At 67.5% G+C, this 56,337-nt stretch carries 48 protein-coding genes and 2 pseudogenes; 20 read left to right on the top strand and 30 right to left on the bottom strand.

Features of this window, described 5'->3' with window-relative positions:
* The first annotated feature begins 329 nt into the window (after positions 1–329).
* On the top strand, positions 330–1,253 hold the full coding sequence (locus tag MKK88_RS27715) for a hypothetical protein (protein WP_244005586.1): 924 nt from the start codon (positions 330–332) through the stop codon (positions 1,251–1,253).
* Positions 1,254–1,286: 33 nt separating this feature from the next.
* Here MKK88_RS27715 and MKK88_RS27720 read toward each other — a convergent pair whose 3' ends face one another.
* Positions 1,287–1,499: a hypothetical protein gene (locus MKK88_RS27720; RefSeq protein ID WP_244005588.1), complete on the bottom strand. Its 213-nt coding sequence runs from the start codon at positions 1,497–1,499 to the stop codon at positions 1,287–1,289.
* 152 nt (positions 1,500–1,651) lie between these two features.
* Here MKK88_RS27720 and MKK88_RS27725 point away from each other — a divergent pair, with 152 nt between their 5' ends.
* On the top strand, positions 1,652–3,214 hold the full coding sequence (locus tag MKK88_RS27725) for an ISL3 family transposase (RefSeq protein WP_244005590.1): 1,563 nt from the start codon (positions 1,652–1,654) through the stop codon (positions 3,212–3,214).
* On the opposite strand, the gene MKK88_RS27730 is transcribed toward MKK88_RS27725, so the two are convergent.
* Positions 3,201–4,298, bottom strand: a complete 1,098-nt coding sequence (locus MKK88_RS27730; RefSeq protein ID WP_244005592.1) for an ADP-ribosylglycohydrolase family protein — start codon at positions 4,296–4,298, stop codon at positions 3,201–3,203. The two genes, MKK88_RS27725 and MKK88_RS27730, sit on opposite strands and share 14 nt — an antisense overlap.
* Before the next feature lie 99 nt (positions 4,299–4,397).
* On the opposite strand from MKK88_RS27730, the gene MKK88_RS27735 reads away from it, so the two are divergent.
* Complete coding sequence (locus tag MKK88_RS27735; protein WP_244005595.1) at positions 4,398–4,994, top strand: hypothetical protein; 597 nt, start codon at positions 4,398–4,400, stop codon at positions 4,992–4,994.
* A 142-nt stretch (positions 4,995–5,136) separates the two neighbouring features.
* Here MKK88_RS27735 and MKK88_RS27740 read toward each other — a convergent pair whose 3' ends face one another.
* The 11 genes and pseudogenes from MKK88_RS27740 to MKK88_RS27790 form a co-directional block, all read right to left on the bottom strand.
* Positions 5,137–6,291, bottom strand: coding sequence for an XRE family transcriptional regulator (locus MKK88_RS27740; RefSeq protein ID WP_244005597.1), 1,155 nt, complete (start codon positions 6,289–6,291; stop codon positions 5,137–5,139).
* Positions 6,255–6,800 carry a hypothetical protein gene (locus MKK88_RS27745; RefSeq protein WP_244005599.1) on the bottom strand — a complete coding sequence of 182 codons (546 nt, stop codon included), beginning with the start codon at positions 6,798–6,800 and terminating at the stop codon, positions 6,255–6,257. Before MKK88_RS27745 ends, MKK88_RS27740 begins: the two co-directional genes overlap by 37 nt.
* 93 nt (positions 6,801–6,893) lie before the next feature.
* On the bottom strand, positions 6,894–7,148 hold the full coding sequence (locus MKK88_RS27750) for an RNA-binding protein (RefSeq protein WP_244005601.1): 255 nt from the start codon (positions 7,146–7,148) through the stop codon (positions 6,894–6,896).
* On the bottom strand, positions 7,136–7,342 hold the full coding sequence (locus MKK88_RS27755; RefSeq protein WP_244005603.1) for a hypothetical protein: 207 nt from the start codon (positions 7,340–7,342) through the stop codon (positions 7,136–7,138). The genes MKK88_RS27750 and MKK88_RS27755 overlap by 13 nt, the downstream gene beginning before the upstream one ends.
* A 136-nt stretch (positions 7,343–7,478) precedes the next feature.
* Positions 7,479–8,033, bottom strand: a complete 555-nt coding sequence (locus MKK88_RS27760; RefSeq protein WP_244005605.1) for a metallophosphoesterase — start codon at positions 8,031–8,033, stop codon at positions 7,479–7,481.
* A gap of 190 nt (positions 8,034–8,223) precedes the next feature.
* A pseudogene (locus MKK88_RS27765) lies at positions 8,224–8,516 on the bottom strand (DUF4113 domain-containing protein); the annotation flags it as partial.
* 155 nt (positions 8,517–8,671) lie between these two features.
* Positions 8,672–10,423, bottom strand: a complete 1,752-nt coding sequence (locus MKK88_RS27770) for a methyl-accepting chemotaxis protein (protein WP_244005607.1) — start codon at positions 10,421–10,423, stop codon at positions 8,672–8,674.
* A gap of 720 nt (positions 10,424–11,143) precedes the next feature.
* Positions 11,144–14,347: a PAS domain S-box protein gene (locus MKK88_RS27775; RefSeq protein WP_244005610.1), complete on the bottom strand. Its 3,204-nt coding sequence runs from the start codon at positions 14,345–14,347 to the stop codon at positions 11,144–11,146.
* 105 nt (positions 14,348–14,452) lie between these two features.
* Positions 14,453–16,144 carry a methyl-accepting chemotaxis protein gene (locus MKK88_RS27780; protein WP_244005612.1) on the bottom strand — a complete coding sequence of 564 codons (1,692 nt, stop codon included), beginning with the start codon at positions 16,142–16,144 and terminating at the stop codon, positions 14,453–14,455.
* A gap of 275 nt (positions 16,145–16,419) precedes the next feature.
* On the bottom strand, positions 16,420–17,658 hold the full coding sequence (locus MKK88_RS27785; RefSeq protein WP_244005613.1) for a GGDEF domain-containing protein: 1,239 nt from the start codon (positions 17,656–17,658) through the stop codon (positions 16,420–16,422).
* 134 nt (positions 17,659–17,792) lie between these two features.
* On the bottom strand, positions 17,793–18,881 hold the full coding sequence (locus MKK88_RS27790; protein WP_244005615.1) for an HD-GYP domain-containing protein: 1,089 nt from the start codon (positions 18,879–18,881) through the stop codon (positions 17,793–17,795).
* 552 nt (positions 18,882–19,433) lie between these two features.
* On the opposite strand from MKK88_RS27790, the gene MKK88_RS27795 reads away from it, so the two are divergent.
* Complete coding sequence (locus tag MKK88_RS27795; protein ID WP_244005617.1) at positions 19,434–19,949, top strand: hypothetical protein; 516 nt, start codon at positions 19,434–19,436, stop codon at positions 19,947–19,949.
* A gap of 274 nt (positions 19,950–20,223) precedes the next feature.
* On the opposite strand, the gene MKK88_RS27800 is transcribed toward MKK88_RS27795, so the two are convergent.
* From MKK88_RS27800 to MKK88_RS27825, 6 genes are all read right to left on the bottom strand, one after another.
* Complete coding sequence (locus MKK88_RS27800; protein ID WP_244005618.1) at positions 20,224–20,556, bottom strand: GCG_CRPN prefix-to-repeats domain-containing protein; 333 nt, start codon at positions 20,554–20,556, stop codon at positions 20,224–20,226.
* Positions 20,557–20,676: 120 nt separating this feature from the next.
* Positions 20,677–20,838: a hypothetical protein gene (locus tag MKK88_RS27805; RefSeq protein ID WP_243931458.1), complete on the bottom strand. Its 162-nt coding sequence runs from the start codon at positions 20,836–20,838 to the stop codon at positions 20,677–20,679.
* Positions 20,839–20,883: 45 nt separating this feature from the next.
* Complete coding sequence (locus tag MKK88_RS27810) at positions 20,884–21,186, bottom strand: hypothetical protein (RefSeq protein ID WP_243931459.1); 303 nt, start codon at positions 21,184–21,186, stop codon at positions 20,884–20,886.
* A gap of 72 nt (positions 21,187–21,258) precedes the next feature.
* Entirely contained in the window at positions 21,259–21,522 is a 264-nt protein-coding gene (locus MKK88_RS27815; protein WP_243931460.1) for a hypothetical protein, read from the bottom strand.
* A 39-nt stretch (positions 21,523–21,561) separates the two neighbouring features.
* The gene (locus tag MKK88_RS27820; protein WP_243931461.1) at positions 21,562–22,047 is read right to left on the bottom strand and encodes a hypothetical protein; all 486 of its coding nucleotides are present in this window, start codon (positions 22,045–22,047) and stop codon (positions 21,562–21,564) included.
* Between the two features lie 171 nt (positions 22,048–22,218).
* Complete coding sequence (locus tag MKK88_RS27825; RefSeq protein ID WP_243931462.1) at positions 22,219–22,377, bottom strand: DUF3606 domain-containing protein; 159 nt, start codon at positions 22,375–22,377, stop codon at positions 22,219–22,221.
* Positions 22,378–22,657: 280 nt separating this feature from the next.
* Here MKK88_RS27825 and MKK88_RS27830 point away from each other — a divergent pair, with 280 nt between their 5' ends.
* On the top strand, positions 22,658–23,941 hold the full coding sequence (locus MKK88_RS27830; protein ID WP_244005621.1) for a cation:proton antiporter: 1,284 nt from the start codon (positions 22,658–22,660) through the stop codon (positions 23,939–23,941).
* A 530-nt stretch (positions 23,942–24,471) separates the two neighbouring features.
* Here MKK88_RS27830 and MKK88_RS27835 read toward each other — a convergent pair.
* Positions 24,472–24,741 carry a hypothetical protein gene (locus MKK88_RS27835; protein ID WP_244005623.1) on the bottom strand — a complete coding sequence of 90 codons (270 nt, stop codon included), beginning with the start codon at positions 24,739–24,741 and terminating at the stop codon, positions 24,472–24,474.
* A gap of 257 nt (positions 24,742–24,998) precedes the next feature.
* Here MKK88_RS27835 and MKK88_RS33965 point away from each other — a divergent pair, with 257 nt between their 5' ends.
* From MKK88_RS33965 to MKK88_RS27850, 4 genes are all read left to right on the top strand, one after another.
* On the top strand, positions 24,999–25,133 hold the full coding sequence (locus MKK88_RS33965; protein WP_279602571.1) for a hypothetical protein: 135 nt from the start codon (positions 24,999–25,001) through the stop codon (positions 25,131–25,133).
* Complete coding sequence (locus MKK88_RS27840) at positions 25,117–29,334, top strand: GAF domain-containing protein (RefSeq protein ID WP_244005625.1); 4,218 nt, start codon at positions 25,117–25,119, stop codon at positions 29,332–29,334. Before MKK88_RS33965 ends, MKK88_RS27840 begins: the two co-directional genes overlap by 17 nt.
* A gap of 22 nt (positions 29,335–29,356) precedes the next feature.
* A complete protein-coding gene (locus MKK88_RS27845; protein WP_243931861.1) occupies positions 29,357–29,722 on the top strand; it encodes a response regulator in 366 nt (121 codons plus the stop codon).
* 303 nt (positions 29,723–30,025) lie between these two features.
* Positions 30,026–32,455, top strand: coding sequence for a PAS domain S-box protein (locus tag MKK88_RS27850; protein WP_243931465.1), 2,430 nt, complete (start codon positions 30,026–30,028; stop codon positions 32,453–32,455).
* Between the two features lie 102 nt (positions 32,456–32,557).
* On the opposite strand, the gene MKK88_RS27855 is transcribed toward MKK88_RS27850, so the two are convergent.
* Together MKK88_RS27855 and MKK88_RS27860 are read right to left on the bottom strand one after the other, a co-directional pair.
* Entirely contained in the window at positions 32,558–34,522 is a 1,965-nt protein-coding gene (locus MKK88_RS27855; RefSeq protein ID WP_244005627.1) for a hybrid sensor histidine kinase/response regulator, read from the bottom strand.
* A 45-nt stretch (positions 34,523–34,567) separates the two neighbouring features.
* Positions 34,568–35,395, bottom strand: coding sequence for a transglutaminase-like domain-containing protein (locus MKK88_RS27860; RefSeq protein ID WP_244005629.1), 828 nt, complete (start codon positions 35,393–35,395; stop codon positions 34,568–34,570).
* A 189-nt stretch (positions 35,396–35,584) separates the two neighbouring features.
* Between MKK88_RS27860 and MKK88_RS27865 the strand changes: the two genes are divergently transcribed.
* Complete coding sequence (locus MKK88_RS27865; RefSeq protein WP_409564423.1) at positions 35,585–37,558, top strand: AI-2E family transporter; 1,974 nt, start codon at positions 35,585–35,587, stop codon at positions 37,556–37,558.
* Between the two features lie 33 nt (positions 37,559–37,591).
* Here the strand turns inward: MKK88_RS27865 and MKK88_RS27870 are convergent, their stop codons facing one another.
* The gene (locus MKK88_RS27870) at positions 37,592–38,650 is read right to left on the bottom strand and encodes a CorA family divalent cation transporter (protein ID WP_243931468.1); all 1,059 of its coding nucleotides are present in this window, start codon (positions 38,648–38,650) and stop codon (positions 37,592–37,594) included.
* A gap of 137 nt (positions 38,651–38,787) precedes the next feature.
* Between MKK88_RS27870 and MKK88_RS27875 the strand changes: the two genes are divergently transcribed.
* Positions 38,788–40,341: a carbohydrate porin gene (locus MKK88_RS27875; RefSeq protein ID WP_244005632.1), complete on the top strand. Its 1,554-nt coding sequence runs from the start codon at positions 38,788–38,790 to the stop codon at positions 40,339–40,341.
* An 87-nt stretch (positions 40,342–40,428) separates the two neighbouring features.
* Here the strand turns inward: MKK88_RS27875 and MKK88_RS27880 are convergent, their stop codons facing one another.
* Positions 40,429–42,255 carry a cation:proton antiporter gene (locus tag MKK88_RS27880; protein ID WP_244005634.1) on the bottom strand — a complete coding sequence of 609 codons (1,827 nt, stop codon included), beginning with the start codon at positions 42,253–42,255 and terminating at the stop codon, positions 40,429–40,431.
* 115 nt (positions 42,256–42,370) lie between these two features.
* A complete protein-coding gene (locus tag MKK88_RS27885) occupies positions 42,371–44,359 on the bottom strand; it encodes a hybrid sensor histidine kinase/response regulator (protein ID WP_244005636.1) in 1,989 nt (662 codons plus the stop codon).
* Positions 44,360–44,740: 381 nt separating this feature from the next.
* Here MKK88_RS27885 and MKK88_RS27890 point away from each other — a divergent pair, with 381 nt between their 5' ends.
* From MKK88_RS27890 to MKK88_RS27900, 3 genes are all read left to right on the top strand, one after another.
* A complete protein-coding gene (locus MKK88_RS27890) occupies positions 44,741–44,977 on the top strand; it encodes a hypothetical protein (protein WP_244005638.1) in 237 nt (78 codons plus the stop codon).
* 78 nt (positions 44,978–45,055) lie between these two features.
* The gene (locus MKK88_RS27895; RefSeq protein WP_409566720.1) at positions 45,056–45,940 is read left to right on the top strand and encodes a cytochrome b/b6 domain-containing protein; all 885 of its coding nucleotides are present in this window, start codon (positions 45,056–45,058) and stop codon (positions 45,938–45,940) included.
* A complete protein-coding gene (locus MKK88_RS27900; protein WP_243931474.1) occupies positions 45,937–46,860 on the top strand; it encodes a molybdopterin-binding protein in 924 nt (307 codons plus the stop codon). Before MKK88_RS27895 ends, MKK88_RS27900 begins: the two co-directional genes overlap by 4 nt.
* A gap of 30 nt (positions 46,861–46,890) precedes the next feature.
* Here MKK88_RS27900 and MKK88_RS27905 read toward each other — a convergent pair whose 3' ends face one another.
* The 3 genes from MKK88_RS27905 to MKK88_RS27915 all read right to left on the bottom strand — a co-directional run bounded on the left by MKK88_RS27905 (position 46,891) and on the right by MKK88_RS27915 (position 49,544).
* On the bottom strand, positions 46,891–47,568 hold the full coding sequence (locus tag MKK88_RS27905; protein WP_243931475.1) for a haloacid dehalogenase type II: 678 nt from the start codon (positions 47,566–47,568) through the stop codon (positions 46,891–46,893).
* A 269-nt stretch (positions 47,569–47,837) separates the two neighbouring features.
* Positions 47,838–48,251, bottom strand: coding sequence for an ester cyclase (locus tag MKK88_RS27910; RefSeq protein WP_243931476.1), 414 nt, complete (start codon positions 48,249–48,251; stop codon positions 47,838–47,840).
* 213 nt (positions 48,252–48,464) lie between these two features.
* Complete coding sequence (locus tag MKK88_RS27915; RefSeq protein WP_244005640.1) at positions 48,465–49,544, bottom strand: molybdopterin-dependent oxidoreductase; 1,080 nt, start codon at positions 49,542–49,544, stop codon at positions 48,465–48,467.
* A 732-nt stretch (positions 49,545–50,276) separates the two neighbouring features.
* Between MKK88_RS27915 and MKK88_RS27920 the strand changes: the two are divergent.
* The 4 genes and pseudogenes from MKK88_RS27920 to MKK88_RS27935 all read left to right on the top strand — a co-directional run.
* Positions 50,277–50,495, top strand: a pseudogene (locus MKK88_RS27920) (IS630 family transposase); the annotation flags it as partial.
* A 415-nt stretch (positions 50,496–50,910) separates the two neighbouring features.
* On the top strand, positions 50,911–52,806 hold the full coding sequence (locus tag MKK88_RS27925; protein ID WP_243931478.1) for a hypothetical protein: 1,896 nt from the start codon (positions 50,911–50,913) through the stop codon (positions 52,804–52,806).
* 241 nt (positions 52,807–53,047) lie between these two features.
* The gene (locus tag MKK88_RS27930; RefSeq protein WP_243931479.1) at positions 53,048–53,353 is read left to right on the top strand and encodes a hypothetical protein; all 306 of its coding nucleotides are present in this window, start codon (positions 53,048–53,050) and stop codon (positions 53,351–53,353) included.
* A 19-nt stretch (positions 53,354–53,372) separates the two neighbouring features.
* Positions 53,373–53,594: a hypothetical protein gene (locus MKK88_RS27935; protein ID WP_244005643.1), complete on the top strand. Its 222-nt coding sequence runs from the start codon at positions 53,373–53,375 to the stop codon at positions 53,592–53,594.
* A gap of 303 nt (positions 53,595–53,897) precedes the next feature.
* Here the strand turns inward: MKK88_RS27935 and MKK88_RS27940 are convergent, their stop codons facing one another.
* Complete coding sequence (locus MKK88_RS27940; RefSeq protein ID WP_244005644.1) at positions 53,898–54,065, bottom strand: hypothetical protein; 168 nt, start codon at positions 54,063–54,065, stop codon at positions 53,898–53,900.
* A 32-nt stretch (positions 54,066–54,097) separates the two neighbouring features.
* Between MKK88_RS27940 and MKK88_RS27945 the strand changes: the two genes are divergently transcribed.
* Positions 54,098–54,928, top strand: a complete 831-nt coding sequence (locus tag MKK88_RS27945) for a hypothetical protein (protein WP_244005646.1) — start codon at positions 54,098–54,100, stop codon at positions 54,926–54,928.
* Positions 54,929–55,168: 240 nt separating this feature from the next.
* Complete coding sequence (locus tag MKK88_RS27950) at positions 55,169–55,396, top strand: hypothetical protein (protein ID WP_244005648.1); 228 nt, start codon at positions 55,169–55,171, stop codon at positions 55,394–55,396.
* Positions 55,397–55,547: 151 nt separating this feature from the next.
* On the opposite strand, the gene MKK88_RS27955 is transcribed toward MKK88_RS27950, so the two are convergent.
* Positions 55,548–56,072 carry a hypothetical protein gene (locus MKK88_RS27955; RefSeq protein WP_244005650.1) on the bottom strand — a complete coding sequence of 175 codons (525 nt, stop codon included), beginning with the start codon at positions 56,070–56,072 and terminating at the stop codon, positions 55,548–55,550.
* Between the last annotated feature and the right edge of the window lie 265 nt (positions 56,073–56,337).

Below are 56,337 nucleotides of genomic sequence, written 5' to 3' on the forward strand. Positions count from 1 at the left end.
TCGCTGTTATGGGCCTTGGCATCGCGGCACAGATCTCCGGCGTCTACGACGATGCCCCGGTCACCCCCGCGACGAAAGACAACCACCGCTGAACCGGGTTGGCGCGCGCTCCGGCGCGCGTCATTCCCAATTCGGGATTTCAAGCATTCGTGGAAATTAACCGGTCATTAACCGTCAGACGACTTCCGAGTTGCGGTTGGACCTCGGCTTTGCGAGGATGTCTACTCGAACCCGTCTTAATCATTAAAGACGATAGGACTCGCGTCGGTCCGAGTTGTCTGGATTCCTCCGCTCATCGAGGCCGCCGGCCTCTGCGCGGAGACGAACCGATGACCGACTGGGTCACAATCACCAGGGACGAACTGACCGAGGACGAGCGCGAGCATCTCGCGCGGTTCATGGCGGAGGCCGATGGCAGGGACCCGGGCGACGAGGGGTACGTCGTGATCCACGACGCGGGCGGGTGGACGTGGCGGCTCGACGGTGCGCCTGCGACGCCGGAAGAAACCGCGTCCTTCCTAGAATCCCTCATCGAGCTCAGGAGCCGGATGAACCGCCGACGCGGGTGGCTCCACATCATCCGCTTGGTGTTCGGGGACGCTGCCGGGAAGGTCGTGGCCATCATCGAGCGCGAGACCGGCGTCTCCACGGAGGAGGCCATGCCGGCGCATCTCGATCCGGAGGAGCCTGAGGGCATCGCCGTGTTCGAGGCCGAGGAGGCCGAGCACCGCGCGAAGATGGCTCAGCTCGCGGAGGAGCGCCGCGTGGAACTTGAGGCGCGCGCCGCCCGTGCCGCGCGGGTCGCTGCGGAGGAGGAGGCCCGTCGAGCCCGCCGGCGCCCTGTCCCGGTGAGGGTCGCGGACCCCGGCCGGCAACTCGCGCTGGTCTTCGCGGACGTCCCGTACGGCCCGGCCCCGCAGCGGATGAAGCGCCTTCCATTGGACTACATGGTCGAAGTGACGGAACTGATGCGGAAGTGGTTGGCCGGCCGCTCCACCCCCATCACGAGGTTCCTGGCGACGGGTCTTCGCTCCTACACCGTACAGGGGGTTCGACATCAGGACTTGTGGGCACACGTCCGGCTGGTCGAAGGCAAGCGCGCCCTCGTGATCTTCGTGAAACGGCGGGGCATCGATGGGGCGCCGGGCATCATCTACAGGGGCGGTGACCTCCACTACGACTGGGAGTCGGAAAGGTGGACGTACGCCGACGTCGATTCGACGGTCGACGACCACACCCGTGCCCCGGAGTGATCCGGGGCCCCCGGCGCAGCCCGGGGGCCCTTCTCATTCGGCGTCCGCCTCGCCCTCGTCCTCTGCGGTGCACAGGCGGATCTCCTCGGGGACCTCGGGCGTCGCCGCGACGCGCTCCAGGACCTCCTCCAGCGCGACCGGCCGGAACCCCCACCGGTCGACGCCGGCGTCGCAAGAGCGATTCGTGTCGGGCAACTTCCCGTGCGTGTGGCCGAAGCAATGGACGGTGCCCCGGAACGCGCCCACCCAAGCCCTCATGGGATAGTGACAGAACACCCAACGACGCCCGTTCAGCTTCGGCGTCGCCATGTGTGATTAGGCGTGGAATAAGGGCTCTGACTCATTCTCGCTGACGCCGGCGGCGTTGAGGTTGCGGATATCTACGATGGAGCCGCAGCATGCGCCCCCGCTTCAGGCCGTCGAGCCTCGTACCTGCCGGACTCGTCGTCGATCACCTCGATGTCGGCATTGATCGGATCGGTCTGGTCGTGAGGTCCAGATCTGCGACGGCGACATGCCCAGACTGCCGGACCTCGTCACGTCGCATCCAAAGCCGCTACCAGCGCCGTGCCGCCGACCTTCCGCTCAGTGGTCGGCGCGTCGAACTCCAAGTCACGGTGAGACGCTTCTGGTGTGACGCGGCTGCCTGTGAGCGGAAGATCTTCGCCGAGCGCTTCTCCGAGGACGTCCTGCCTACCTTCGCACGACGCACCTCGCGGCTGGAGCAGATCGTCCATCACCTTGGGCTCGCACTCGGTGGTCGGCCCGGTGCAGGCCTCGCTCAGCGCCTGATGCTGCCCGTCAGCCGCGACACGCTCCTGCGCGTGATCCGCCGTCGGGCGGCGACACACTCCGATCCACTCAGCGTCATCGGCATCGACGACTTCGCCTGGCGGCGCAACCACCGCTACGGCACCCTCGTCTGCGATCTCGAACGCCGCCGCATCGTAGCGCTCCTGCCCGACCGCGAGCAGGCCACCGCACAGACTTGGCTGAAGATGAACGGCTCGATCCGGATCGTCGCCCGCGACCGCGGGGGTGGATATGGCGAGGCCATCGCCCGTGCTCTGCCGCAGGCCATCCAGGTCGCCGACCGGTGGCACCTCATGGAGAATGCCAGCCGTGGCTTCCTCGATGCCGTGCGCAGGTCGATGCGACAGGTTCGCGAGGTCGTCGGCGCAGCCACGATCGATCCGGCGCTGCTCACTGCAGCCGAGCGCATCCAGTACGAGGGTTACCTGCGGCGGGAGGAGGCGGACGCGGCCATCCGCGCGCTCGCCGAGGCAGGCGTTCCGATCCGCCAGATCTGCCAACGTCTTGGCCACAGCCGCAAGGTGGTGCGTGCGGTCCTGCGTGGGGAGCGTACCGACGTCTTCCGGGTCCGCCAGAGTTCGCTCGACGCCTATCTGCCCTGGCTCGATGCCCAGTGGGATGCTGGCAGCCGCAACGCGACCGAGCTTTGGCGCAGGGCGAAAGGACAAGGCTTCCGGGGATCGCTGCGCGTGGTCGGGGAATGGGCGACGCGGCGTCGACGAGCCGAGCAGGCCAAGATCGAACGGCTGCAGCGTGTGCCGTCGGCACGAACCCTGGCGCGATGGCTGACGACAGGTCGCGACCGCTTGACCAAGGCGGAGACGCTGACCGTGGCTGCCGTCGAGGACGGCGTGCCGGCGCTGGTCGAGGCGCGCGAGGTGGTGGGCGCTTTCCAGACGATGGTTCGGGCGATGGCGCCGGACAGGCTCGAAGGGTGGCTCACGCGTGCTGGCACAGGCCTTGTCGCCTCGTTCGCCCGCGGAGTCGGTCAGGACCGAGCTGCGGTCCTGACAGCGATCACGTTGCCATGGTCGAACGGCCAGACAGAGGGGCAGATCACCAAACTCAAGCTGGTGAAGCGCCAGATGTATGGCCGCGGCAAGATTGACTTGTTGCAAGCTCGCCTGATCGGCTTCACCTCCGGATGATCAGCGAAAGTACGCCAGAGCCGATTCCGCACCCCTCGACGGCCTCCGGTGCGGCATGGGTGGTACGGGACTGGTCCCGGGCGACCCGGCGCATCGTGGCCGGGTCCCGCCAGTGGCGGACCGCCACCGGGGCGAGGCGCATGATCGAGCCGTTGCCGGCGGTCTGCGGATCGGCGGAGCCCGCCGGGACCTCGCCCGTCCGCTCGTGCCGGCGCAGGGCGGCCGCGGTGGCGTTACCGATGTCGAAGCAGGTGCCGGTGCAGGAATAGGTGCCCTCCCGGTACCAGGATACGAAACGCCGGGTCAGGTCGACCATGTCGAGGTCCGGGTGGACCAGCAGGCTGTCGCCGAGTGCGAGTGCCATCGCGGTGTTGTCGGTCCACTGGCCCGCCTTCAAGCCGAACGGGCCGCCACCGACCATGTCGGAGAGGACCGCCCGGGCGGGCTTGGCGGAGAACTCGATGGTCGTGCCGATTGCGTCGCCGACCGCGAGCCCGAGAAGGGCGCCGACAGCCCGGTCGCGGGCGCCCGCCTGGTCGGGGCTATCCACGGGCTGGGGTCGTCCCTCGCGTACCCAGGCCTCCTGGTCCGACGTTTCGATGGCCTTCGGATCCCGTGCCCGCCGCACGGCGGCGATGGCGGTCTCGGGGTCGGTGCCCATCTCGACCAGCAGCCGGGCGGCGACCATGCCGGCGCGACCCAGCCCGCCACGGCAATGGACGAGGACGCGATTGCCGGCGGCGACGAGGGAGCGCAGGCGGGCCGAGTACAGGGGCCAGGTCGCCTCGAACGTCGCGTCGGGTGTGTGGAAGTCCCGGATGGGGAGGTGGTGCCATTCCATGAAGCGAGCGCGGACTTCATCACCGATGCCGGTGATGCGGTAGCGGGCCAGCTCGTCGCCCTCCATCAGAGTGACGACCGCGGCCGCCCCCCACGCCGCGACGGTATCGAGGTCGGCGGCGAGATCCCGGTCGTGGTCGCCGGCCATCCCGCCCATCTGCTTCTTGCCCGGGGCGAAGGTGACGCCGATCATGCCGCCGAGCGATGCGGCGGGCAGTTCGGCGATGCGCAGTGCGTTGGTCATGACGTGCTCCGTTCGTGTGATGACCAGGGCACGGTAGCCTTGAGGACAGGGTGAGGCGGCGCCCGTCGGAATTTTCCGGATTCGGGCCGTGGAGGTGGGATGGCGGCGTTCGTCGGCTTTTACTGGACCCTGCCGGTCCGCTGGACCGGTTTCCTGGCGCTGCCCGAGGACGCCACCCAGGCGGCGGGGACCAGCCGGACGGTGGCCTACCAGCGGGCGCTAGCGCGGAGGTACGTCGAGGGGGAGAAGGGCGTCCTCGTCCACGAGGTCGTGTCAATGGAGGTCAGCCCCGACCGTGGCACCGCCGCCATCGAGGGCGACGTCGCCAGGGCCGGCCGCCTATGCCGGGAGGCGGGCGCGACGCTGCTCTACGTGGACTTCCACAAGAACCGAGGTTGGCGTCCGCACCCTTTCCTGACGGAGGCGATGTCCGCCCTTCGGCGCGCGGGTGTGTCGACCGCCAAGGTCCCTGCCGACGAGATCATGCTCGACGGGCGCCCGTTCGATCCGGCGGACTATTTCTCGACGTGGCGCGTCCGGGACGCCGAGGAGCGCGAGTGCCGGAGGCGCTATGTAGCAGAGCGACCAGATCTCGTTGCATTGGACGCGCTTGGCCGCCACACCCCGCACCTAAGCGTCGTGGTGGGCTGCACACGCCTTCGCGGCGTCCTCCAAAAAACTTCGAGCCGGTGTTGATCGACACGTCCACCACGCGGCTGATGGTGAGCATGGACGACCCCTCACAGAGCATCGTTAGGATCTGGACGCGCTTGGCGAGGGGCAGCTTGTTCATGCCCGGCACGGTATTGAACTTTCATGCTAGGCGTAGAGAAAAGGCTCACTGAATGAGTCGTAGGGTTGGCCGCTTCTGCTCACGCCCCTCCTTCGGCCCAAGCATGTCGTTCCCATACATACGATCAAACTCGGATGCCGATATAAAGAGAGCCTTCGCAAGCTCAGCATTCGAGTATCCAAGAACGCTTGTATGGTAGTCGATCAGCTTAACAAGCTTCTTCGGATATTCTTTTTTTGGTTCATGCGGCTCAGCCTTTCGGTACCCCAACTTGCTCATCTCAATGAAAAAAGCCTTCTTCTGATAAGGGGTAATCATATGTAAACGGTCTGCCCTCATGGCTATCGAGGACATGGATACCTTCCAGTGTCTCTTAAGATTAGCTATTTGCCTAATGTCAAATCTCGACAAGTGCGCTTTTATGCTCTTTGCAGGCAATAGAAACGAACCCGCAAAAATATCGGCCTCATCCTCCATAACGTCGTCATCGAGTAAGGTCGTCGTATGTAGAACCATGTGAGCTAGTTCGTGACAGAGCGTATGCCTGATACGATCAGCGGGGGCATTCATGTTGACGAAGAATAGAACTGGCGTTCCATCTATTCGTTGGCTCACAGCGTCTATCAGATCGTTGTCGAAGTTGCACGGAATGACAACGCCGCCGTTCTCCTCAAGAAGGTCTGTTACATTATCGATCGGTCCATCTGGCAACATCCACTGTTCGCGCAGATGCCGTGCAGCGTCCTCCACACTGAATGGGCGTGAGACAAAACCTTGATACTCGTTTCGATCTATTTCTGGAATGAACCCGTTCGCCCGCGCGTCGTAAGAGCGCAGCAATATGCGAAGATGAATGCGTCGAATATTCATCTCCGCGATCATGCGATCTAGTGGCTTTTGGCCAAGCTTCTTCCTGCGTCGGTAATGGAACGGCGGCATGCCATACGGACGGCCCGTTTCATAAAAAAACTCGGGCGTATACTTCAGAACCCGAGCAAGCTCGCTGACGAACTCGTTGGGTGGCTCGCTCATACCGGCTTCGGCTTTTGAGATGGTGCCTTGCGCAACATTCATTTGGTCAGCAAGCGACGACTGTGTAAGCCCGCGCGAGTCTCGCGCGAGCATCATCATGTAACGGTTGAATTGCTCTACTTGCTTCATTCTTAGAAGAGCCTGCGCTGCCGCTGCACTTCGTGCCACGCGGTCTCGTGTGCTTCCCGATTCGCTTCTGGTATAATGGCGGCGCACCAAATAACGCCGCGCTTCGTCGGTAGGGAGATCTGCGACCGCATGTAGCCCATGCCGGTGGCGTCGAGCAGATACCCGGCCGTCAGCCTCGTCGGCTCGGCCGGGATGCCGGGGATCTGAGCGCCACGATCAAACGCCCGCGCTTGGCGAGTCTGATAGTTCGAGGAAACGCCATCCTCGTCGGTCTTTTTGAACCGCACGATCACGTTGACCGGGTCGATCTGCCAGAGGTTCTGACCGCGGACCTCTCGGTACTCGACGCCTGGAAGTTCGTCCAGCAGCCGGTGCGCCTCAGCGAGAACGTGACGGTTCGTGCAATGCGCCTGTGCACTCGCGTCGTGGTCGATCACGAGGTTTGCCGGATACGTCTCGTAGGTGGCGTGCCCGTGGCGCAGGATGCCATCGAACAACGGCAGGTAGGGCGTTAGGGCGCCCATGATCGTGTCTATGTCGGTTTCCAAGGTCGCGCTCCGCGGGCGAGGGACATCCGCAAAGCCTACGCCCGAGCACGACAGAAACCAAGAAAAATATTCCGAGAAATATTCCCGGGCAGCTTAGTCATTGCCTTGCCATCGCTTACTGGCCGCGCCGCGCGCGATCTCCGCCCGCCGCTCCGGCGTCATAGCCGTAGCCCGCGCGGCGGCGCCCTTCCGGCCCATAGCAGCGGCACCTTCGTCCTTTGGGGGCTTCTCCGGCCCGTAGTCCTCTTGCGCCTCTCCAGTAGCGATCTGAGCCACACGGATGGCGTTGCCGATCGCGTCGTCGAGGCGGTGCTGGCCTTTAGGTCCGGTTGGCATCAGCTTCGCCATCCGTAATGTTTGATCAACCAATCAAGCTGAACGATCTCCTGCGTGATCTGAACAATGGTTTCCTCGGCTGACATCGGAGAACCCGGTCGCACGCCGTCAAGCTGCACCTTTGCCAGCATGGCCATATAGTTCGCGCGTTGTTCCTTCGCGTCGGCGAGAATGTCGCCCATCCTCTCGTCGTTCGGTCCGCTCATCGCGTACCTCCTACTTGGCGCCAAGCATACGCCAGCGTGAGGGGACGCGCGAGGGTAAAGGACGGGAATGCGGAGCGGGCCGAGCCAAGCTCAGATTTCAAACTGAGACACTACCCGGAAAAGACTTAGAGGCGGGTCACGGGGTGATTTCCGCGTCGGGGAATAGCTCGGCCAGCCGGGACTGGACCTGCGGCACGGTCACCGGTGTCCATCCCCAGCAGTCGACGCCGACGTCGAGGCTGTTCGAGATGGCCAGCAGGTTGCCGTGGCTGTGGCCGTACAGGTGGAGGTCGCCCCGGTGCCTGTGCGGCCACGTCCGGAGGGCGTAATGCCACAACCACAACCCGACCGGTGCCCACATGCCCGGGTCCTGGACGTGGATGCGGGCGACGCCCATCACGGGGCCATTCAACGGCAGGGACTCGCCGATCTTGTCGTGGTTGTCACGGACGAGGAACTTTCGCCCGTTCAGGCGGTGGAGGACGCGCAGGGTGTGCCCATGCCGGCACCTGTAGGCGAAGTTGCCGAGATGCCAGACCGTATCGTCGGGGCGCACGACGGCGTTCCAGCAGGCGACCAGGGTCTCGTCGTGCTCGGTGACGGAAGCGAATGGCCGGGGAGCGTCCATCTTTTCTGAGAGGATGCCGGCGTGGCCGATGTGGTGATCTGCGCTGAGGAAGGTGCGGGCCATGTCGGCCTCTGGATAATTGGAGGCTCGTCACGCGGCGGCACTTCGGGGTCAATCGGTCGGGTGCGAGTCCGCGCGTATCAACCGCATGTTCCTTAGCGAGGGTTCAGCCAGGGTGTCCTGGCCCGCAACCGCGGGCAAGGGGAGGACACGCGGATCCACAACGCGTCGGCCCCGCAAGGCCGTAGGCCGTTCATGCCGCCATCACTACGGGCACCTCGTCGACCCGAGTGGTGCACCGCGGCGAGCGCATGTCGAACTCAGTCGACCATTCCCCCTTCGGGGCGAACCCGTCGCCGCCCGGGACGACAGCCCCGCGCCCGAACCGGCAGTTGCAGGCGTCGAGGGCGCCCATCAGTGCCACCCCGTGCTCCCGGTCGAGTTGCGCTAGGCCCGGTAAGGCGCGCGCCAAGGCCGCCAGCGGTACGAGATCGTTCGTGATCACCCCGTCTTGGAATACCGGTCGCCGTCCCACCAGGTCTTTCGGAAGTCATGCAAACTGGTAAAGGTGTCCACGTGCCGGACCCGAATGCCCGGACACGATGGTAGTGTCCCATTGCTGTCATAAACATTCGTCGCTGGGGATCGTGTACTGGTCGCACAGCCTATACGCCCGCAACCAGCCCGTGCGTTGGTGACCGTTACGCAACCATCGTAGTCGGCCGGATCGGCGACAAGGCGGGATGCTCGATGGACCGGGCGAGTTCCAGGCCTACTGCTCTGGGAGAAGTCCACGCGACCGTCGCTTCGATGCGACGGCCTCCCGGCCACTCAAGCACAACGCTCTCGCCTACGGTCAAACCGCCATCGAGTGCGATGCAGGCGCCGTGCTCAGAAACATCGAGGGTGCGGACCTCGCACCGCCGTCCGCGGATCACGGCTGTGACGGTCTCGTCCACGCGGACGCGGAGCGCCGTCCGTCTCTCGGTCAGGTCCGCGGCGACGTCAGCCGCGAATGCCGCCACGGACCGGGTGAGCGAGCTTGCGACATCTTCCAACGTTCGCGAGGCGGCGAGCGCGTGATCGGCGTGTGTCCGGGTCTGGCGCGTCGCTTCGGTCACCTCGACGGCGCTTGCTCGGGTCTGGGCGCTGTCACGGGCCACGCGCGTGATCGTATGGGAGACCTCCGCGGTCGCCGCTTGCTGCTGGCGGACGGCGACGGCGATGGCCTGGGCCAGTTCCTCGATTTCGCCGACACCGTTGGCGATGGTTTGCACGGAGCCAACCGTCTGGCCGGCCGCGCCCTGGATCGCGCCAATCTGCTCCACGATCTCGTCTGCGGCGCGCCCCGTCTGCCCGGCGAGCGCCTTGACCTCGGCCGCGACCACGGCGAACCCCTTGCCGGCCTCGCCTGCCCGCGCCGCCTCTATGGTCGCATTGAGCGCGAGCAAGTTCGTCTGACCGGCGACCGCCTTGATCAAGCCCACCACGGTGCCGATGCGGTCGGCGATAACCGCCAGCCCTTCGACCTCGCGACGCGACACCCGGGCCGCCTCGCCCATGCTGCCGACACGCAGGAGTGCCTGGTCTGCGCTCGCGGCTATCTCGTTCATCGAAGCCGTCAGTTCCTCCGCACCGGTCGAGATGGCGATGACCGCGTCCGTCGTGCTCGACGCCGACGCCTGCGCCAAGCCGGCTTGGCGCAGGGAGTCCGCGGAGACGCCGCTGAGCACCCGCGCGGTCCGCGCCATGCCCGCCGCCTCTTCCTGGACGCTTCGCTCGATGCGGCCCAGCACGGTGCGGAACCGCGCGACGGTCTCCGCGAGCGACTGCTGCCGGAACACCTCCAGTCCTCGTTCCTGCTGTGCCGTCTGCTCGACATGGCGTTGAACCGCCGCGCTCTCGTGCGCCTGCCTGGTCGCCTGTTCCGATGCCGCGAGGGCGACCGTGAGCTGTCGTGCCGCCAGCATGAGGACGCCGGCTTCCACGAGAACGACCGCGGCATGCAACACGACGCGGGAGAACTCGGCTCCGTTCGGGAACACGGCCATGGGGTAGGCCACGTTCAATGCGAGATGATGGGTTGCGATCACTGCCGACGCGACGAGGACCGATGACCAGCACGCCCAGCCGACCGTGATGGCGAGGGCGGCGAAGAACAACATGTGCATGTCGATCTGCACGTGCGTACCCGCGACCGCGAACACCATCAGGCCCACGAGCGCCATCAGCACGGACGAGGTGAGGTGACGCGTCAGGAGGGCAGCCGGATGGAATTGGGCGGCGGTGAAGGAGGCTACGACCATGATGCCGGCGACCAGGGCGACGCCGGATGGCGCCGAGTCGAGCGTCCATGCCGTCGTGACGACGATTGCGGCCAGGCAGACCAGGGTCGTCAGCATGACCGGCTGGAAGGCGCGGCGAAGCCTGTGTAGGCGATCTTCCGGGATCATGGGCGTCGTTCGGTCCGGAATGAGGGGGAGAGGGTGCCCCGAGGAAGGCAACCAATGAGTGGAGCGGCGGCTAGGACGAGCGTCGCGCCGTTACGGTAGAGATCGGCTACGAGGTCACGCGATGCATCGGGGACGGTCACGAAGTGACCCTGCGGCGAGGCGGTCAGTATCCTGGCGTTCGACCCTAGGATCGGACGCGGGATTGCGGCGTCCGGTCGGAGCGTCAGCACGATGACCGTTTCACCGGGGCGTGGCGCCAGCGCGAGGGCGACCGGGGCTATGCCGCAAGACAGGACGAGAAGTACGGCGGTCGCGACCGTCGCTAGTACGGCTCCGCGGTCACGCCGGACGAGAGGCTGTCGTTGTATTTCCATCCCTGGCCTGAACCTTACGGCATGTGTGTTCCGCAGCCATGTTTAGTCTCCCGAAATGCAGAAACCCTATTAAAGATTTCTGAAACACCGCGTGAAACGCCTCGCCTTACGTATGCGACTTTGATCAATAGCCTGCGGCATGACGTCTAGCGACCTTTCACAGGTCGGAAGGGTATCCCGTCCTGGAAGAGGGTTTGGCCGGGCGGGACTTCTCGACCAGGAAAAGCGTTCGCCCTCGTCCCCTTCACCACACAGCGAGCTGCCTTGCAGGACGACGCCGTTTGCATCCGCTCCTGTCGGGGCTCGTCGCAGACGAGGAACGACGCCGCCCACGGGCGAGCCACGCCTATGCGGCGTCCGCGGTACGTAGGGTGGTGATCTCACGGAGCGTTCGGTCCCGCAGGTTCCCCAGGGTCGGCAGCATCGAGGCGTAGTCGGTACCCGCGGTGCAAGCCTTCTCGATATCCCGACAGACTCCTGCCAGTTCGAGGAAACCCAGTGCTCCCGCTGCCGAGACCATCGCGTGCGCATCGTAGGCCAGTTGCACGGGGTCGGTATCGGTCTTGTCCGGGAAACGCTGCGTGAGTTCCTCCGCCAGCATCGCAAGCATCCGATGGAACCGCTCCTGACCGACCATCGCAGTCAGTTCGAGCTGGATTGCGGGGTCGATTGTGGGTGGCACGGTCTCCGCGGTGGTGTCGACGATCGTCAACCGGTCGATGACGTCGAGTAACCGGTCCACCTGGAACGGCTTGCCGACGTGGTCATTCATGCCGGCCGCGAGGAAGGAAGCGACCTGTTCGGACAGAACGTTGGCGGTCATCGCGACTATCGGTATGCGCGACGAGCCACCCTCCGACGCCCGTATCTGGCGCGTGGCGGCGATACCGTCGAGCACTGGCATCTGCACGTCCATGAGCACGAGGTCGTAGGGCCTCGTCCGGACCGCCGCCACCGCAGCGGCACCGTCCCCCACCATATCGACGACATGTCCGGCCCGGGTCAGGATCTCGTACGCGAGTTCGCGGTTCAATTCGACGTCGTCGGCAAGTAGCAGATGCCGTGGGACGCGCCCGGTCGTTAGGCCATCGGGTTCCCGCTCCGCGACCTCCCGCGGCGCGGGCGGAAGCGCGACCTCGAACCAGAACGTCGAGCCCATCCCGGCTTCGCTCTCGAAACCGATGGTTCCGCCCATCGCCTCCACCAGCGCCTTGCAGATGGCCAGGCCGAGGCCCGTCCCCCCGAAATCGCGGCTTATCGATCCGTCCGCTTGGGAGAACTTCCGGAACAGCCTGTCCCTCCGGGAGGCGGGGACGCCCACGCCGGTGTCGTCAACGCGGAAGAGCAATTGCACCCGTCCATCCGTGACGCCGACCGCACGGACCCCCAGGTCCACCCTACCGGCATGGGTAAATTTGCATGCGTTGCCGAGCAAATTGAGCAGGATTTGCGTCAATCTGTCCGGGTCCCCGAGCAGGTGACCCGGCAGGCCTTCCGCGAATGATAAGGTAAGGGCCAATCCCTTGGCCTCGGCCGGCCCGCGGACCATCTCCGACGCATTGTCGACCAAGTCGCGCAACGCGAAGGGGCGTGGCGTGATCTCGACCTGACCTGCCTCGATCTTCGAGAAGTTCAGGATGTCGTCCACCACCGTCAGCAAGGCGGCCCCGGCCGCCCGGATGCGCTCGGCGTGGAGACGGGCCCGCGGCGGCACGCCGGGCTCGCCGAGCAGGAGGTCACCGTAGCCGATCACGCTGTTAAGCGGCGTCCGGATCTCGTGGCTCATAGCGGCCAGGAATTCACCCTTCGCCTCGCTCGCGCGCTCCGCCCCCTCCCGGGCGGCGACCAGGGCGGCCTCGCCGGCCTTGCGTGCCTCGACGTTCCGCACCGACGAGACGAAACCGGTCGTCACCCCGGACGGGTCCTGAAGCCGCTTGAGCGAGGACTCGACCCAGACCCAGCGACCGTCCCTGTGCCGCAGCCTGTTGACAACGATGCCACCATCCCGCGTACCGGCGAGCATGTCCGACAGGATTTGGTCGAGGCCGGCGGCATCCTCCGCATGGATCATCTGCCTGGGGGAGGAGCCAACGAGCTCGTGGGGTTCGTAGCCGAGAAGGTCGCGGCTGGCGGGCGAGACGTAAAGTCGCCGCCCGGACCGGTCCATGTGGGTGATCATGTCGGCCGCCGCCTCGGATACCAGCCGGAGGCGCGCCTCGCTGTCGCGCAGCGCCCGGTCGGCCTCGATGCGGCCCGTGACGTCCCGCCCGGAGACGACGACGGTCGGGTCCCCCCGGACGCGGCCTACCAGCCTGAAGACAGACTCGATCCAGACGTAGTGCCCGTCCCTGTGGCGCAGCCGATGGATGTAGGATGCCTGGGGACGATCCGGCGACAAGGCACCGTACACGGCGGTGACCTCGGCCATCTCGTCGGGATGGATGAGATCCTCGGGAGCCAGCGCGGCGTACTCCTCCGGTCCCCATCCAAGGATCGACCTTACGGCCGGGGACACGTAGGCCCGCTCACGTATCGACGGCTTGAGCACGATGAGGTCGTTCGTGTTCTCGGCTAGGAGGCGGTAGCGCTCCTCGCTCGCCCGTATCCGGGCATCGGCCCCGCGTCGCCTTTCGAACTCACGCGCCAGTTGCAGCAGCGCCGCGACCAGCACGAGCGTGAGACCACCGGCCACGGAGGCCTGCACCAGCGCCGAACGCCTCCACCCGGCGAGCGCGTCCTGGCGGGATAGCGCGGCGGCGACGTACAGGGGATAATCGTCGAGGAAGCCCAGGGCGACCACGCGCTCCACGCCGTCGGTCATGGCGGTCGTCCAGAACGGCTTGTCATCCCTGACCGGGACGTGCTGCCGGTAGTTCTCGCCGTCGGCGAAGCTCTTGCCGATCACGGCGGGAAGTGGCGGGGAGCGCACAAGGAGCGTCCCGTCCGACCGCCACAGGCTGAGACCCGCCCCAGGGCCGTTGTCGATACCGGCGTAGACCGACTCGAACCTCTCGGGATCGACCGTCGCCTGGACGATGCCGGCGAAGCTCCCGTCCGGCCCGTCGATGCGACGTGCGACCGGGATCAGGACCTTGCCGCTGAGACGGCCGGTGACCGGGTCGCCGATCAACAGCCCCCCGGTCGGTCGGTCGCGCAGCGCACGGAAGTAGTCTCGGTCATGGATGTCGAGGGTACGGGCGGGAAACGTCTGTCCCTCGACCGTTGCATGTCCGTCCCGGTCGACGATGACGATGTTGTACAGCCTCGACCTTTCGATCTGCTCGTGCAGTGCTGCGTGGATGGCCTCGGTCGACAAGCCACCGTCACGCCGTCCCAACAGGGGCGCCACGGCCCGGAGGTACGTGTCGATGATCTCGAAGGTGCGGGCGGCGTGTTGCTCTATGGCGCGTGCGGTGTTCGCGGCACGTGTCCCCGCCTCGGCGAGTTCTCCCTCGTATTGACGGTGCAGGGTAACGCCGACGAAGGCGGGAATGCCCACGCCGAGCGCCAGCGCGACGATGCGTGCGATTGTTCCCGGTCCCGGTGTCATCGGATGGTACCGGCGACGGCCGAGGGGTAGGCACCGGACGAGGGATCACATCCGGGTCGGGAGACCGATGGAATGCCCGGCGGGTACGCCATGCGAAGGAACATGTCAGGCCGCACGGACGGTCGCGAGGAAGCGTCCGACCTCGGCGGTCAGATGCTCGGACTGGCGGGACAACTCCGAGGCCGCGCCCAAAACCTGGCTCGCCGCCACCCCCGTTTCCTCGGCGGCGCCAGCCACACCCGCGATGTTGCCGGTTACCTCTCCCGTACCCATCGCAGCCTGGCTCACGTTGCGCACGATCTCCTGTGTCGCCGCACCCTGTTGCTCGACCGCGGCGGCAATCGAGGTGGCGACGCCGCTGATCTCGCGAATCCGCGCCGTGATGCCGGTAATCGACGCCACGGCCTCTCCCGTCGAGGACTGCACTTGGGCGATCTGCCCGGAGATCTCCCCCGTGGCCTTCGCGGTTTGCTCGGCCAAGGCCTTCACCTCGCTCGCGACGACTGCGAACCCCTTGCCGGCGGCACCGGCGCGCGCGGCCTCGATGGTGGCATTCAAGGCCAGGAGGTTCGTTTGACCGGCGATGTTCGAGATGAGGCCGACGACGTCCCCGATACGGGATACGGCCGCGCTCAATTCCCTGACCAGCATGCCGGTCTGGTCCGCCTCGCCCACGGCAAGGCGCGCGAGCTCGGCCGAACCGCTGACCTGGCGACCGATCTCCTGGACGGAGGACCCCAACTGCTCGGCGGCGGCAGCCACGGTGTTGACGTTCGAGGCGGCTTCCTCGGCGGCAGCCGCCACCGTGGTCGACTGGTTGGCCGTCTCCGTCGCCGTGGCGGTCATCGACTGGGCCGTCGCCTGCAACTCGGTCGCCGAGGACGAGACCATGCTGATAATGCCACCGACGGCCCCCTCGAAGCCATCCGCCATCTGGCGCATGCCGGCCTTGCGCTGTTCCTCGGCGGCGTGCCTTGCCCGCGCGGTCTCCGCTTCCAGCGCTCGGGTGCGGATCAGGTTGTCCTTGAATACCTGCACGGCGGCGGCCATCGCGCCGACCTCGTCGGCACGCGACCGGTATGGAACCTCGATGCCTGCATCGCCATCGGCCAGCCTGGCCATCGTGAACGTCATCGATTGGATCGGACGCGACACCCGCAGCAGGCCCAGCGTGGCGGCGGCAACCGCGGCCACCAGCGCGAAGGCGACGGCGACGTAGACCGCGGTCGCGGCATCGTCGGCGGCGGCTACCACGGCATCCGCATCCGCGTGGGCCCCTCGTTCGTTCATGGCGACATCGCGTGTCAGCGCTTGCCGAACATCGTTGTACAGGCCGATGTTCTCCGGCCGTCCCATCAACGCGAGCCCGTCGCCCGGTCGTCCTCCTTCGGCCAGGCGCAGCGCGTCCCGGCCGACCGCCTCGTAACGGTCCCAAGCCGTGGCGAACGCATCGTAGGAACCCCGTTCCTCGACGGATGAGATTATCGGCTCGTAGCCCTTTCGCGCTCGATTCAACGCGTCGAGCGCTTCCGTCATGTCGACGGCGTTCTTCGCGCGCTGCTCCGCGGTCCCGGCGAGGGACAGGGACCGGAGTTGCTTGATGCGAACCTCCGAGGCACTTGCGCGGATGTTGGTTACAGCGATGACGGAGGGCAGCCACTTCGTAGAAACCTCCGTCGCGGAGCGGCGGATGTTGGAGAGTTTCGCCAGCGATAGGCTTCCTTGGCCGACGCAGATCAGCGCGAGGAAGCCGAACGCGGCCGCCAGGGTGGTTCTCAGCGTGAGGTGCGGGTGCATGGGACCGGATCGGCGCGGGTGTACCTCGGCAGGGCGCCGCGCGCACGGCCGCCGGATGGCTTCCGAAGCAGGCTGCAGTCCACGCATTACCAAATTAGACCAATTCCCCCTTTCGACGATCACGAAACCGTTTGTTCGGAGACTGGCGGCGTTAGGTGCAAACTCAGCACACGATACCTTCAGGTCGCCATGGCCGAGGCAACGCTACCTTCCGTGGTTCTCGACGACGAAAACTTATGGAAGCAATCGTTTGCCCGCGTCCATCGCCACGAGTTTCACGCCGCCGCGATGGCGGCGGCAGGGGCGGCCTCAACGATGTCGCGGGCAAGCGACACCGCGTTTCGCCCCGAGGCCTTCGCCGCGTAAAGCGCCTCGTCAGCCCGCTTGAGTGTCCGGGAGCCGGTCGCGGCGTTTCCGTCGGCCCTCGTGGCAGAAGCCCCGACGCTGACGGTTACGTGACGCCTGTCCGCGAAGCCGGGATGCTGGATGGCCTGCCATTCGACGGCTCGACGGATGGCTTCGCCGGCCACGAGGATGGCGTCCCCGTCGGCACCGGGCAGTAGGATGGCGAATTCCTCTCCACCCAGACGCGCGACCGTGCCATCCGTGACGCTCGGTTCCGCCGCGAGCGTACCGGCGACCGCACGCAGGCACTCGTCACCGGCGCTGTGCCCGGCGCTGTCGTTGAAGGCCTTGAAATGGTCGATGTCCACCATCAGCACGCCGAACCAAGCCCGATCCTGCGGCGCAGTCAGGGCGACCCGCTCCAACCGGGCATCGAACGCCCGTCTGTTCGCCAGTCCCGTGAGCGGATCCGTAGTCGCCAGACGCATGAGTTCGGCGTTCGCCCGGGCGAGGGCCCGGCCCTGCAGTGTCTCCCTCATCCCGTGCAGGAAGACCTCTCGATTGCCCCTTTCCCGCCCGAAGTTCATCGGCAGCGTGAGTACGATGACGATGGCGTTGAAGCCCAGGGTGGCGAGGATCTCGACGAGGTCGCCGGGCGCGCTCACCATCACGGCGAATGCGAATGTCGCCGTGACGTTCGCGCCGGCGAGCACGACCGCGTGCGAGAAACGCAGCGGCATGGCGGCGTTGACGAAGAAGGCCGCCATGCCCGCAGCCGACAGGTACAGTTCGGCGTAGCGCCCCCCGAGCAGCAGGCCGATCAGCGAGATGCTCACGAGTCCGCAAAGGACCGGGACACCCGCCAGTAGCCCCTGTTGCCAGGACGGGCGGTCCGACTTGAGCAGCAGCATGCCGACCAACAGCGCGGGGGCGACGACGCCCAGCCTGACGGCGACCCCGAGGGGTAGCGCACCGTGCCAGGTGTCCAGCGCGATGGCCAGGATGTCGGCGCACAGGGCGAATGCCAGGAAATGCCGGAGTCTCGTCGTGCGGGCGCGCACGGTGGATCGGTCGAAGCGCGCCTCCAGGCCGGCATCCATCCGGAGACGATGCCGCGGACGCAGCAGGGCCGCCTCGACCGTCTCCGCGCTCGGCAATTGCTCGATCATGCCCGACGGCCTTCGTTCTGCCGCTCCCGACTATCACGGGCGCGTTCAAGGATTATGAAACGAAGTCTTGTCGCGGCGCAGGTAAGACCCATAAAGATCGACATCGCTTACCGCGCCCCGCCGAACGGGATGCATCAGGCGGGTCCCCGACGCTCGCCGACACGTGCGACCGCATCGGAGCCGTTTGCCTCGGACGGCGATGTCACGACCGGTTTGAACGCCCGGACCAAGTCGGGATCCAACCGACCATCCATCCGGTCCAACACCGCGAAGGCAGCGACGTTGCTCATCGGAGCCCGGTAGGGTCGGCGCTCGATAAGGGCCCCGTAGATGTCGCAGACCGTGATTAGGCGCACGAGGTCCGGAATCTCGTCGCCATGCAAGCCGTCCGGGTAACCCGAGCCGTCGAGCATCTCGTGGTGCGAGCGTGCGACCCGTAGAATGGCATCCTCGAACCCCTGGGCGGCGAGCATCGCATGGCCTTCGACGGCATGGGTCCGCATGACGGCCAGCTCGGCCGCGTCCAGCTTGCCAGGTTTGTTCAGGATCGCGGTCGGTATCCTCGTCTTACCCACGTCGTGTAGGAGCGCCGCCTTCACGACCTTGTGCCTATCGATGGCCGACAGGCCCAACGTCCCGGCGAATGCCGCCGCGATGCCGGCCACGAGCAGGATATGCTGGTGGGTGGCATCGTCGAATTCGCGAACCGTCCGAATCCAGTCGTAGACGCCGCCAGATCCGATGGCCCACGCGACCGCGTCGGCACCGTTAGTAACCTCCTCCGGTGTGAGGATGCCTGTTCTGAAGGTTTCCCGCAGGAAATCACGGGCCCGCGTCGCATGCACCCTGGCGGAGAGTGGGACGCTCCCTCCCTCAACTACGAGGCGTTCGACCAGGGCGGTCAACTTGTCGGTGTCCGTTGCTGAGACGACAGCCGTCGCGCCGAGCGCCTCGGCATAGGCCCGCACGCGTGGGCCATTGCCGTGCGCAATGAAGATGAAAGGGCCATTCGTTGGCCGTATCCGGCTGAGGAGGGTTCGCAGGCGTGATACGGCATCGGCCGACAGATCACTGACATCGCTTACGACGATGCCCGTACCACCCAGCCGCTGACATGGCTCGTAGAGATCCAGCACGGTCAGCGTGCTTATCCTTTCCAATGACCTGAAGCGTCGCTCGGCGCGGGCCATGTCGTCGCTTACGAGCATAAGCTCAGCCATCATCGGCCCTGTCTAAAACATAACCCAGATCAGTTCACGCTCATCGGCCGTGGGACATCATTGGCCACGCCGAGATCACTAGCCTTTATAGGGAGAACACAAACATCATCGCCAGCGGTTAGTTTGCCACAGATCGATGCGAACGGATGGGGCGATGACTGGCGCCTATGTAGTTTCGCAATCATCCGACCAAATCGGTTTGGCGGTAACGTTCATCGCCGGTGCCCCACACCTGCAGAGGTGCAGCGGAGCCTGACCTTCCGTTCGTGGGAGCGTTGATGCACCCCGATGCGTTCGTCGGTCGTGTCGTAGAAGGAGGGACGGATGCTCAATGACCCCAACCTCGCGGAGGGGGTGCCGCCCGCGACTCCTGACAACGGCTTGCCGACCCCGACACGTCCGACCCCTCCGCTCGCGCCGGACTTGCCTCTTTCGCCCGAGGACGGCCGGACTCATCAGGATGTCACCAATCGTGATTGACGTCGTTTCCAGGGCTGCTCAACTCGACCACGGAGCCGCCAGGTCCGGTCAACCGAACCTTTCTCGGAGAAATGTATGCGCCTCGCCACCCTCGTCTTCGCTTCATCCGTCGTCGCCATGCCGGCCATGGCCCAATCCCCGAAAGAGGAGGCGGTAGCCATCGGGCCGTGGAAGGTTGAGGCAGTCTCGAAGGGCCCGAAGTTCGAGCGTTGCACGATGACCCGCACGACCGATGACGGCGTCGACGTCCAGTTCACCCGCGACGCGGACGGCCTCGACCTGAGCATGAGCTCGCCGAGATGGAAGCTCGGGCGCGGTAAGAGCTACCCGGTGGAATTGGCCGCCGGTTCCTCGACGTTGCAGGCGGAGGTCGCGGCCACGGGCAACACGGTGTCCCTGCCGATCAAGGACGAGCGGTTCCTCAAGTCGCTTAAGCTGGCGGATGGCCTGGACGTGAAGGGCGAGGGCGCGACCATCAAGGTGGCGCTCGATAAGAGCGCCGCGGGGTTGGACCGGTTGGAGGCATGTTACGCGAAGAACGGGTCGGCGACGGAGACCAATCCTTTCGTCGCGCCGAAGGCCAAGCCGTAGGCTGCAGGTTCGGTTTCCCGGTGTCCTGGCGGCGACGGGGGCGGTGGTTGGGGCGGCCGGCCGGACGACCTTTGGCGGGTTCCGCCCGGGTCCCCCGTAGGGCACCGGGACCGAGCCCGGGCGACATCGCGAATAGCGGCTGGAACACTACGGGTCGGACGACGCGGCCGAACCCGGAGCCGCCTCGACGTCCCCCCGCCGGCTAACGCCGACGCGGGGACTTGGGGTCGTACTGGACGGGGGGGGGGCTCCGATGCCGTCGCGGAAGCGCGCCTCAGTACCCGCCGTAGAACCGCCGCGGGCCGTCGTAGCCATCCGGGCCGCGTCCGTAGCCGCCATACCCGCCGCGGTCCGGGCCGCGGTAGCCATACCCATAGCCGTAACCGCCGCGCGGTCCGCCCCAACCGCCCCGGCCCCAGTCGTTCGGGCGGCAGCGACCCCAGGGGTTGGGGTGGAAGCCGGGACCGCAGCCGCCGGCCACCCGCTCGATGATCGCCTCACGCTCGGGCGGCCCGAAGCCGTATCCGACCGGGGCCGCGACCGCCGCCGAGGAGGCGAGACCGACGCTGATCAACGCGGCGAGACCCGTCACCTTCAAGACCATCATGACTGCATCCCCAATGGTTGGCGGCCCGACCATGTCGGACGGGATGACTCGGAGGCTGCCACCCGGCGGCTGACCGGGATCTGACGGGTTCGTTCATCGGCCCGACGGGTGCGACCGGGTTCAGAGCCGCCCGGTCACCAGCAGCACGATCAGGACGATGATCAGGACGCCGCCCAGGCCGATGCCGCCGATGCCGTTGTAGCCGCCGCCATAGTAGCCGTAGCCGCCGCCCCCGAGCGCCAGGACGATCAGCACGATGAGGAGGATGGTAACGAGGTTCATGCTCTGATCCTTATCGGGTCGGGAGGCGACCGCCGGTTGCGTCGGTCACCGTCCGTCGAGGGAAGGGCCGCCGGAGGTGCCGCCGGTGCCGGGTGGTCCGCCGGTCGGGGTGCCCCCGATGTTCACGTCTGGCGTCGTGCCGGGCACCGACGAGTTGCTGGGGTTGGCCTCATTGCCCCGGGTGATCGGGCTGGGCCCGAGGTCCCGGGCGCCGGGACCAACGCCGCCGACGGTGGCGGGCGGGGTGACGCCGGTATTGCCAGCGCCACCCGTGGTGACCTGTTGCGCGCCGACCGGGCCGGCCACCATCACTCCCAGCGTGGCCAGGAGGACCAAGTTCGTTCGCATCGTCGGATCGCCCTTCCGCTCGCGGCGGGACCTTGCCCGCCGCCATTCAGAGACCATCGGTAGCCGTCGGCCTCAGTACCGGCCGCGGGGCGGCACGCCATCCTCGAAGTCGCGGCGGCGCTCCTCCCGGCGGATGTCGTCACGGATGGCGTCGCGCCGCTCCTCGCGCAGTTCCTCCCGGCGCTCCTCCCGGCGGATGGCGTCATACTCGCGCTCGCGCGGCGAGCGCGGGTCAACCCGGATGCCGCTGGGACCGATGTCGATGCTCTGCGCCAGGGCGGGCACGGCGGGGAACAGGCCGGCGACGACGAGTCCAGCAGTGAACAAAGCCTTCAAGTGTCTTCTCCTGGGTTTGTCGCGTAGGCGGATCGGGGGTCAGCCATCTTCGTCACGGGTGAGTTCGCGGCCCATGACTTCATGCGTCTCGACCTGGGTCGACCGGGCATCCCTCGACGAGGCGTGCGCCGTCCCCGTGCCCGAGACTGTTGTCGGGTTCGCGTGAACCAGGCGCTTGGCGGCCGTGGGCTGTCGTCGCGCCCCGGTGTCCCGAGATTGACCGACGGCATTCGCCATCGCTGCTGACAGGATCGGCATCATCGTTAATCCGGGCGGCAGCGGCGCGCTCAAACGCGGAGCCAGCACAGCGATCTCGGGCGACAAGGCGCTCGGCCGCATGTACAGGCCGAAGGGCGGCTCGGCCCTCACCGCGACGGAGGTCAACGCTGCCTCGGACTGCGACGCGACCGGCCGCGCAGGCCGGGGCAATTCCTCGAAGTTGCCCGGGTGCAGCACGCGCGCGGCCACGAGAAGGCCGATGGCGGCGACGGCGGCGGTGCCCAGGGTGGACCGGTAGTGTTCCATGGCCCAGGTAACAGGTTACCGAAGTCCGCCGTTCCGCACCGGTCAAACGATGCGCAGGGGCGTGGCGTCGACGCAACATCCGGGGTGAGCCAGGTGATCTGACCAACTGGGCATCGTATGCGGAGGGGTCGGCCGTGGCGGCCGATCCCTCCGCGGCCCCGAAGGCCACGTTCAAGCTGGCCGCTTGAGGTGGCCACGCAGCGTGCTGATACGACTGCCGACAAGCCGCACGGCCTTGCGCAACTGGTCTTCGCTGACTCCGAATTGTCGTGCGTAGGTCTCGCGGCTGGACCGGTCGTGAATGTCGAGATGGGTACGTTCGTCCTGCATGATCAACGCCCGATTGATTGCCCCGGGAGGGTACCGGGACGGTCGTCAAGCGAACGTCGGTCGAGCCTACGGGTTGCGCGGCCGAGCCCCATCCTCCTGGTCATGCACAGGGACGTCGCCCGTCTTCCGGCAACCGCGCCGAAAACCCTTCGCGCCGGTCCAATTGATAACGCGAAGCGGTCCCGGCCCTGCCAATCCACTTGGCGAGGAAATCGACCATCACGTCGGGTGACATCGGATTACCGCGGAACGGTTCCGGCGAGGACCGGTTCGCCATCCAATGGAACCGTACGTCTTCGTCGTCGCCGGCTTCGGCGCACTCGTCCTATTCACGGCGTGGTTGCCGATGGTCCTGCGGGCGTTGCCGCTGTCCCTCCCCATCTGCTGTGTCGGGGCGGGCGCGGCGCTGTCCTTCGTCCCACCCCTAGCTGGGCTGGCGCGATACCCGGCCGAGCACCTTCCCGTGGTCGAGCACGCGACCGAGGCCGTCGTTGTCATCTCGTTGATGGGCGCCGGGCTGAAGATCGACCGGCTGATCGGCTGGAAGCGCTGGGCGACGACGTGGCGGATGCTCGGGCTTGCCATGCCGCTCACCATCGCCACCCTCGCAGCACTTGCCTCGACCCTCCTCGGACTCGGGGCCGCATCGTCCCTGCTACTGGGCGCGTCGCTCGCCCCTACCGACCCGGTGCTCGCCTCCGACGTGCAGGTCGGGCACCCGACCGAGGGCCGGGAGGACGAGATGCGGTTCGCTCTCACATCCGAGGCCGGCCTCAACGACGGCCTCGCCTTTCCCTTCGTCAACCTCGCCATCGCCCTCGCGGCAAGCGGCTCCGCGGACCTGTCCCTCGGCCATTGGCTTGCCGTCGACGTCCTGTGGAAGGTGTCGGTCGGCGCGGTCCTGGGCGCGCTCGTCGGCCGGGCCCTCGGCTGGCTGACCTTCCACCTGCCGAACGTCTCGAAGCTCTCGCGCACCGGCGACGGCTTCGTGGCGCTGGGCGTCACTTGTCTCGCCTACGGCATCGTCCAGGCGGTCGACGGCTACGGCTTCGTCGGCATCTTCGCGGCGGCGCTCGCACTTCGCGCCTCGAACCACGGCCACCACTACCATCGCAAGATGCACGACTACGCTGAGGAGCTCGAACGGCTGCTGATGATGGTCCTGCTCGTCGGGTTCGGCTTCGCCCTCGCCGGTGGAGGCCTGCTGACGGGACTGACGTGGCCGGCCGCCGTGTTCGTGGCGCTGGCCCTGCTCGTCGTGCGTCCCCTCTGCGGATGGGTCGGCTTGACCGGATCCGGTCTGCCCGGCGACGAACGGGCCGTGATCGCCTTCTTCGGCATCCGTGGGCTCGGTACGGTGTACTATCTCGCCTACGCCCTTGGGCACGCCCCGTTCGAGGCGCCGGACCTGCTCTGGTCCACGGTCGGCCTCGCCGTCCTGGTGTCCATCGTGCTGCACGGCGTGACGGTGACGCCGGTGCTGCGGTTCCTCGACAGGCGAAGCGGACGCGACACGGAGAGCGCGCAACTCGACCTCGTCCTCTCCCCGGCCCCGGGTCCGTAGCTCCGTCCTACCTGTCCGAAGATACGATCCGACGGGACGTCGACGTCGGAGCCGCCGAACCTTCGTGTTGCTGGCGGCCATGATCTCGGACCCGGGATGCCCCGTGGGTGTCCGGGAGCGCGACACGGAAGGTAACGCATCACGGGTAATGATACTCGCTACGCGTTACGCCTCGGGCAAGAGAAAGGGGCCGATGGCGAGGTCGGGCCGGAACGCCGTCTCCTCCTCGACAAGACCCCTGGCGTCTCACACGATCTGGGTTCGTCCGACGCGATAATCGACGTGCCCATGTACCCGTGGGGCCGGTCCCCTTGCAGGGAGCAGAGGGGTAAGGTTGGAGGCGTCGCACCAGGCGAGATGTGCATGCCGGCACGGCAGGCGCGCGCACAACCGAGTTGAGGACGTGCTTGGCGTGGTGGGTCACGACCACGGTTCCGCTATCGCGCAATTCCTATTGTGATCTTTACAAGACACTGTGCGTAGCGCCCGGCCTACTGGTTATACAGAAAGGGCATGAGCCTTCCACGTGGCTACCTGTCCATCGTCTTCGACGGTGGTTGCTCATATTTCGGTTGAGGGCCGACCTTTTCGAGCAGCGTCTCGAACGAACCTGGGGATTTCATGAGCGACCGTCCGAAACGGACGAGTTCGCTAATTTCGGCATCACCGCGTACGTAGCCGCCAAGGTTCGACGGGACCTCGAACGGCAATTCGGCCAGGAGGTCCAGGAGCCCCTCGCGGCGTCCGTCGACCTTGAGGGACTGCATGTAGGGGGCCTTGGCCATCTCGCGGGCGAGCATGGGGTCAGTATCCACAATGATTTCTGCCACATCGAGGCCTCGCCTCCTCAAGGAGACGAGTCGCGCGCCGGGTTACTCACGCGGAGAACCCGTCGTGTTCGATCCCGTCCGGCCCGGCTGGCGGAATCAGCATCTGACCACCGCCCGCTGGACGACCCCCGCGTCATTCTTGCCGACGGGCGGGAAACCGATGGTCATGTTTCGGGCCCGATGGCTTGTGCTACAGGGGGGCGGTTGCAGTCCCGGCATCACACGTCATGACCTGTCGCGTCGTCCCGACCCATCCCATCGCCTCCGGTCACGCCATCACCACCGGCGTGGTCGCGCCCGTCGCGGCGGCGGTCCCGGGGACCGTGCGCCATCCGGTCCGGACCGATGCGACCCGGAACTGATCCCGGCGTCGTTCGCGGCTACGCGGGGACGGCTGCGCCATCGGCGTCGGTCATCATCGACCCGGCGCGATTGTCCGCACTCGACGGGCTCGCGATCCTGGACTCCCTGCCCGAGGCGGGCTTCGACGACGTCGTGCGCTTGGCGACCCGCCTGTGTGCGACGCCCGTCGCCCTGGTCAGCCTCGTCGCCGTCGACCGGCAATGGTTCAAGGCGCGGGTCGGCTTCCCCCATTGCGAGACCGATCTCGACAGTTCGGTCTGCAAGTTCGCGCTCGCCGAGCCGGACCTCCTCGTCGTCCCCGACCTGACGGCGGACCCCCGCACGGCTGCCAACCCGCTCGTCACGGGCGCACCGCAGATCCGCTTCTATGCAGGCGCGCCCCTGCGCTTGACGAATGGGCAGGTCGTCGGCTCGCTTTGCGTCATCGACACCGTGCCGCGTCCCGGGGGCCTGACACCGGAGCAGTCCGACGACCTCCGTGCCCTCGGGCGTCAGGTCAGCAGGCTCCTCGAAATGCGCCGCGCCCTCGGGGCCCGCGACGCACTCCTCGCCGAGCAGGAGGCCGGACGGCGCGAGCGCGACCTCCTCGCGCGAACCAACGCGACCGTGTCGGCCGCGGGCGGCGCCCTCGACGGCATCCTCGACGCGGTGACCGCAGGGGTCATGCAGGCCGTGCCCGCGGCGGAGGGCGCGGTCGTCGAGCTGATCGACGGCGATGAGCTCGACTATCGCGCGGTCGCCGGCAACCTGGACCCGTACCGGGGGTTGCGCGTGCCGCTACACGACAGCCTCGCCGGGCGATGCGTGCTGACGGACATGCCGCTGCTCGCGGACGACGTGCTCCGCGACGGGCAGGTCAAGCCGCATCTCGCGGACAGGCTTGCCATGCGCTCGGCCGTGCTTGCGCCGATCTCGCGCGGGGGGCTTCCCGTCGGCGTGCTGAAGCTCCAGTCCGGCCGGGTCGGCGCTTTCCGGGAACGCGACCTCGACCTGGCGCGGCTGTTCGCGGCCGCCGCGACGTCCGGCCTGACCGCGGTCGCGGCAGCCGAGGAGGCGGCGGCGCGCCGCCGGGCCCAGCAGCGCCTCGACCTGCTGTCGCAGGTGTCGGCCGCCCTGCTAACGTCGGACGATCCGGCCCGCGCCGTCGAGCCCATCCTGGCTGCCGGTGCCGCAAGCCTCGGCTTCGACCAGTGCTACCTCTACGACATCGCGCCGGGCGGGGGGCACCTGCGACTGACCCATGCCATCGGGGTGAGCGAGGAGAGTCAGACCGCCCTACGTCAGGTGGACATCGACGGGCCGCTATGCGGCATCGTCGCCGAGACCAAACGCCCATTCGTGCTCACCGGCGTCCAGGCGACGTGGGAACCGCGCTATGGCTTGGCCCGGCAGGTCGGCATCGATGCCTTCGCCGGCTACCCGGTGAAGAGCCGCGGGTCCGTCGTGGGGGTAATGTCGTTCTGCTCGACCCGGGAACCCGCTTTCGACGCCGAGGCCCTGGCCTTCTTCGAGACCGTGGCCCGGTACGTCTCGGCGGTCCGCGACCGGCTCGCGGGCGAGGCCGCTCTCCGGGAGGGGGACCGACGCTCGCGGCTGGCTCAGGAGGCTGGGCAGGTCGGGACGTTCGAGGTCGACGTCGGCACGGGCCTGATCAACGTCTCCGCGGAGTTCGCGCGCTTGTACGGCGTGCCTCCCACCGGCCTGTACTCGGTAGAGCGATTCGAGACGCTGGTCGTGCCGGAGGACCGCGCCGTGCCGTCGAACGACGGGACCAGGCAGGCCGGGACGGCCGTGCTCGACGTCGAGTACCGCATCCGCAGGGCCGACGACGGCGCGTTGCGCTGGATCGCGCGGCGCGCCAACTTCCTGCGGGACGGGAGCGGCGTCGTCACCCAGATGTTCGGCACCGTGCAGGACGTCACCGACCGCCACGAGGCACAGGATGCACTGCGCCGGAGCGACGCGCGTTTCAGGACCATCCTGGACACCATCGAGACGGCGTTCGCCATCGTCGAGGTCAAGTTCGACGCTGACGACCGGCCGGTCGACTACCGCTTCGTCGAGGCCAACCCGGCGTTCGAGCGGCAGGCCGGGGTAAACTTGCGCGGCAAGTGGGTCACGGAGTTCGCCCCGGACCTGGAGCGGTTCTGGTTCGAGACCTACGGCCACGTCGCCCGGACCGGGGAGCCAGCGTCCTTCGAGAATTACGCCGAGAGTTTCGGGCGGTGGTTCGACGTGCGCGCGGTCCGTGTCGGGGACCCCGGGGAGCGGCGGATCGCAATCTTCTTTAACGACGTCACCGCCCGGCGGAACGCGGAGGAACGCCTTCGCGCCAGCGAGGCTGTCGCCCGTCAAAACGTCGAGCGGGTGCAACTCGCGCTCGCGGCCGGCGCGATCATCGGGACGTGGTTCTGGGACCTGCCCTCCGACCGCTTCACCGTCGATGAAGGATTCGCGTCGAGTTTCGGCCTCGACCCGGCGCTCGGTCGCGAGGGTATCCCGCTCGCCCAGATCGTCGCGACGGTGCATCCCGACGACCAGGCAGGGTTGGGGGAAGCCATCCAGCACGCCATCCTGCGCGGCGGCGCCTACGCCCATCAGTACCGGGTGCGGCGGGCGGACGGACGCTACTACTGGATCGAGGCCAACGGGCGAGTCGACCACGGCCTGGACGGGACGCCACTGAGCTTCCCGGGGGTGCTGCTCGATATCGAGGAGCGGCGTGCGGCCCAGGAAGCGCTGCGCGAGAGCGAGGAGCACTGGCGCGGCTTGTTCGAGCGCTTGAGCGAGGGCTTCCTCGTGGGCGAGGTCGTCCGGGATGACGGGGGTGCCGTCATCGACTGGCGCTACGTCGACGTGAACGCCGCCTGGGGCGCCCTGGTCGGGATCGAACCCGCAACCGTCGTCGGACGCACGATCCGGGAGGTCATTCCCGGCATCGAGGACGAGTGGGTCGAAGAGTTCGCGGCCGTCGTGGCAACGGGCCAACCCATCACCTTCGTCCGCCGTGCGGGAATGCTCGGGCGCTGGTACGAGGGCCGCGCGTTCCCGCTCGGACCCGAACGCTTCGGCGTCATCTTCCTGGAGGTCACGGCCCGCGTCGAGGCGGACGCGCGTCGCGACGCGCTGCTCGCCCTGGGCGAGCGCCTGCGCGAGACCGACGACGTGCCGATGCTCGTGCAGGCCGCCGCCGAGATCATGTCCGACGCGCTTGGCACCACCCGGGCGGGCTACGGGCTCGTCGACGCGGCCGAGGAAACGGTCGAGATCCCTACCGACTGGTGCGCCCCGGGGGTCGTATCGGTGGCGGGGTTGCACCAGTTCCGGGACTACGGGAGCTACATCGACGAGTTGAAGCGCGGCGAGGTCGTCGCGGTCGAGGACGTCGAGCGCGACCCCCGAAGCAAGGTGACGGCCGCGGCGCTGCTGGCCATCGGGGTGCGCGCCCTCGTCAACGTGCCGATCATGGAGCGCGGGCAGATCGTCGGGCTTGGGTTCGTCCACTACGCCGAGCCCCACGCCTTTACGCAGGATGAGATGGCCTTCGTGCGCACAGTCGCCGACCGGATACAGACGACGGTGGCCAGGGTCCGTGCCGAGTCGGATCAACGCGTGCTGAACGAGGAGCTTTCCCACAGGCTGAAGAACTCGTTCGCGATGGTGCTTTCCATCGCCACGCAGACCTTGCGCAGCGTTCCCGAGCGGGCGCCCGTCGAGGCGTTCGAGAAGCGCATCCATGCCCTTTCGTCCGCCCATGACGTGCTTTTGCGCCAGAGTTGGACGGCCGCGCCGGCGATGGAGGTGGTGAAGGCCGTGCTCGCGGGCGTGGGCCACGTTGATCGCATCGAGGTGACGGGTCCGGAGATCGACCTCGGCCCACGCGCCACCCTGTCGTTGTCCCTGCTGCTCCACGAGCTGGCGACCAACGCTGCGAAGTACGGAGCGCTCTCCGTTCCAGAGGGCCGCGTCGCGGTCGACTGGCGCCTCGACGGCCAGGACGAGGAAAGGGAGGTCACGTTCGATTGGGTGGAGCGCGGCGGCCCGCCCGTGACACTGCCCGCCACCGGCGGCCGAAAGGGGTTCGGTTCGCGCCTGATCGTCCTCGGCCTCGTCGGAACGGGGGGCGTGGACCTCCGTTACCCCCCGTCCGGGTTCCAGGCGACGATGCGCGCCCCCCTCGTCCAGTTGCAGCATTCCTGAGGAGGCAGGTTTGGGTCAGGCGATGCCCCCGGCGAGTTTGGTCGTCCTCGTCGTGGAGGACGAGCCCCTGCAGCGCATGATGGCGGTGGATCTCGTCGAGGACGCCGGGTTCGAGGCCCTCCACGTGGCCAGCGCCGCGGACGCGGTCCTCATCCTGGAGAGCCGGTTGGATATCCGCGTGGTGTTCACCGACATCGACATGCCGGGCGGCCTGAACGGGATGCAGTTCGCGGCGGCCGTCCGCGACCGCTGGCCCCCCATCGAGCTCATCATCGTATCGGGCAAGCGACGCCCCCTGCCGGAGGAACTGCCGAAGCGGGGCGTGTTCTTCCAGAAGCCCTACAAGCGGGACGAGGTCACGGCGACGATGCAGCGGATGATGGCTTGAAAACGAACCTCCGCGAGACAGTCCCCGCTCCGTGTCCCGACATGGGAGCTCGGTGGAACGGCCTTCGTACTCCATCACGGATACCATCGTTCCAGGGGGGCGGACGAAGGCGTCAGACCCGTCGACCGACCTGAGCAAAACGTGACCATCGTTCCACGCCAAGCACGGTCCGAAGTCGGACGGCTGTCCTAGCATGGCCACGAGGGGTGAATCGCGACGACGCGGCCGGGGAGCCGAGCGCTACCGGGGTCGTTGTGATACCGGCGGCCAGGATTGGTGGCCGTTGGCCGGGAACGGGGTTCGATGGAAGGCGAGGTCGAGGAACTCCGACGGCTGCTCCGGGAGGCGAACGCGGAGAACGAGCGGCTGCGGCAGCGAGACGGGCGGCACGTCCGCACCCCGACCGGCGGCGAGCGCACCTCCGCCGCCGGGACCGACCTCCTGTTCACGGCGGCGGAGAAGACCCGCATGCCGCAGATCATCACCGACCCCAACCTGCCCGACAACCCCATCGTCTTCGCCAACCGAGCCTTCCAGGAGATGTGCGGCTACGAGGCCAGTGAGTTGCTCGGTCGGAACTGCAGGTTCCTACAAGGCCCCGGCACGGAACGGACGGTCGTGGCAAAGGTGCGCGACGCCGTAGCGGCCAGACGGGACGTCGTCGTAGAGCTCGTGAACTACCACCGGGACGGCACGCCGTTTCGCAACGAGCTTTACATCAGCCCGGTCTTCGACGCCGACGGTCGGCTGCGTTACTTCTTCGCCAGTCAACTCGACGTCACGCGCTTCCGAACCGAGGAGGAGCGTCTCGCCGAGAGCGAGGCGCGTTACCAGGCCTTGTTCGAGGCCGTCGATGCCGGCTTCTGCGTGATCGAGATGCTGTTCGACGTCGAGGGCCGCGCGGTCGACTACCGCTTTATCGAGGTGAACCCGGCATTCGAGCGGCACACCGGCATCAGGAACGCGACCGGACGCTGGGTCAGCGAGATCGTGCCGGGCCTGGAACGGTCGTGGTTCGACGCCTACGGCGAGGTCGCGATGACGGGAGCGTCGAGGCGATTTGAGAGTGGCGCGGTCGCACTGGGTCGGTGGTTCGACGTCCATGCCCTGCGCATCGGCGAATCCGCAAGGCGCCAAGTCGCAATCCTGTTCAACGACATCACCGACCGCCGCAACCTGGAGGACCACCTAGCCTCGGCCGCCCGGGAACGAACCGAGGAACGCGATACCTTGTGGCGCGCGAGCCGCGACCTGTTCGTCGTCTGCGGCTACGACGGCCTGTACCGGGCGGTGAACCCGGCCTGGACTGCGACCCTGGGGTGGTCCTCGGCGGAGCTAGTCGGCGTTCGCTTCGATGTCCTCGTCCATCCCGAGGACCGGGAGTCGACGGAGCGCGCGTTCGAACGCGTGGTGGCCACGGGGAGGCTCGACGACATCGACCTGCGCCTGAGGGCGAGGGACGGCGGCTATCGCTGGATCTCATGGAACGTCGTCCCGCGCGACGACCACTTCTACGCCTCGGGACGCGACGTGACGGAACGTCGGGCCCTGGAGGAGCAACTTCGCCAATCGCAGAAACTGGAGGCGGTCGGACAGTTGACCGGCGGCGTGGCGCACGACTTCAACAACCTGCTCACGGTAATCAAGTCTTCCACCGACTTGCTCAAGCGCCCGAACCTCGCCCAGGACCGACGCGACCGCTACGTCGGGGCGATCTCGGACACCGTCGACCGCGCCGCGAAGCTGACCGGGCAGCTGCTCGCCTTCGCGCGGCGGCAGGCGCTCAAGCCGGAGATTTTCGACGTCGGTCGCGGCGTCGCTTCGGTCTCGGAGATGGTCGGGACGCTGACGGGCGCACGCATCGCGGTCACGACGAGCATCGAGCCGTTCCTGGACAGTGCCGGACGCGCGATGCCCTGCCTCGTCGACGCGGATCCGAGCCAGTTCGACACGGCCCTGGTCAACATGGTCGTCAACGCCCGGGACGCGATGGATGGCGAGGGCCGGCTCGACATCCGCGTGCGGCCCGCGGACCGCATCCCGGCCGTGCGGGCCCATGCCGCCGTGCCGGGGGACTACGTCGCCGTGTCCATCTCCGACACGGGCACCGGCATCGACGCGGACGTGCTCGACCGGATCTTCGAGCCGTTCTTCACGACCAAGGGCGTCGGCCAGGGCACCGGGCTCGGCCTGAGCCAGGTCTTCGGCTTCGCCAAGCAGTCGGGGGGCGAGGTCGTGGTCCGGAGCGAGGCCGGACGCGGCACCACGTTCACGGTCTACCTGCCGCGGGCGCCCCGGGCCGCGTCCGAGGCGCCGCACGCGCGCGAGCCGGCCCCGCTGGCGGAGGGGCACGGCACCTGCGTGCTCGTCGTCGAGGACAACCTCGACGTCGGGGCGTTCGCGAACCAGGCCCTCGCCGAGCTCGGGTACGAGACCGTTTGGGCGACGGACGCCGAGAAGGCGCTGGCCGAGATCGAGCACGTCCCCTTCCGCTTCGAGGTGGTGTTCACCGACGTGGTGATGCCCGGCATGAACGGCATCGCACTGGCCCGCGAGATCCGCAGGCGTTACCCGGACCTGCCGGTGGTACTCACGTCGGGCTACAGCGACGTGCTCGCCGATGAAGGCAGCCATGGCTTCGAGCTGCTGCGCAAGCCGTACTCGGTGGCCGACCTATCGCGCGTCCTGCGCCTGGCGGTGGAGCGCGCCGCGGCGGTCCGGGGCAGGCGGTAGGGAAGTCATCGAGAGGTGGGGCATCGAGAAACGAGGGCATGGCAGATGGCCCCTCCGGTTTCCCTCGTCGACGCCGCGCCTCACTCGATACTCGTACCCGCATCACCCCATATCGGCATCATGCCGCTCCGCTGCGTGGCCAAGCCGGTCGACCTCGGCGACGAGGGACTGCAGGCTCGCGTCGCCCTTGCGCAGGACCCGGTCCGCCCCGGTGAGCCTGCGCCGCTCCTCGCCGGACACGTCGCGTGCGCTGAGCACGACCACCGGGATCTCCCCGCAGCCCGGCCGTGACCGCAGTTCGTGCAGGAAGGTGAACCCGTCCATCACCGGCATCGTCAGGTCGAGCAGCACCACGCGTGGCTTGGACTCCGTCAGGCGTTCGAGGGCCTCGGCCCCGTCGCCGGCCTCGCGCACCGCCCAACCGTCGCGTTCGAGCACCGCGCGCAGTCGGCCGCGCATGTCCGCGTCGTCATCGACCACGAGGACGTCGCCGGGCCCCGGGCCGAAGCGGTCGAGCACCCCTTTAAGCCGCGCCCAGTCGACCGGCTTCGGCAGCGCGTCCGCCGCCCCGAGGGACGCGCTGAGGGCAGCGTCGGCCACGAAGCTCACCATCACGACGGGGATGTCCCGGGTGACCGGATCGGACTTCAGCGACGCCAGCACGGCCCATCCGTCCACGTCCGGCATCATGACGTCGAGCAGGATGACCCTCGGGGCAAGGGACCGTGCGAGGTCGAGGCCGGTGCGCCCGTCCGCGGCGGTGCGGACCGAGAAGCCCTGCCGCTGCAGGAAGCGGCCCATCAGATCGCGCTGGCTCCCCTCGTCGTCGATGACGAGAACCAACCCCCGCCCTCTTCCCGCCAGGGCGGTCGCGATCCCGGGCTCGTCCGATTCGAGGGCATCCCCCGTTTCCGGCAATGTCGCGGGCACCGTCAGGACGAACCGGGTACCGCGCCCGACCTCGCTCGCCACCGTGACGTCGCCCCCGAGCAGGTGGGCGAACGCCTTCGTCAGGGCGAGTCCCAACCCCGTCCCGCCGTAGCGGCGCGTCGTGCTGCCGTCGGCCTGGACGAAGCGCTGGAACAGGCGCTCGACCTGTTCCGGGCTCATGCCGATGCCGGTGTCCTCCACGGAGAACGTCAGGCCGCCGCCGTCCGGTTCCGCCGTACGGCGTACCCGTAGGGTGACCGTCCCGCCCTCGGTGAACTTGGCGGCGTTGGAGAGCAGGTTGAACAGGCCCTGGCGCAGCTTGGTCGCGTCGGTGCGGGCGGTTCCGAGCCCTTCAGGGACGTCGAGGACGAGGCGACTGCCGCGCTTGGCTACCAGGGCGTCGATAGTGCCGGCGGCGTCGCGGACGAACTCGCCGACGTCGATGTCCTCGGCGAAGGTGTCCATCTTGTTCGCCTCGACCTTCGAGAGGTCGAGGACGTCGTTGATGAGGCCGAGCAGATGCTTGGCGTTGGACTTGATCTTGCCGAGGTCCTTGAGCAGCGTGTCCTGCCCGAGCTCCTCCGCCTCCTCCTCCAGCATCTCGGAGTAGCCGATCACGGCCGAGAGCGGCGTGCGGAGCTCATGGCTCATGTTGGCCAGGAAGCTGCTCTTGGCGCGGTTGGCGTCCTCGGCCGCCTCCCGGGCCGCCTCCGCGTCGCGGCGCGCGTCCTCAAGCTCCGCCCGGCCGGCGCGAAGGCTTGCGTTGGCGGCGTCGAGGCGACCGAGGGTTTCCTCACGCTCGACCATGGTTCGGCGAAGCGCGTCGCAAACCCAGACCATCGCACCGCCGACGACGAGATACTGCACGAGGGCGATGACCTGCCCCGGGCTGAACGAGACCGTCCCGTCGGAACGGCGGAAGAACCACGCGGCCGCGGCCAACGAGAAACCGACCGCGACCGCGCCGGGGCCGCGACCGAGGGCCAGCGTGACCAGGAAGACGAGCGGGAGGTAGAGAAGGAAGGGGGCGACGTCGAGCGGGGCGAGGAACCTGAGCAGGGTCGCGAGGCCGACCGTCGCGACCGGCAACCCGTAGCGCGCGAGCGGGCCGAAGCCATGGCCCGAGATGGCGTCCATGAACCTGCGCAAGTTCCAGTCCCCCCGACGGTCGGAGGGCCGCCCTCACGCCGTTCCGTCGACCTCGTCGGTCCTTACCGTGAACCCGGCCAGCGGCGCCTGTCCGAAGCTGGTGGTGATCGCGCAGTCCGTGGCGTCACGTCCATATGCCATGACGATGCGGCCGATCCGAGGCCGGTTGTGACGGGCGTCGAAGGTGTACCAGCGCGGTCCCACCGGCCCGTCGAGGTAGACCTCGAACCACGCCGAGAAATCCATTGGCGCGGGGTCCCTCGGCACGCCGATGTCACCGAGGTAGCCGGTGGCGTAACGCGCCGGGATGTTCATGCACCGGCACAGCGTGATGGCCAGGTGGGCGAAGTCCCGGCAGACGCCGACCTGATGGCCATGGCCGTCGAAGGCCGAGCGACTGGCGTCCGCCTGCATGTAATCGAAGCGTAGGCGTCCGTGCGCGTAGTCGACGATGGCCTGGACGCGCGGCCAGCCCTCCGTGGTCGACCCGAACAGGTTCCAGGCGGTCTGCGATAGCTTGTCGGTGTCGCAGTAGCGCGAGCCCATCAGGAACGGCAGGGCCTCGTCCGGGAGGTCCTGGACAGGTATCTGCCGGGCCTCCGGGACGTGTTCATCGGGCTTGCCGTGGTCCTCGATCTCGAAGTCCGCCGACATCGTGATGCGCCCGCCTGGGACGAGGATGCGCGTCGCGACGTTGCCGAACGGGTCGCGGAACTGCCTGGCCGGTAGGGGTGGATCGAACGTGATGACCTCGCGACTGCGCAAGTCGCTCCGCCGCTCGGGACGGACGTTGAGCAGCAGTGTCATCGGGGTCGGGCCGAACGTGTCGAGGGCGATGGTATAGCCACAACGAATGCGCATGGACGGCTCTCCATTCCGGGGCGCCTGTCCAGGCAAGATGTCCGCCATCCGGTCGTTCCGGAATCGGATGGCTCGTGCGGTCGATCCGGGGCGTGTACCCACCGTCGCGAGCGTATCGGGACGAAACGGAGCCGACGGCGTTATGTGCTGGCACGCCGTTCCCTGCTGGGCGGCGAGGAGTTCCAGCGTATGCCGATGGCCGTCACCGATGCCCCGAAGCCTCCCGCCCAGGTTCCACCGCCGCTCGTGCCCGGCCTGCGCGGCCTCCTGACCCTCGCCGTCGGCGTCGTCTTGATCGCCGCGCTGTACTTCGGGCGCGAGGTGTTCGTCCCCCTCGTGCTAGCCATCCTGCTGAGCTTCGTCCTGGCGCCCGTGGTCAACCTGCTGCGGCGGATCAAGATCGGGCGGGTACCCTCGGTCATCGTCGCGGTGCTGCTAGCGCTAGCCGTTCTGGGCGGCATCGGTGCGGTCATCGGCACCCAGGTCGCGGGGCTCGCAGGTAACCTGCCGCAGTACCAGACGACCGTGCAGAAGAAGTTCGCCGGCCTGCAGCAGGGCTGGCTCGGCGAGGCCAACAAGCTTCTCCAGAAGTTCAATCATCAAGTCCAGGACGTCACGCAAAAGGCCGACGCCGCCGGCACCACGGCGGAGACCGGTCCGACGGGCGATACGCCCAAGGCGCAGCTCGTGCGCGTCCAGGAACCCGAGCCCTCGCCCCTGGCGCTCGCCGAGAAGGTGCTCGGCCCGGTCGTCTCGCCGCTGACCGACGTCGGCATCGTCCTCGTCGTGGTGGTGTTCCTGCTCCTGCAACGCGAGGACCTGCGCAATCGCATGATCCGCCTGTTCGGATCGAGCGACCTGCACCGCACGACGGTGGCCATGGACGACGCGGCAGGTCGGCTCGGGACCTACTTCCTCGCCCAGCTCGGCATGAACGCCGCCTTCGGCATCATCGTCGGTGTCGGACTGTGGTTCATCGGCGTGCCCAACCCGCTGCTATGGGGCGTGCTCTCTGCCATCATGCGCTTCATCCCGTACATCGGCGCCATCGTCTCGGGCGTGTTCCCGGTCGCTCTGGCAGCCGCGGTCGACCCGGGTTGGTCCATGGTCATCTCGACCGCCGCGTTGTTCCTGATCGCAGAGCCGGTGTTCGGGCAGGTGGTCGAGCCACTGCTCTACGGGCATTCCACCGGTCTCTCGCCCTTCGCGGTGATCGTCTCGACCCTGTTCTGGGGCTTCCTCTGGGGGCCCATCGGCCTGATCTTGGCAACCCCGTTCACTGTCTGCCTCGTGGTGCTCGGTCGGCACGTCGACAGCCTGGAGTTCTTCGACGTGCTGCTCGGCGACCGGCCGCCGCTCACCCCGGTCGAGAACTTTTACCAGCGCATGCTCGCGGGTGACCCGGACGAGGTTCGCGAGGTGGCCGAGGGCATGCTGAAGGACCGCTCGTTGTCGTCGTACTACGACGAGGTGGCGCTGAAGGGACTGCAACTCGCTGCCAACGACCACGCCCGCGGGGTCGTCACCCCTGCCCAACTGGAGAACATCCGCGCCTCGGCACGGTCCCTTGTGGAGGACTTCGAGGGCCACGACGACGTCGAGCCGACGGTCGACGACAAGGCGGTGAACCCGTCGGACACCCCGACCCTGGCCGAACGGGCGCATACGAAGACCGAGGCGATACCAGGGCAGGCCCCGCCGCGGGACGCCCTGCCGGAGGCATGGCGGGGCGAGGCGCCGGTCCTGTGCCTGGCCGGGCGCGGCCCGCTCGACGAGGCTTCCTCGGCGATGCTGGCGCAACTGCTGCGCAAGCACGGGCTCGGCGCCCGCATAACCCCCCACCAGTCCGCCTCGCGCGAGGGCATCCGCGAACTCGACCTCTCCGGCGTGGCGATGGTGTGCATCTCGTACCTCGACATCACCGGGAATCCTTCGCACCTTCGCTACCTGCTGGAGCGGTTGAAGCGGAGAGCCCCGGGGGTCCCTATCGTGGTCGGGCTCTGGCCGACCGGCGAGAAGGTGCTGACCGATGCGGCCCTCGGCCGCGAGGTCGGGGCGGACGCCTACGTCACGTCGCTGCGCGAGGCCGTGGATGCCTGTCTTAAGGTCGCCGAGGGTTCGTCGCCGGGTAAAGGGTCGCCCACGTTGGTGCGCGTGGCCTGACGGTCCGACGTCGCACGCTGCCGGATACGGCGTTCACCGTCGCGGCGGTCGGATGCCTAGCAGGCGGATCAGGACGAACGTCGCGACGGCCGATACGACGGAGACGGCCACGACCCATAGGAAGCCGCGCGGGTTGTCGCCGAACGGCAGGCCCTTGACGTTCATGCCGAACAGCCCGGTCACGAAGGTCGGCGGCAGGAAAAGGGCGGACAGGATCGACAGGACGTAGAGCTGCCGGTTGGTCTCCTCGGCGATGCGCTCGGAAACCTCCTCCTGCAGCAGCCGCGCCCGTTCGGCCTGCAGGGCCATGTCCCGGTCGAGCGCGTCCAGTCGCTGCGCCAGGCGGGCCGCCGCGGTGACGGCCCCCGCGTGGATCTCGTCGGTCGCCCCGTCCGTCTCCAACCGGTGGAATACCGCGGCCAGCCCGAGAAGCTGGCGGTGGAGCCGCACCGCGTCGCGTCGAACCGGACCGAGGCGGCGACGGTCATCGCGCGGCCTTTCGACGAGGATGTGGTCCTCGATCCCGTCGAGCGCGTCCGAGAGCTTCTGGCCCGTGGCGGCCATCGCCGACACGACGTGGCCGACCAGCATTTCCAGCAGGAGCACCGGCGAGGTCACGGCGTTCCCACGCTCGACCGCCGCCCGCGTCGCGTCCGGGCTCTCGGCGGGGCCCCTGCGACCGCTGATGAGACTGCGCGGTCCCAACACGAAATGGAGCCGCCCGGCCGGTGCGGGTTTGGCGCCGGGGCGGGCGAGGTCGGCGACGACGCCACCGATATGGTCCCCCTCCACCGTGACCCTCTGATGCTCGTCGCGTCCGAACACGGCCCCGGCGAGGCGGGTGGGACCGAACCTTCCGTCCCGGGCCAAGTCGCCGATATCCGCGGCATCCAGGTCGTAGTGCACCCAAAGGAACCCGCCGCCGAACGCGTCGAGGTCCTTTGTGGCTCGCGAGGGCGGGACGGGCCGCCCCCGCCCGTCCAAGTCGAACGCCATGGCCCAGAGCGGCTCGTACCCCCGGCCCGATCCCTCGACGTTCGATGCGGCCGGCGTCCTGCTCTCGGTGACCAATGAGCGATCCAAAGACTTCATCGGAAAATCCACTCCACGTTCAGCTTGGCAGCAGCGCCTATGCCTGGGGCCGAACCGTAACGTGGGACGTTGCGTACGCTGACGCAGCGCCCGTAGGGTTTCGTCGGTACTCGAATCGCGCGTGATCGACGAGTGGCATGGACAGCCTACGCGACATCCATGGGATACGTCGGTTTCCGGGCGAGCCGACCAGCCCATCGCGGCCACGTCGACGGGTCCGCAACGCGCGAGGCTCGCGCGCCACGCTCGCCGCGGCCCTGTGCCTGGGCTGCGCGCCGTTTTCCGCGTCCGGGCAGACGGCCAACACGGGCGCCGGCGGCGACCCGCGCACCTCGGTCGCCCAGCCCGAGGTATCCGGCAAGCCATCCGCCGTCGCCACGACCTCGATCCAGGCGACGCTCGGCGATGCCGCTGACCCAACCGGGTTGCGCCGCTTCCTGTCCGACCGGGGCATCGTCCTCAGCTTCAACGCCATCGCCGACATCCTCGGGGACACCAGCGGCGGCACGCGCCGCACAGCCACCGTCCTCGGTCGCCTCGACATGCAGCTCGATGCCGACCTCGACCGACTCGCGGGATGGAAGGGTTTGGCGTTCCGGGTCGAGGCCTTCCAGATCAACGGCGCAGGGCTGTCCCGGGCCGCCGTCAACGACCTCGCCGTGGTCAGCGAACTGGAGGCGCTTCCATCGACGCGCCTGTACGAACTCTGGATCGAGCAGCAATTTCTCGACGGCCAACTCGGCATCAAGCTGGGACAGGTCGCCGCCGACACCGAGTTCCTGGTCAGCCAGACCGCGACGCTGTTCATCAACTCGACGTTCGGATGGCCGACCCTCACCGGGACCAACCTGCCGAGCGGCGGCCCGGCTTACCCGTTCGGAGCCCCGGCGGTCCGGGCCAAATACCTGCCGACGCCGAACCTGTCGTTCCAAGTCGGGCTGTTCGACGGTGACCCGGCCGGACCGGCCCGGCCGTGGAACGACCCGGACCCGCAGCGGCGCAACCGTACCGGCACGAACTTCCGGCTTTCCGACCCGGCGTTCCTGATCGCGGAGGCAGCCTACGCGTACAACGTCGAGGAACGGGACCGGACGGGGGCGGTACTCGCCGAGCCCGGGACGGTGACCTTCGGGGGGTGGCACCATTTCGGCCGCTTCGATTCGCTCAGGGTGGACAACACGGGTCGCTCGCTCGCCGACCCCTCGACCAGCGGGGTCGCCCGCAGGTTTCGGGGCAACGACGGCCTGTACGGGATCATCGATCAGACCGTGTACCGAGAGCCGGACGACAGTGGTCAGGGCGCAAGCGCATTCGTGCGCGCTATGGCCTCGCCCGGCGACCGCAACCTGGTTGACCTCTACCTCGACGCCGGCGTGGGCTACCGCGGGCTGATGCCCGGGCGGTCGAACGACACCGCCGGCGTCGCCGTGTCCTACGCGCGCATCTCGTCATCCGCCCGCGGGGCCGACCGGGACACCATCCTGGAGACGGGTGTCGCGATGCCGCGCCGCCGGTTCGAGGCGCTGGTCGAGGCGACGTACCAAGCGGTCCTTGGTCCGGGCGTCACGGTGCAGCCGAACGTCCAGTACGTCTTCCATCCGGGGGGCAACGTCCCGGACCCGCGCGACGAGCTCGGACGCCGGATCAGGAACGCCACGGTCGTGGGTATGCGGGCTACGCTGACCTATTGAGCGAGCTTCGACATCGTACGGTCCCTCGGAGGGGGGGCCGCCTCTAGGGTGATCCCATTTCGGTAGATGCCGTCCGGATACCGGTCGTCATACGTGCGCTCGCGATGGCTCTTCGACCTGGTCGGCGCCGTAAACATTCGGCGGCGCCAGGACGAGCAGGCGGTCTTCCTCGGCGGGGACGGCGTGCTCGTTGTCGACCGACAGGAGGTCGACCGCCCCGTCCGTCTTGATGACGATCAAGGCAAGCGCGTCGACCTGCGCCCCCGTGTCTGCGGCAACGACATCGAAGCGCCATCCAGCCTCGTGCCGCCCGGCCAGCGCGTCGAAGTCGGTCCCGCCGTCGCCGAGCACCTTGCCTCGCGTATCCCGGCTGACGCCGGTATCCTCGTGCAGGAGATGATCTGCCGAGAGTGCGAGTTGATAGACGCGTTCGCGGCCGATCTCGGGGGCCAGCCGCGTGCACACCAACGCGTTGTAGAGCTCGTCCCGGGTCGCGGCGAGAAGGTGGTCCGGGGGATGGTCGGCCAAGCCTTCCTCCGCATGCCGAGAGAGCAGCTCGGCCTGCAGGGTCGGCACGCCCGCATCGCGGGCGGTCTGGAGCGCGCCGGGGTAGGTATCGATCAGCACCACCGGCACCCCCGCGCGATGCAACGCGACGACCATGTCGCTCGCCCACGGAGACGCTCCCACGACGGCGAGCCGCTGGGTCTCGGCCGCGGTGGACAGTCCCAGTCGTCGGGCCAGCGGCCCCAGCGAGAAGCCGTGGAGGATGACCGTGGCCACGATGACCGCGAACACGGTGCGCTGGATCAGGTCGCCGCCGGCATGACCCGCCTCGCTCAGACGAGGCCCGGCCAAGCCGGCGACGGCGGCCGCGACGATGCCGCGGGGGCCTATCCAGCCCACGAACAGGCGCTCCCGCCGGGACAAGTCGCTACCCAGTGTCGCGAGCCAAATGGCGGCCGGGCGAACCACGAACAGGATGGCCGCCGCGAGCCCGAGGATCGGCAGGGACAGCTTTCCGAGGACGCCCAAGTCGAGGTCGGCAGTCAGCACGACGAACAGGCAGGACACGAGCAGGACGACGAGCGCCTCCTTGAACCGCCGCAACTCGCCCAGGCCCGGCACGTGCCGGTTGGCCAGCGCGATCCCGAACACGGTCGCGCCGATCAGCCCGGCCTCGTGCATGAGCAGGTTCGGGACGACGGAGGCGACGAGTGCGAGGGCGAGCAGCACGGGCGTCTTGAGCGTTTCCGGGACGAGATCGCGCCGGAACGCCCAGGCGACCGACAGGGCGGAGCCGACGCCGAGGCCGCCCGCCACCAGCACGCCTTCGGCGAGGTGGAGCGCCAAAGCGGCCGCCGGGGTCTCGCCGGCGCCGTGGGGTACGCCCACCAGGATCTCGATGACGACTGCCGTGAGGATGGCCCCGACCGGGTCGTTGACGATGGCCTCCCACTTCAGGAACGCCGCCGACCGTCGTTCCAGGCGGGCATGGCGCAGCAGGGGCAGGATCACGGTCGGCCCGGTGACGACGAGGATGGCGCCGAACACCGAGGCGGGCCCCCACATCATCCCGCCGATCAGGTGGGCGGCGAGGGTGCCCAGGACGAAGTTGACCGGCAGCGCGAAGGCAGTGAGCCGCAGCACACCCTCGCCCGAGGCCCTGAGTTCGCGGAAGTCGAGGGCCAGACCGCCCTCGAACACCACGATGGCCACGGCCAACCCGATAAGGGGTCGCAGGTTTTCCCCAAAGTCGCGGGTGGGGTGCAGCAGGCCGAGCACGGGCCCAACGAGGAACCCGAGCGCGAGCAGCAGCACGATGGCGGGGATGCGCAGGCGCGCGGCGAGCACCTGGGCGGCGATGCCGCCACCCACGATGCAGAGCACCGCCGTCGCTAAACCGTGTTCCATCCATCCCCCTCCGGGCAAGCCTATCGCCGTGGCAGTCCGACTGCCTCACCGGCGGAGGGATCGGTGCCACCTCCGGCGTATGAGCCGGATGGCATGCCCCACAACGGGTCGAGGATCATAGGACTCCCGATACGGCTGCAGTCGTGGTCGCATCCACGGCATTCGCCTGGCGGTTGTCGAGCTTGCGCAGCTCGGTGGCGATGTCCTGCAGGCTGGCGTCACCCTTACGCAGCACCTGGTCGGCCTCTGACAAGCGGTCGCGTTCCGCGGCCGTGACGTCACGCGCGCTGAGCACCACCACGGGGACCTCGGCGCATCCCGGCAGGTCGCGCAGGCTGTCGAGGAACGAGAAGCCGTCCATGACCGGCATGGTCAGATCCAGCAGCACGAGGCGCGGAACGCCATGCCGGACCTGGTCAAGGGCCTCGCAGCCGTTCCCGGCCTCGCGGACGCTCCAACCGTTGCGCTCCAGCACGGTTCGAAGGCGGTGGCGCATGTCGGCGTCGTCGTCGACCACGAGCACGTCGCCGTCCGCCGCCCGGAACTGGTCCAGGATCGTGCGGAGGCGCGTCCAGTCCACTGGCTTGGGTACCGCCTCGACCGCACCGAGGGATGCGCTTAAGGCCGCGTCGGCGACGAAGCTGACCATTACCACGGGGATGCCCGCCGTCTCCGGATCGGCCTTCAAGGCGGCGAGCACCGACCAACCATCCATCTCCGGCATCATCACGTCGAGCAGGATGGCCCGGGGACGGAGCGACTTGGCCAGCTCCAAACCGGTGCGTCCGTCGCCCGCCGTACGTACGGCGAAGCGCTGCCGTTCGAGGAACCGGGTCATCAATTCGCGCTGGTTGGCCTCGTCGTCGATGACCAGCACGAGATCGCCGATGCCGACCTGGTTCTCGGGTACCGTCGACGGTGCCTCGACGGCATGGTCCGGGGCGGCCGCGGGGATGCGTAGGGTGAAGGTCGTGCCCCGGCCCTCGACGCTGGCGACGGTGATGTCGCCGCCGAGCAGTTGCGCGAAGGCACGGCTCAGGGCCAGCCCGAGACCGGTCCCGCCGAACTTGCGCGTGGTGGTCTCGTCGGCCTGGGTGAAGCGCTCGAACAGGCGTCCGACCTGCTCCGCGCTCATCCCTATGCCCGTGTCCGCCACGCTGAATCGGAGCCAATCCGCGCCCGCATCCCTCTCGCGCGCGACCCGGAGGGTGATGGTACCGCCCTCGGTAAACTTGGCGGCGTTCGAGAGCAGGTTATATAGGCACTGACGCAGCTTCACCGCATCCGTTCGGGCCTGGCCGACGTCCGCCGCGACGTCCATCGCCAGCACGTTGCCCTTCTTCGCGACCAACGCCTCGACGGTGCCGGCGGCGTCGGTGGCGAAGGCCGCGATGTCGATGTCCTCCGGGTAGATTTCCATCTTCTCGGCCTCGACCTTCGAGAGGTCGAGCACGTCGTTGATCAACCCGAGCAAGTGCTGGGCGTTGGACTTAATCTTGCCGAGGTCCTTCAGCAGGCTGTCCTGGCCGAGCTCCTCCGCCTCCTCTTCGAGCATCTCGGAGTAGCCGATCACCGCGGACAGCGGCGTGCGCAATTCGTGGCTCATGTTGGCGAGGAAGCGGCTCTTCGCCCTGCTGTGCTCTTCCGCCGCCTCCCTGGCGGCCTCCGCCCGTGCGTTGGCCTCAGTCAGTTCCGCCTGTTTGCCGACGAGGACCCGGTTCGCGGCGTCGAGGCTTCCGAGTGTCACCTCGTTGCGAACGACGGACCTTCGCAGGGCGTCGCAGACCCAAACCATGACCGCGCCGACCGCCGCGTACTGGCAGAGGAGGGAGAGGTCGACGCCGCTGAGGCTCCCATCCCGGGTGTAGAACCACGTCGCGATCCCGGTCGACAGTGCCAGTGTCAGCACGCCGGCTTCCCGGCCGAAGGCGAGGCTCACCGCCAGCAGAACGGGTATGTAGAGCAGGAAGGGAGCGACGTAGGCCGGCGCCAGGAAGCGCACGAACGTCATGACGGCGATGGCCAGCACCGTCACCCCGTAGCGCACGGTGCTGGAGGGCCGGTGCCGGGACAGGGTGTTGATGAATCCGTACGAGCTGACCATCCCGGAGGAGTGTCATGCCGCGTTCGCTTTGCAAAGCGGGAGCGGTTCGTGAAGCAGGCTTCGATCCTTCGTAGGCCCCCGGGGAGTGTCTGCACCTTCGACCTCTCCGCCTGGCCTCGCGTGACCGGAAACTGGCCGCGTCGGCGTGAGTGGGCTGTCGGGGCCACCGGTCTGGTCTGAAACTTTCCTCTGCACGCCTCCGTACAAGTCGGCGTACGCCCGGCCTGGGCGCGGCGCGAGGCCCTGTCTCGACGTCGGCTTTGTCGTGTCCAGACGCTCCCACATAGCGATTTATATTCGATAAATCAGGAACTTGGTGGCGGCACCTTCTCTTCCCTCCTTGTGCGAAAGGGAATTTCTTCCCCGTACAGGAGAGATTGAATGAAGATCACCACCCTTGCCCTCGCCGCCTCGGTACTCGGCAGCCTCGCGTTCGGGGCTGGCGCCGCCTCCGCGGCCCCGATGGGCCCGAACGGTCTCCAGGCCGGCTCCTCTGCCGTCACCCAGGTCCGCATGGACCACAGCGAGCGAATGATGATGAAGAAGCGCATGATGCGGAAGCACATGATGAAGCGCCGCATGATGAAGAAGCGGATGATGATGAACCGCGGCATGTAATTCCGAGGCGCCGTGCGCTTCCGGAGGCCCCGCTTCAGGGGCCTCCGCCCTGGCCGTTCAGAGTGCGGGGAAGACCGTTTGGCTCGAACCTATCTGACCCGATCAGCACCCGAGGCCGGTGAAGTCGAGCGACGCCGCTGGATGTTCCGCCATCCCCTCGTCATCCGGGTCACCCACTGGGTGAACGCGGTCTGCCTGCTGGTTCTACTGATGAGCGGCCTGCAGATCTTCAACGCCCATCCGGCGTTGTACTGGGGCAAGGTCTCGACCTTCGACGCGCCGCTGCTGGCGATGTCCTCGACCGAGGACGACCCGCCGAAGGGCGTCACGACGGTCCTGGGGCGGACTTTCGACACCAACGGTGTTCTGGGTTCCTCGACCGGCGCAGACGGTGAGGCGGCAGACCGCGGCTTCCCAGCCTGGGCGACCTTGCCGAGCGACCAGGACCTCACCGGCGGCCGTTCCTGGCACTTCTTCTTCGCCTGGACCTTCGTCCTGAACGGCCTCGCCTACCTTCTCTACGGTCTGGTCAGCGGGCAGCTGCGGTTCCGGGTGATCCCGTCGCGTGACCAGATACGGCATTTCGGCGCGTCGATCTGGAAGCACCTGACGCTGCGCTTCCCTCAAGGAGACGAGGCCAAGCGCTACAACGTCATCCAGAAGCTCACCTACCTCGTCGTGCTGTTCGTCCTCCTGCCGGTGCAGGTGCTGGCCGGGCTCGCGATGTCCCCGGCGATGGACGCGGCGTTCCCCTTCCTGCTGACGCTGTTCGACGGACGCCAGTCGGCCCGCACGGTCCACTTCGTCGTTGCGGCCCTGCTGGTCCTGTTTGTAGTCGTGCACGTCGTCCTGATCCTGCTATCGGGCTTCCGGAACAAAATGCGCGGGATGCTCACCGGGTGGTTCGTGATCGAGCGCAAGGTCGAGCCGGCCGTCTCCGCCGGAGGAGAACCCCGGTCATGAGCCGCTTACCCAACCGACGCGCCCTCCTGCTGGGGGCTTCCGCTAACGCCGCGGCGGCCATGCTCGGGGGCTGCGACCGCCTCGGCAACGCGGAGTGGTTCCAGCGCACGCTTAAGACGGGCGAGGACGCCAACCTGTTCGTACAGCGCCTGCTCCTGGGCAAGGCGACGCTGGCACCGGAATACGCCGAGGCCGACATCTCGCCGTGGTTCAAGCCGAACGGCACCGAGGACCCACCGGACAAGGCCTACAAGGCCCTGGCGAAGGGCAAGTTCGCCAAGTACCACCTGGTGGTCGGAGGCCTCGTGGAGGCGCCTCTCAAGCTGTCCCTGGCCGAACTCCGCCAGCTTCCCGCCCGCACCCAGATCACCCGGCACGACTGCGTCGAGGGCTGGAGCGCCATCGGCAAATGGACCGGAGTGCCCGTCGCCGAACTGCTCGACCTCGCCAAGCTCAAGCCGCAGGCGCGCTACGTGGTGTTCCACTGCGCCGACACCATGGACCAGGGCAGTTCGCTCGAAGGCGGGGAAGACGACGGGGAGGCCGACGAGGTCCCTGCCGGCAACGCCAACCCGAGCATGACCAAGCAGTCGGGCGGCGACGAGAGCAAGAAGGACTCCGGCGGCCAGCAGGCGGCGGATGACGACGCGGCCAGCGGCGGGACGCCGGTGCGGTTCTACGAGAGCATCGACCTGGTCGACGCTTTCCATCCGCAGACCATCCTCGCCTACGAGATGAACGGGGAGGCGCTTCCCGTGTCGAACGGCGCCCCGCTGCGCCTGAGGGTCGAGCGCAACCTCGGCTACAAGCAGGCGAAGTACGTGATGCGGATCGAGGTGGTCGAGAGCTTCGCCAACATCGGCGAGGGCAAGGGCGGTTACTGGGAGGACCAGGGCTACGCCTGGTATGCCGGCATCTGAGGCGGCGACGACGCAACGTCGGCGTTCACGCTATCCCTCGATGCGGACCATCTTCGAGGATACATCCAGCAGGGTTTCTCCGATGACATCCGGCCTTTGCAGCACCGCTGAGTACGGCCGCCCACGAGCGACGCAGCCGGACATCAACCCAGCGACCTTGGCGCCATGCAGGTCCCAAGGGTGCGTCGCGATCAGGGCCATCTCGCCGGGTGCGACGCCTGCGGCCTGCGCCGCGTAGAGGTAGACCTCGCCACGCGGCTTCGAGAGCTTCACGTCCTCGACAGATAGAACCTGCTCGACCAGCCCATCCATGCCCGCCGCGGCAAGCAGCCCCTGCGTGGTCTTGGTGGCCCCATTGCTCAGCGCGAAGACCCTGATGCCGGCGTCAGCCAGGACCTGGAACGCGGCCCTCGCGTCCTGGTGCGGGGGTAGGGCCTTCATCATGTCGAGGACGGCATGCTTCTCCTTCGAGGAGGCTTCCAGGCCATGCATGGCGAGCAACTCGTCGAGGCACTCCGACAGGACGGACTGGAAGGGTGCGAAGGTGTTGGTCGCGGCGAGCGCGAAGGTGTCGCGCAAGCCGGTCGCGTAGAGAAGGTCCAGGGCCAGCGCCGGGAGGCCCAACGCCACCAGCGCGGGCCGCATCGGCTCCATGCTGAACACCGTACCGATGATGTCGAAGGCGACGACCTTGGGGCGACCGGGCATGGGTTTTCCGAATGCGATAGTCACGCGGGAACCGACGAGGACCAAAGGGTCTCACACCGAATCATCCATCCTGCGTCAGGGTGTCCGTCGCCGGATACGTACCAGGCCGCAGTGACCGGCCGGCCCATCGAAGAGCCGGCCCGTCTCGATCATCCCGCGGCCTCGGTCATGACGCCGACTAGGGAAAGCTTACCTGGTACCGGTGGAACCGTTGGCCGATCCGCCGAACGCAGCCTTGAGGTCACCGACAACGGCGGACGAGGAATTCGTCATCCCTCGATGGCACCGATCTGCTTGAGGATGCCGAGCTCGTCGGAGGAACCCCACCGCTCGACCATCTTGCCTTCGACGAAGCGACCGATCTGCATGCCGCGGACCTTGATGGCCTTCCCGGTCGGCTTATGGCCGTTGAAGTCGCCCTGGTGCGTGCCGGTGAGCGTGTAGGCGAAGGCGACGTCGTCCCCGTCCGCGACTAGCTTCTCCACCTCGACCTGCATGTCGGGAAAGGCGGAGCGGAGCTGCGTGAAGAACGCTTGGTATCCCTCGGGACCCATGTGCTGGCCCGGCGCCGGGTCGTGATCGTGGCAATCCGGGGCGACGACCTCGGGGAAAGCATCGAACCGGCCGCCGTTTACGAATTCGCCGAATTTCTCGGTGGCCTGGATGCTGGTCTCGCGGGACATGGTGTTCCTTGGGGCTTGGATGCGGCGAACCGGCGTCCGGCATCTTGACACACGGTAAACTCCCGCCGCGGTCGGATGTTGCTGGTGCCGCACACGACCGGGTCGAGATGACGGCTGGGCATTACGGCGGATCGTGGCGGGATGCTGGATCGACCGCTGGCGGGGACGTCGTCCACGAAGGCGGATGGAGTCGGCATACCGTGTCACCCGTTCCTAGGTGACGTTCACCCGCACCCGGTGCCAACAGGCGCATAGGTAGCCCTTGTGGTTCCAGGTCTCGTCCGGCAGTGCCGGCTGCGTCTGGCCCGCTTCGTCCCACGCGCGCACGACGAGCTCATGCTCGCCGGGAGGCAGGTCGAAGTCCGCGCTCCAGAACGTCCAGGCGAACGGGGCGTCGGCCTCGTGTTCGAGTTCGGCCTGCACCCAGGACCGGCCGCCGTTCCCGGAGACGTCGACGCGCACGATGGCCCGGTCGCCGCTTACCGCGTAGCCCCGGACCCTGTTGTCCCCTGACGTGAGGGTGGCCCCGGACCCGGGCTCGCAGATCGCCGAGTTCAGCGGCATCGTGTCGATGGTGTGCCCGTTGGCCGGATCGGCGGTCTCGGCGTTCACGTCGGCCGGGTACAGCTTGTAATCGCCGGCCTGGATCGGGTTGTCCGAGGGGTGGTCCTGGACGCTCAGTCGCCGGAGCCATTTGGGGCTGCGCACGCCGGCGAAGCCCGGCACCACCGCGCGGACCGGAAAGCCGTGCTCCGGGAGCAAGGCTTCGCCGTTCATGGCGTAGGCCAGCAGGGTCTCGGGCGCCATGGCTTTGGCGAGCGGGATCGAGGCTCCGTAATGGTGACCTTCGACCGTGTCGTGGCTCTCGAAAGCGACATGGAGGGCCATGCGCTCGGCGACCCCCGCCGCGCGCAGGACGTCGCCGAGCCGTACCCCGGTCCATTCGGCGGTGCCGGTGGCGCCGGCGTCCCACGGGTCGCCCGTCACCGGTGCCACCGCCCGCATGTCGGCGCGGCGATTGCCAGCGCACTGCATCGTGGCGGTGACCGTGGTTTCCAAGAAGCGGGTCCGCAGTTCGGATAGCGACAACTGAAGCATGGTACCGGTTCCGCCATCAACGGTGAGGCGCCAGTTCGCCTCGTCGAGATCCGGTAGATCGCCGTGCGAGCGGACGTAGAAGTCCTTTGCCGGCGTCCGGTAGGCGGCCCGCAATCGGTCGAGGGGCGGTTCGGCGTTGTAGGGTTGGTCGCCGTGGACCATCAGGCGTGCCTTCCGCTCGCTCAGGCTCGACATTGGTGCTCCAGTGCGGGTGAGGTCACTGGAGTGAACGCGCCGGCGACGGGAAGGGTCATTCGGCCATCCACGGGCCAGGGCGGCGGCAGCACTGCGCAACCGCTGGGTTCGGTCGAGCCTTCGCCGAACGTCGCAAGGACCCTCGCGGACCGACCTTTTCCGAGCCGTTTCTCGTGCCCAACCGAAAAAAAGCTGAGTCCCGCCCCGGGGATCGATGGTTTGGACGGACCGTTATGGGCGGTCTGGTCTATCCTTTCGTGTTTGTATTTTGCCTCGCTCACGATTTAACCAAGATAGTCGTGCTTTCGCCCTATTCGCGTGCCAAAAATGAATATTTCCACTAGTTATTCGGGCGCATTGCTCTTGTTGCAATACAGTCAGTTTTGCAAGAACATAATGCAAAAGGGCCCAGCTCGTTAGCACGAGTTGGGCCCTTTATTCCGCGCGTAAGCACGGTGCTGCTTCAATGATCGCCTTAAGGGCGAGCAGTGGGTCATCCGCGATAACGCACGGTCGACCGGTCCCGAGAGATGGCCAGGCAGCGGTTTTATAATACCCCAAATCGTTCGATCGTCAAATTGTTGTTTAATCTATGCTTAATATAGCTTTAATGACGCACAATTGCGGTGTCGCTATAACTAGAGCGTTTTCGGTTTGAGCTGAATCGGATGGCTGGGGCTCACGCACGGCTGCTGGGCTGATTCAATGCGCGATCCAGGTTAGGAGCATGGCATGGGCCGAACCTACAGCCAGGATCTGCGTGAGCGGGTAGTGGACGCGGCAGGCGCGACTTCGCGCCAGCAAGCGGCCAAGCGCTTCGGGGAGGGGGCTGCGACAGCGGTCCGCTGGATGACGGCACTGGCCACGACCGGCATAGTGGCGGCCCGGCCCCAAGAGCGGGCACACCGCTCCAAGCTCGATCCGCACGAGGCGTTCCTGCGCGGCCTGATCGCCATGACCGAATTCCGCCTGGCCGCAATCCACGCGTTTCATCATTGGCGGTCCAAAATTGCCATGGGCTCTATGTAATTTTCCATGGCAACGGGAGAGACTACGGGCAGCTGGGAGCGGCGACCCAAGAAAATTAATACTTAGCTCCTGAAACGGTCAGGGAGACCGTCTCTGGAGGTTTCGGTGGCTCAGGGGTCTTGGGACTATCCGGCATTCGGACTCAGGGTGATCCCCATGGCCAGATCGCCGTCTCGCTGGGGACGACACCTGCTTGCCCCTAACGCTTGGAGTCGGGGTCGCGCGAGGGTGCGCGTGGCTCCCGGTGCCCTTGTTCGAGGCGGGACCACAGGGGACGATGGACTGTCGCGTCGGGTGTGGTGCCCCGGCGAGCCGACGTGCCCGCCGAGAGGACCTCATGCATTCCGAGTACGTCCGAGGGTCGGACGCCTCACTCAGCTACCGATGGAGGGCCGACCCGGCCGCCATTGAGCGCCTCGGCTTGACGCCGGGCCGCACCGCAGACGACCGGCGAGTTCAGGCGAGCATCATTGCCTCCCTTCGCATCGAGGCCGACGGCCAGAACCGGCGCGTCTCCTATTCCCGGTCTAGCGACTTTTACGACGTCCCGGGCCGGTACCGGGACACGCCGTACACGAAGGCCCGCGTGTGCAGGACCATCGACCGTCTGGCAAAGGCCGGCCTCGTCGACAACTTTGTGCAGGTCGCCGGCGCCCACCTCCATCCCGACGAGGCCAAGCGCATCCAGAGCGCGGCAAGGGCCTATCCGGCCCTCTTAGCACGCCTGGGCGACACACCCCTGGAGTACAACCGCCGCCGCTGCTCGCTCATCCTCCGGGACGACACCGGCGGGCTCGTCGACTTCGCGGACACGCAGCGGACCGAACGCCTCCGCGCCGGCGTGGACCGCATCAACGGCTGGCTGGGAACCATGGACGTCACGGTGTCCCCGGACGCCGACCAGGCGAACTGGAGGCGCAGCGCGCACCACCTGCACGCCCGGAAGGTCAAGGGCAACAGCAGCGAGACGTGGGCCTGCACGCTGCCAACTCCCACCCCCGAGGTGGTGCGGATATTCAGCCGGTCGAGCTTCGATGCCCACGGCCGGTACTACGGCTGGTGGCAGGGCCTGCCCAAGGCCAGGCGGAATGAACTGCTCATCAACGGTGAGGTCTGCATCGAGCCCGACTTCCAGTGGCTGCATCCGACCCTGCTGTACGCCATGGCCGGCGAGGTCATCGCCCACGACCCCTACACCACGGGCTACTGGCCACGGGCGGCCGGGAAGTTAGCCTTCAACACCGCCGTCAACGCCCGCACCATCCCTGAAGCCATCGGGGCCCTACTGGGCAAGCGCGCCGAGGTCGGAGACGACGGCGAGCCCGTGTGGCGATACGGGGCCAGGCAGACCGCCCGCATCCTGGAAGACATCCGGGAGGCCAACCGGCCCATCGCCCACCTGTTCGGGTCCGATGCCGGCGTGAGGCTGATGCGCATCGACAGCGACATGGCGACGGCGGTCATGGAGGGGTGCAGGAATGCGGGGGTGCCGTGCCTCCCGGTCCACGATTCCTTCCTCACCCCGGCCCGAACCGAGGGTGTCGTGACCGCGAAAATGGCGGAGGTTTTGACCGCCGCCAGCAACCAACTATATCGAGGTATTACAAGGGGTTCGCTTCGAACCATCCTACATAATGAGGGAGGGGGGTCGTTCCCGGCCTCTCCGGCCTCCCCGGTGGGACCTCCCCCAGCCCCCCGGGTCACTCCTCCGGAACCCCCAACCTCCGCCTCCGCCGGACCTGTCTCTGTAGACCCCGGTTCCGTATCTCCGACCCCTATAGGAGGCCCTGTATCAAGAACCTCGGTCCAGCTAGACCATGACCTCGCGGTGGCCTTCCTCACGGACCTCGGTCACGACCCTCGTAGTCAAGAACCTTCGAAACCCGCGCCGGTTGTCCAGCCAGCCCCGGCTAGGCCCCTCGCGCGTCAAAGGCGGAACCACCCACGGTCCAAAATTGAGGGGCCTGTGCGGCCTTCCCTGGACCTGACCTCCGCCTCGTCCATCCTCGTCCCGCCCCCAGAGTACCCCGTGTCCCTTCCTCACGACCCTCCACCCCTCCCACGCCGGTCATGGGAGGACTGTCGACGACCCTCGGTCTGGCAGGTCACGGAACCCGACGGCACGGTCCGGGCTGGCGACCCTGAGTTCATGGCGGCCCGGGCGGCCGAGATCCGGGCCATGGGCTACGACCCGCATCGGCCGAGACCACCGAAGATCGCCCCGGGTCTGTAGCGGCGCGCCGTTGTGGCCGGCGTCGCAGGGTGTATAGTGTCGGCACCCCTCGGCGGGGCGACTGCACCACGGTCGAGACGCCCTGGCACGGCGTATGGTCGATACCAGCACGTGCCGGGGCGTCGCCGTTTCAAGCCCCGCTCTATGTCCGAAAAAACCGCATGATGGTCTTTTCGTGTATAGAGGCGGCCCCGATGTCCCTTGCGACTGGGGGTGGCATCATCCCGGCATGAACATTCCCATGCCTGTCTCCGAGCCCGCCCGCTCCCTTGCCCGCGTTATCGCCGCCGCAAAGACACGGGCTTGGCGGGAGGCGCGCAAGGCCGAGGCCGACGCGGACGCAGCCATCGTCCGGGGCCTCGTGAAGGCGCTCGACGGCCATCTCTCGCCCGAGGGCCGGATGAAGTGCAGGAACGGGGCCGTCACCGTCCATCAGGTCGTCGTCGAGGCGATGGCGGGCCTCTCCATCGCGAGCGGCCTCGATGCCGCCGTCGCCAGGGACCGGGTCATCGCCCGTCTCACGGTAGCCGCCACGCCTCGCAACTGACCGACCGAATCGCGGGCACGTGCTACGCTGTCCCCGGCTGTCTTCGGCCTTCACCTCGGGCTCCGTCGCGTCGCCTCGCCCCGGGGCCCTCCTTCCCCCAGGAGTCTCGGCCGACGTCACCGACGACGACCTGATCGTCGCCTCCCGGCCCGCCTTCGCTGTCACCCGCAACTCGTCCTCGGGCACGCACCCCGAGATCGAGGGGCGGGTCGAGTGGTCCGCGGAATTCGAGGAGTTCTGACGTGCTGCACCTCGTCCACCTCGCGGGCCTGCTGGACCAAGTCACCGACGTCATGCTGGAGGGCGCGCTCTGCGTCCTGGAGTACAAGCTCGTCCAGCGCCGCAACCAAGAGGCGGATGCCTCCGTCCGGATCAGGAATTTGGGCCTTAGCCTGCTGACCCGCTCATCGAACGTCGCGGTCGTCGACAGCCCCGACGGGACTGTCGCCAACGGGCGCATCCTGTGCCGGGCCCGCGTCGTGGCCGCCCCGAAGTCGTTGACCGGCTACGAGGCGACGCTGGAGCTCAAGTGCAACCCGGCGTCCTACCAGGGCGACCTCCAGGCGGCCGCGAACGCGGCGTGCGCCGGCGCGGCCATCCCGCCCTGGACCGTCCGCGTCGTCCCCCAGCCCGATTCGGGCGTCATCGGCGTCGTGTTCACCGGCACGCCCGGCTCCGTGGCCTCATGGGGCAACTTGCGGGTCGGGGCCATTGAGGGTGCGGTCGTTCTTCCAGGAGGACCTGGTGCGCAGCGTCTACGCGCGCGTCTCCTGGAGCACCATCAACGCGGCGAACGCCTTGTTGGTGCTGACCCTGCCGGCGACGGTGGCCGCGGCGGCCCGGGCGGCGGCCCAGGCGGGCTCGTACGCACTCGTCGGCGTATCGGGCGACAACGACCCCTCGCACGGGGCGTTCTACACCTACGGCGTCGTCATGCGCCTCGTCCCGGGCCTCGACGGCTCCGTGGACGTCTACGAGAACCTCGCGGTGATGCCCCTCGTGTACGACGGCGCCCCGTTTGCGACCCAGCGTGGTACGTACAGCGATACGTATACGTACGCGGTCGGCGACACCGTGTTTTACCCGGCCACCGCTACGTATTATCGCCTGATGCAGCCGACCCCGGCAGCCTCGAAGGCTGACAGGCCGGTGCTGGCGGCGGACGGCACGGTGTCGGTCCCGTGGACCCCGGTGTCCGTCCCCGGCTACAGGGCCATACGTATGAGGGCTGACGGCCTTCCGGCCGCCGGGCAGGTCCTGTTCCGCGAGGTGATGGACCGGTTCGGGACGTTCGGCGCCATGCTGCTGCCAGTGAACGCCCCGGGGGCTGGCCCGAACCCCCTGCTGCGTTCGAAGGTGGCCGCAAAGGCTCAGGCGGCCTTCACGCTGCAGGTGAACGGGGTTGTCGTCGGGTATGCCGTCTTCCCTGCAGGCAAGACCATCGCGGGGTTCTCGACGGTGGGCAGCAAGAGCGTCCAAGTGAACCTCGGCGACATCGTCGAAGTGTTCGCGCCGACCACGCAGGACGCGCCCCTCAGCGACGTCCTGGGGTTCCTCAACCTGACGGTCTACTAGACGTACGACCTGCGCTGACTTTCCGTTACAGTTCCCCTGACTTTCCGTTACACAACCGAAATGTAACGGGGCGGACCACTGGTTACGTATGGGACCCCTGCAGCGCGCTTCCAGGGCTCCCCGTACGAACGCCGTCATCCACAGGCCGTTACGACACCGGCAAACATCCCCTCTGGTTCCCCTCGACATCGCGGCCCAGATGCCGATCCCTGGGCGACTAGGAGCGGCGGGGAGGCGGACATGAGGCCAGACGATTTCGGGACCGGCGCGGAAAACATCTGCCAGGGCATCGCGGCAATCCTGGCGAGCCGCGCCATCGACGCCCGGGCCGCGACCGCCGCCCGGATGACGGACGAGCTCGCCGCCCGGATCATCCTGCAGCGCTGTCAGGCCAAGGGTCGCATTGCCCAGCAGAGGGCTGACGGGGAGCGTCGGCGGAGGATGATCCTGGCCGGCGGGGGTCGGTAGCATCCCGTGAGCATCTCTGAGCATCACGTATGTGCACAGGGAAAGGCACCACCCCTGAAATGCAGTCATCCCCAAAATAATTGGGTGCAGCATCGGACAGCAAAAAGCCCGCCCTGGGATGCCGGGGCGGGCTTCGTCGTTTCCGGTGTTGTCAGGCGGCAAGCTTCTCGTCCAAGTCGGCCAGCAAGTCCTCGATGACTGCCAGCGAGAACGCTCGGTTGCTCTCAGCGATATCCTCCGGCCGCGTTCCGTCCCGGATGTCCAGGTACGCATCGAGGACGCGGGCGCCGTGCTGGGCAGGCGTGGGGACGACCGGGAGGCCGGGAATCGTGTCGACGCCGCGAAGGTGCCTGCCGATGCGGTCGGGGTATTTGGAGGCCAGCTTCATGCGCTCCTCCCTGGTCAGTTCCTGCACGTACCATTCCTGATGCGCCGGCAGCGGCTTCGTGCCCTCTTCGCCGGCGAACGGTGCGATCAGCGCCAGGGCCGCCAGACCGGTCTCTTCGTCCGTCGTGAGCGCGGCGACCGGCGGCTCGACGGCGTCGGCTTCGGCGAATGCTTCCGCGACGTCCGGCGCCGGCCCGCCCATGACGGCTCTCGCGACGCGCCAGGTCCACCGGCATCCGTCCCAGACGAGCGCGGGCGTCATCGCCAACGCCGCCATCACCATCAGCATGAACCTACGCATTCCGACCTCCCGTTGCGTCCAGGGAAATGTTGCGCCCAGGGTTTGCCAGCCACAAGGGGCCTTCAAAAGTGTTTCGCACACAGTTCGGCCTGCAAGCATCAGCGACAGCTTCGAGACAGCAGGCATGCAGAACGCCGGTGTTCGAAAGTGTAACGGATTGTCAGGAAACTGCGACAATCTGTACGCGTGAAACCTGCGAAGCGGGTCTTCCGGCGGGACGAGATCGGTCGACATTGAAACGGGGAAGCGTCGA

Origin of the sequence: Methylobacterium sp. E-005 (assembly GCF_022829725.1) — a bacterium.
GTDB lineage: Bacteria > Pseudomonadota > Alphaproteobacteria > Rhizobiales > Beijerinckiaceae > Methylobacterium.

What these genes read in the sequence shown, in the direction of transcription:
- MKK88_RS27715 (WP_244005586.1), top strand. Translation starts at nt 330, where the DNA reads ATGACCGACTGGGTCACAATCACCAGGGACGAACTGACCGAGGACGAG.
- MKK88_RS27725 (WP_244005590.1), top strand. Translation starts at nt 1,652, where the DNA reads ATGCGCCCCCGCTTCAGGCCGTCGAGCCTCGTACCTGCCGGACTCGTC.
- MKK88_RS27730 (WP_244005592.1), bottom strand. Translation starts at nt 4,298, where the DNA reads ATGACCAACGCACTGCGCATCGCCGAACTGCCCGCCGCATCGCTCGGC.
- MKK88_RS27735 (WP_244005595.1), top strand. Translation starts at nt 4,398, where the DNA reads ATGGCGGCGTTCGTCGGCTTTTACTGGACCCTGCCGGTCCGCTGGACC.
- MKK88_RS27750 (WP_244005601.1), bottom strand. Translation starts at nt 7,148, where the DNA reads ATGGCGAAGCTGATGCCAACCGGACCTAAAGGCCAGCACCGCCTCGAC.
- MKK88_RS27755 (WP_244005603.1), bottom strand. Translation starts at nt 7,342, where the DNA reads ATGAGCGGACCGAACGACGAGAGGATGGGCGACATTCTCGCCGACGCG.
- MKK88_RS27760 (WP_244005605.1), bottom strand. Translation starts at nt 8,033, where the DNA reads ATGGCCCGCACCTTCCTCAGCGCAGATCACCACATCGGCCACGCCGGC.
- MKK88_RS27770 (WP_244005607.1), bottom strand. Translation starts at nt 10,423, where the DNA reads ATGATCCCGGAAGATCGCCTACACAGGCTTCGCCGCGCCTTCCAGCCG.
- MKK88_RS27775 (WP_244005610.1), bottom strand. Translation starts at nt 14,347, where the DNA reads ATGACACCGGGACCGGGAACAATCGCACGCATCGTCGCGCTGGCGCTC.
- MKK88_RS27780 (WP_244005612.1), bottom strand. Translation starts at nt 16,144, where the DNA reads ATGCACCCGCACCTCACGCTGAGAACCACCCTGGCGGCCGCGTTCGGC.
- MKK88_RS27785 (WP_244005613.1), bottom strand. Translation starts at nt 17,658, where the DNA reads ATGATCGAGCAATTGCCGAGCGCGGAGACGGTCGAGGCGGCCCTGCTG.
- MKK88_RS27790 (WP_244005615.1), bottom strand. Translation starts at nt 18,881, where the DNA reads ATGATGGCTGAGCTTATGCTCGTAAGCGACGACATGGCCCGCGCCGAG.
- MKK88_RS27795 (WP_244005617.1), top strand. Translation starts at nt 19,434, where the DNA reads ATGCGCCTCGCCACCCTCGTCTTCGCTTCATCCGTCGTCGCCATGCCG.
- MKK88_RS27800 (WP_244005618.1), bottom strand. Translation starts at nt 20,556, where the DNA reads ATGATGGTCTTGAAGGTGACGGGTCTCGCCGCGTTGATCAGCGTCGGT.
- MKK88_RS27805 (WP_243931458.1), bottom strand. Translation starts at nt 20,838, where the DNA reads ATGAACCTCGTTACCATCCTCCTCATCGTGCTGATCGTCCTGGCGCTC.
- MKK88_RS27810 (WP_243931459.1), bottom strand. Translation starts at nt 21,186, where the DNA reads ATGCGAACGAACTTGGTCCTCCTGGCCACGCTGGGAGTGATGGTGGCC.
- MKK88_RS27820 (WP_243931461.1), bottom strand. Translation starts at nt 22,047, where the DNA reads ATGGAACACTACCGGTCCACCCTGGGCACCGCCGCCGTCGCCGCCATC.
- MKK88_RS27825 (WP_243931462.1), bottom strand. Translation starts at nt 22,377, where the DNA reads ATGCAGGACGAACGTACCCATCTCGACATTCACGACCGGTCCAGCCGC.
- MKK88_RS27830 (WP_244005621.1), top strand. Translation starts at nt 22,658, where the DNA reads ATGGAACCGTACGTCTTCGTCGTCGCCGGCTTCGGCGCACTCGTCCTA.
- MKK88_RS27835 (WP_244005623.1), bottom strand. Translation starts at nt 24,741, where the DNA reads ATGCTCGCCCGCGAGATGGCCAAGGCCCCCTACATGCAGTCCCTCAAG.
- MKK88_RS33965 (WP_279602571.1), top strand. Translation starts at nt 24,999, where the DNA reads ATGACCTGTCGCGTCGTCCCGACCCATCCCATCGCCTCCGGTCACGCC.
- MKK88_RS27840 (WP_244005625.1), top strand. Translation starts at nt 25,117, where the DNA reads ATGCGACCCGGAACTGATCCCGGCGTCGTTCGCGGCTACGCGGGGACG.
- MKK88_RS27845 (WP_243931861.1), top strand. Translation starts at nt 29,357, where the DNA reads ATGCCCCCGGCGAGTTTGGTCGTCCTCGTCGTGGAGGACGAGCCCCTG.
- MKK88_RS27850 (WP_243931465.1), top strand. Translation starts at nt 30,026, where the DNA reads ATGGAAGGCGAGGTCGAGGAACTCCGACGGCTGCTCCGGGAGGCGAAC.
- MKK88_RS27855 (WP_244005627.1), bottom strand. Translation starts at nt 34,522, where the DNA reads ATGGACGCCATCTCGGGCCATGGCTTCGGCCCGCTCGCGCGCTACGGG.
- MKK88_RS27860 (WP_244005629.1), bottom strand. Translation starts at nt 35,395, where the DNA reads ATGCGCATTCGTTGTGGCTATACCATCGCCCTCGACACGTTCGGCCCG.
- MKK88_RS27865 (WP_409564423.1), top strand. Translation starts at nt 35,585, where the DNA reads ATGCCGATGGCCGTCACCGATGCCCCGAAGCCTCCCGCCCAGGTTCCA.
- MKK88_RS27870 (WP_243931468.1), bottom strand. Translation starts at nt 38,650, where the DNA reads ATGAAGTCTTTGGATCGCTCATTGGTCACCGAGAGCAGGACGCCGGCC.
- MKK88_RS27875 (WP_244005632.1), top strand. Translation starts at nt 38,788, where the DNA reads ATGGACAGCCTACGCGACATCCATGGGATACGTCGGTTTCCGGGCGAG.
- MKK88_RS27880 (WP_244005634.1), bottom strand. Translation starts at nt 42,255, where the DNA reads ATGGAACACGGTTTAGCGACGGCGGTGCTCTGCATCGTGGGTGGCGGC.
- MKK88_RS27885 (WP_244005636.1), bottom strand. Translation starts at nt 44,359, where the DNA reads ATGGTCAGCTCGTACGGATTCATCAACACCCTGTCCCGGCACCGGCCC.
- MKK88_RS27890 (WP_244005638.1), top strand. Translation starts at nt 44,741, where the DNA reads ATGAAGATCACCACCCTTGCCCTCGCCGCCTCGGTACTCGGCAGCCTC.
- MKK88_RS27900 (WP_243931474.1), top strand. Translation starts at nt 45,937, where the DNA reads ATGAGCCGCTTACCCAACCGACGCGCCCTCCTGCTGGGGGCTTCCGCT.
- MKK88_RS27905 (WP_243931475.1), bottom strand. Translation starts at nt 47,568, where the DNA reads ATGCCCGGTCGCCCCAAGGTCGTCGCCTTCGACATCATCGGTACGGTG.
- MKK88_RS27910 (WP_243931476.1), bottom strand. Translation starts at nt 48,251, where the DNA reads ATGTCCCGCGAGACCAGCATCCAGGCCACCGAGAAATTCGGCGAATTC.
- MKK88_RS27915 (WP_244005640.1), bottom strand. Translation starts at nt 49,544, where the DNA reads ATGTCGAGCCTGAGCGAGCGGAAGGCACGCCTGATGGTCCACGGCGAC.
- MKK88_RS27925 (WP_243931478.1), top strand. Translation starts at nt 50,911, where the DNA reads ATGCATTCCGAGTACGTCCGAGGGTCGGACGCCTCACTCAGCTACCGA.
- MKK88_RS27930 (WP_243931479.1), top strand. Translation starts at nt 53,048, where the DNA reads ATGCCTGTCTCCGAGCCCGCCCGCTCCCTTGCCCGCGTTATCGCCGCC.
- MKK88_RS27940 (WP_244005644.1), bottom strand. Translation starts at nt 54,065, where the DNA reads ATGGCCCCGACCCGCAAGTTGCCCCATGAGGCCACGGAGCCGGGCGTG.
- MKK88_RS27950 (WP_244005648.1), top strand. Translation starts at nt 55,169, where the DNA reads ATGAGGCCAGACGATTTCGGGACCGGCGCGGAAAACATCTGCCAGGGC.
- MKK88_RS27955 (WP_244005650.1), bottom strand. Translation starts at nt 56,072, where the DNA reads ATGCTGATGGTGATGGCGGCGTTGGCGATGACGCCCGCGCTCGTCTGG.